Source organism: Candidatus Pelagibacter sp. HIMB1746 (genome assembly GCF_052047555.1).
Taxonomy (GTDB): domain Bacteria; phylum Pseudomonadota; class Alphaproteobacteria; order Pelagibacterales; family Pelagibacteraceae; genus Pelagibacter.
In genome coordinates, this window is sequence record NZ_JBNAJZ010000005.1 from 1 (window position 1) to 57,671 (window position 57,671).

Consider the following 57,671-nt stretch of genomic DNA (forward strand, 5'->3'; position numbering starts at 1 on the left):
GAAAAAATACCAATGAACTAAAAGCTACTGGAAATGTTGAGGTTATAGATAAATCAAGTAATGATCAAATATTTGCAAATTCAATCATTTATTTCAAAAACAAAGAAATAATTTATTCAGAAGGAAATTCTAAAGCCTTGGTGAATGATATTGTTGTTAACGCTGATGAATTTGAATATAGAAAAAATACCAATGAACTAAAAGCTACTGGAAATGTTGAGGTTATAGATAAATCAAGTAATGATCAAATATTTGCAAATTCAATCATTTATTTCAAAAACAAAGAAATAATTTATTCAGAAGGAAATTCTAAAGCCTTGGTGAATGATATTGTTGTTAAAGGAGATATATTCGAATTTGATAAAAATAAAGATAAATTTATATTTAAGAATAATGTTAGAATTGATGACATTTTAAACAATAATACAATATTTTCAAATTATATTATTTATGAAAAAAAGGATGAATCATTTTTTTCTAAAGGACCAACTGAAGCTATTATAAATAAAAAATATAATTTTAATTCATCTGATGTATTTTATTTAAATGATGAGCTTAAAATATATTCTAATGAGGAAAGTGAAATTAAAGATAAATTTAATCACTATAGTCTCTCTAAATTCAATTACGATATTTTAAAAAAAGAACTTATTGGGGAAAAAATTTTAATTTTAACAAATTATAAATTACCTAAATCAGATAAATATTTTTTTGATAGTGGGTTTTTTAATTTAGAAAAAAATCAATTTATAGCACAAAATGTGAAAATTTTACTTCATCCCACTTTATTTGGTAGTACTGAAAATAATCCAAGAATAAAAGGCATTTCCTCAAATAGCAAAAATGGCATCACAACAATAAATAAAGGAATATTTACAAGTTGCAAAATAGAGGATGATTGTCCTCCTTGGTCAATAAGTGCAAATAAGATTGCTCACGATAAAAATAAAAAACAGCTAATTTATGATGATGCAGTTTTAAGAATATATGATTTTCCAGTTGCATATTTTCCAAAATTTTTTCATCCTGATCCAACAGTTGAAAGACAAAGTGGTTTCTTAAAACCTCAAATTAACAGTTCAAATATTTTAGGAGATTCTGTTTACGTTCCTTACTTTCACGTTATTTCAGATGATAAAGATTTAACCTTTCAACCGACTTTTTTTGATAGTTCTATGCAAATGTTTAGAAATGAATATCGACAAAAAAACAAAAATTCTGATTTTATTGCTGATTTCAGCTTAACAAGGGGATACAAGTCAGATCTTTCAAAAAAAGATAATAGTATCAGTCATCTGTTTGCAAAATTTAATTCAAATCTTAATTTGGAAAGCTATGAAGAGAGTGATTTATATTTATCAATACAAAAAGTATCCAAAGACACTTATCTAAAAGTGTTTGATAGTAACCTGATTGAGAGTGATATTAAACCAAGTGATCCTAATAATTTAACGTCTGAAATAAAATTATCTTTAAACAATAATAATTCTAGTTTTATCACTGGGATACAATCATTTGAAAATTTAAGTTTAAAAAATAGTGATCGATTCCAATATATCCTTCCATATTATGATTATAGTAAAAATCTTAATTTGGATTTTTTTAAAGGTGATCTTAATTTCAGATCCAACGGTAGTAATGATTTAAACAATACAAATGAGTTAAAAACAAGAATAATTAATGACTTAGAATACAAAAGTGAAGATATAATTTCTAATAATGGGCTTGTTAGCAACTTTAACGTTTATTTTAAAAACTTAGGTTCAATAGGAAAAAATACTAACACTTATAAATCATCTCCACAGTTAGAAATTATGAATTTATACGAATTAAACTCAAAGTATCCTTTGTCGAAAACTACAGATAAGTTTAATAATATAATTATTCCAAAAATGTCTCTTAGATTAAATCCAAGTGATATGAAAAATTATAATAATGAAAATAGAACTATTAATACAGATAATTTATTTAACCTAAATAGGTTAGGTTTAACTGATACATTTGAGAAAGGAAAATCGTTAACAGTTGGAGTAGATTATAAAAAAGAAAATTTAAAAAACATTAATAAATATTTTGAAATGAAACTGGGGACAGTTTTTAGAGATAAAGATGAAAATTTTATACCAAATAGTAGCACTCTAAATAAAAAAAATTCTAATATATTTGGATCAATTAATAGCTCCCTAGGAGAAAATTTTTCTCTAGACTATGATTTTATGGTTGATAATAACTTAAATACTATTGAGTATAATTCGGTAGGTGCAGTTTGGGAATATGATAACTTCAAAACTAAATTTAATTACGTAGAAGAAAATGGTGAAGTAGGTAACGAGAATTTCTTGGAAAATACAACTTCGTTTAATTTTGATGAAAAAAACAATTTCTCTTTTAAAACTAGAAGAAATAGAAAAATAAATTTGACAGAATTTTATGATTTAGTTTATGAATACAAAAATGACTGTCTTACAGCAGGAGTTAAATATAATAAAACATACTATTCAGATGGAGATCTTAAACCAAAAGAAGATTTACTATTCACTTTAACATTATTCCCTCTAACCACATATGAACATAAACAAAGTGGTTTTTAAAAAAATGATTTTTAGATTACTTGTTATTTTAATTTTTTTTGTTTTTTCTAAATTGCATGCATTTGAAAATAGAATTTTATTTAAAATTAACAATGAAATTGTAACAACAGTGGATGTATCAGAAGAAATAAATTATTTAAGTGCTGTAAATAAAAAAATTAATGATCTAGACAAAAATACAGTGATTAGCATTGCAAAAAATTCAATTATAAAAGAAAATTTAAAAAAAATTGAACTTAAAAAAAATTTTCAAATCATTAATCTTAATGAAAAAGAATTAAATATGTTTATAGCAAATATATATAAAAATATTGGTATAAATAATTTAAATAATTTTAAAAAATATTTAAATGAAAAAAATATAGATTTTAAAAGAATAGAAGAAAAAATCAAAATTGATCGAAGCTGGAACCAAATGATTTATAATAAGTATGCTGACCAAATTAAAATTGATAGAGAGTCAATCGAAAAAGAATTGAAAAACAAAAAAATTAAATCTTACTTGATTTCTGAAATAGTTTTTAGGGCAAAAGATAAAGAAGAGCTGAAAAAAAAATTTGATAAAATAAAAAAAACTATTATTGAAAAAGATTTTGAGACAGCAGCAATTATTCATTCTGTTTCTGATTCTTCACAAAATGGCGGAAATATTGGATGGATAAAAGAAAATTCATTTTCTAATATTATTTTAAAAAATATATCAAAAATTTTACCAAATGAATTTACTGATCCAATATCAATTCCAGGTGGTTTTATAATAATAAAAGTTAATGACTTAAAAAATGAAAAAGCAATAATTAACCTAGAAGAAGAAACTAGCAGAACAATTAACGCAAAAATTAACAATCAATTAAGTCAATTTTCAAATATTTATTTGAACAAGATAAGAAAAGACATTTTTATAAATGAGTAAATATATTCTTATTTCTCATGGTGAACCTAACAGTATTTTTCTTGAAATTTTATTTAAATCATTAAAATTTAATAAATATAAAAGTCCAATAATCCTTATTTCATCAAAACAAGTGTTAGAAAGGCAAATGAAAAAATTAAAATTTAAATTTAAAATAAAATTAATAAACCCAAATAATTTAAGTAAAGTAAAATTAGATAACAAGTCTATAAACTTAATAAATATAAATTATAATCAAAAAAAAACATTTCAAAAAATTTCAAATGTATCAAATAAATTTATAAAAGATTGTTTTGAAATGGCATTTGAATTAATAAAAAAAGAAAAAATTACAAAATTTATTAATGGACCTATTTCTAAAAAATTTTTCTTAAAGAGTAAATATCTAGGTATTACAGAATATATTTCAGATAAATTTTCAAAAAAAAACACTTGTATGTTAATTTACAATAAGAAATTATCAGTTTGTCCTGCAACAACTCATTTACCACTAAAACTTGTTCCAAGTAAAATTACTAAAAAAAATCTAGAAAACAAAATTGTACTTGTTAATAATTTTTATAAAACTTTTATGAACAAAAAACCTAATTTGGCTATGCTTGGTTTGAATCCTCATTGCGAAAGTACTTTGAAATATAATGAAGACATTCAAATCATTAAACCTGTTATAAAAAAAATGAAAAAGAAAAAATATAAATTAAGTGGCCCTATCTCGGCTGATACTGCATTTATAAAAAACATCAGGAAAAAGTATGACGTAATTATAGGTATGTATCATGATCAAGTTCTAACACCTGCTAAAACGCTTTTTGAATTTGATGCAATAAATATCACTTTAGGGTTACCTTTTATAAGAGTATCTCCTGACCATGGTCCCAATGAAAAAATGATGGGTAAAAATTTGTCTAATCCATTTAGCTTGATACAAGCGATAAAATTTTTAGATACACATTGATAAAAGCTAAAAAAAGTTTAGGTCAAAATTTCTTGGTAGACACAAATATTCTACAAACAATCGTTAACAGTATAAATATTAATAATAAAACCATATTGGAAATTGGACCTGGAACTGGAAATTTAACAAATTTTATTTTAAATAAAAATCCTAAAGAAGTTTTTGTTATTGAAAAAGATGATGAGCTTGCAACTAATTTAAGAAATAAATTTACAAATAAGCTTAACATTATCAATGATGACGTGTTGAATGTAGATGAAAGTTCTTTGTTTAAAGAAAAGGTAATAGTTTTTGGAAATTTACCTTATAATATTTCTACAGAAATACTAAGTAAATGGATCGTTAATTTAAAAGACGATTTTTGGTTTGAGGCTTTAATTTTAATGTTTCAGAAAGAAGTTGCAGATAGAATTGTAGCAAATTTTGATAGTTCAAATTATGGAAGACTATCAATTTTTGCAAACTGGAAATTAAATATAAATAAGATAATTGATATTAAACCAAGTTCTTTCCGTCCAATACCAAAAATTGATAGCTCGTTACTTTTTTTTACTCCAAAAAAAAATTTTTATGGAATTAAAAACGCAAAAAATCTAGAAAAAATTACTAGAATTTTTTTTAACAATAGAAGAAAAATGTTAAAGAAACCTTATAACCAAATTTTTAATGGCAATTTGAAAGTTTTAGAAAAACTTAAAATAAATTTAAATTTAAGACCTCAAAACTTGAGTAGTGAAATTTACTATAAATTAACTGAAGAATATGAAAAATTAACAAGTTAATTTTTCAACATGCTCTCTGATAAAATTTAAATCATAATCTTTAGAGCCATTATTAATTTCTGCATCTATTAAATTTTCAATTCTTTTGTAGCATTCTTTAATGTCATCGTTAATTACAACATAGTCATAATTTATCCAATGTAATACATCTCTTTCGAATTGTTTCATTCTTTCTTCTGCAATTAATTTATCTTTCATGTCTCTATTAGATAATCTTTTAAACAAAACCTTTTTACTTGGTGGAAGAATAAAAAAAGTTATTAATTTATAATCCAATTTCTTATTCTTGATTTGATCAGCTCCTTGCCAGTCAATATCAAATAAAACATTTTTGCCCTTATTTAAATTATTAATTACTGGTGTTCTTGTTGTGCCATACAAATTCCTAAATACTTTTGCATACTCAAGAAATTCCTCGTTTTTAATCAGTCTTTTAAACTCTTCATCACCAACGAAGAAATAATCTTTATTATTTTCTTCACCAGGCCTTGGGTTTCTTGTTGTGTGTGAAATAGACGTAACAAAATTGTCTTTTTTAGACAATAAATTTACCAGTGTTGTTTTTCCAGCTCCAGAAGGAGAGGAAAGTATTATCATCACCCCATCTTTTTCTGAGGGCATTTAAATTTCTAGTTTGCTTTTCCTTCGATAAATTTAACTGCATCTCCTACAGTTAGAATTTTCTCAGCTTCACTATCTGAAATTTCAGATCCAAATTCTTCTTCAAAAGCCATCACTAGTTCGACAGTATCTAAACTATCAGCCCCTAAATCATCTATAAAACTAGATTCCTCAGTTACTTTTGCTTCATCGATTCCTAGGTGATCTGCTACAATTTTTTTTACTTTGCTTGAAACGTCTTCTGACATATTGATCCTTTTTGTTATATTTCGTTAATAGTTTAAAAAGCTATTTTGTCAAGCCATATACATGCCACCATTAACATGCAAGGTTTCACCATTTATATAGCTAGATTGATCTGAGCATAAAAAACTCACAGCATTTGCAATATCATCAGGCTCTCCTAGACGTGCAGAGGGTATTTTTGATATAACTGTTTCTTTAAACTTTTCATCTATTTTATCTGTCATTGCAGTTTTAATAAATCCTGGGGAGATGCAATTAACATTGATATTTTTCTTAGCATATTCAATTGCTAAGCTTTTTGACATTGCCACTATTCCAGCTTTTGATGCGGTGTAGTTAGCTTGACCTAAATTTCCTGTATGTCCAACAACAGAAGTAATATTAACTATTTTTCCAGATTTATTTTTTAACATTTTTTTTATCGCGAATTTACTCATTAAAAATGTTGATGTTAAATTAATATCAATTACCTTTTTCCATTCGTCTAAACTCATTCTGATAGCTAAATTGTCCTGAGTAATTCCAGCATTATTAACAATGCAATCTAAACTACCACCCAGTCCTTTTGTTGAATTTTCAATAAATTCTTCAATTTTTTCACTTTGAGATATATCAAACTTTAAAATATTTATTCTTTCAAATTCCTTTTTTAATTCTTCAAGTTTCTCAATTCTTGTTCCCGAAGCTAAAATATTAGCACCACTTTCATATAATTTTTTTACAATTGAATTTCCTATTCCTCCAGATGCACCTGTAACAATTATATTTTTATCTTTTAAATCATTCATATTTTTAAATTTTCTATATCCTCTAGACTGTTTATCGTATTAATTTTAACTTCTTTATTAATCCTTTTTACCAAACCTGACAGAACTTTCCCAGGTCCAATTTCTATAAAATGATCAACATCATTATTTATCATATTTAAGACACTCTCTCTCCATCTTACTCTATTTTCAATTTGTTTTATTAATAGTGATTTTAAATCTTCAGTATTTGAAATCACCTCAGCTGTTACATTTGATATCAACTTGTTGCTTCCATCAGAAAATGAAATTTTACTTAGTTCTTCTGTCATAATCTCTGTTGCTTTGCTCATAAGGCTACAGTGAAAAGGAGCACTAACTGGAAGTTTTATATTTTTAATTGAATTCTCTTTTAATACTTCAATTAATTTTTCTAAATCTTGAGTTTTTCCACTCAAAACTATTTGCCCGTCTGAATTATCATTTGCTATTTGTGCTTTAAATTTAGATTCATTGTCATTTAATATTTTTTCTATTACTTCAACAGTTGATCCAAGCACTGCAATCATACCACCCTCACCCTTTGGTACGGAATTTTGCATAGCATCTCCCCTGATTCTTAAAATTTTTAATGTTTCTGCAAAGTTTAAATATCCAGCACAAGATAAAGCAGAATACTCGCCTAATGAATGACCAGCAAAATACTTCGCTTTATTTAAATCAATATTAAAATCTTTTTTAATAACGTTAAATATAGAATAACTTATTAAAAAAATTGCTGGTTGAGTATTTGCTGTTAAATCAAGCTCTTCTTTAGGTCCTTCTAGTATTAGCTTTGAAATTGAATAATTTAATGTCTCATCAGCCTCTTTAAATAGGCTTTTCACAAGCTCAAATTTATCATAAAACTCTTTTCCCATTCCAACTATTTGAGATCCTTGACCTGGGAATATTACTGAAAACATATAAAAATATTAGTAATTTTTTGTTTTTATCTATTGTAATTAAACTTTTATAATAGTATATCCTCACTTTTTATTAAAGAACATAAATGAACTTATACGAACATACTATAATAGCTAGACAAGATACATCTCCGAGCGAGTTAAAGCAGTTAACTGAAAAATATTCAAAAATTGTTGAAAAAAACGAAGGTGAAGTTGTAAAAACTGAGAACTGGGGGCTTCTAAACCTTTCTTACTTAATCAAGAAAAATAAAAAAGGTAGCTACATCCACTTTAAAATTAAAGGTAAAGGTAAAGTAGTTGAAGAGTTAGAAAAAAACGAAGCAATTGATAAAAAATTATTAAGATATCTAACTGTTAGAGTAAAAGAATTTGATTTAGACACTAACTACTTTGGAAAAAAAGAAGATAGTGAAAACAAAGAAAGTGCTAAAAACTAATGCCAAAAAGACAAAGTGGAAATAAAAAAGGAAAACAAAGTAACTTTGCAAAGTTGAGTATTTTTCAACCAAATAAATATAAATTTAAAAAAAGTTGCCCACTTTCAGTAAAAGGTGCTCCTAAAGTTGATTATAAAAATATCAAACTTTTAAAAAGATATGTTTCTGAAAATGGTAAGATTTTACCTTCAAGAATTACAAATGTTTCTCAAAAGAAACAAAGAGAATTATCTTTATCAATCAAAAGGGCAAGAAACCTAGCTTTAATATAATGAAAGTTATTTTGTTAGAAAACGTTAAAAGAATCGGATCTATAGGTGAAGTGATAGATGTGAAGAGAGGTTTTGCTAGAAACTTTTTGATTGCAAATAAAAAAGCTCTTTATGCATCTAAAGAAAACATCAAAGAAGTTGAAAAAATAAAAGCTGATTTATCTAAAAAAGACAATGAGAGAAAACAAGAAGCAACTAATATTGCAGAACAAATAAATAATAAAGAATACTCAGTTCAAAAATTAAGTACGGAGAATAATGAACTTTATGGTTCAGTAAAACCAACTGAAATTTCAAAACTTATTCAAGAAGAAAATAAAATTGAAATCAAACCCTCGATGATACAACCAGTTGAAGAAATTAAATCTTTAGGAAAATTCAAAGTCAAAATTTCTCTGCACTCTGAAGTTGATGCTGAAATAGTTGTTAACGTTACATCAGCAGATACAATTCAATAATTATACATTCTTTTCAACAGCTAAAAATTAAAATTTAAATATTAAAATTTTTCTATAAATTTATTTTTATGGAAAACAATCTAAGCATAGTTAAAGATAAATTCAAAGAATTACCAAATAACATTGAAGCCGAACAAGCTGTTATTGGCTCAATACTAGTGAGTAATGACATTTTTGATGAAGTTAATACGATTGTTTCTTCTATTAACTTTTATGATCCTATGCATCAAAAGATATTTGAGGCTATAGAAAGTCTTATCTACAAAGGTATGCTTGCTAATCCAATAACATTGAAAAATTATTTTGAAGATGAAAAAGATGATATCAACGTTCCAGAGTATTTGGTTAAAGTAACTAAATTTTCTACATCTGTAAGACAAGCAGTAGAATATTCAAAAATAATATATGATATGTTTGTCAGACGTGAATTAATAAAAATTTCTGAAGAAACTATCGATAGTGCTAAACTTAATGACCTTGATACTAGTGGTCAAACTATAATAGAGAACTCTGAAAGACAGTTATTTGATTTAGCTGAAAAAGGATCTTTTAGCTCTTCTCTTATAAAGTTTGATGATGCCATGAAACAAACTATAGAGATGGCTTCAGCTGCTTATAAAAATGAAGAAGGAATTGTTGGTGTTCCGACAGGTCTCAGAGATTTGGATGATAAACTAGGAGGTTTGCACCAATCTGATTTAATCATCATTGCAGGTCGTCCTTCAATGGGTAAAACCTCACTTGCAACAAATATTGCATTCAATGCTGCTCAAAAATTACAAGACAGTGGTAAGAAATCTTCTATAGCTTTTTTCTCTTTAGAAATGTCATCTGAACAACTTTCAACTCGTATTATCTCAGAACAGGCAAGAATTAGCTCTAACGATATAAGAAGAGGAAGAATTTCTGATGATCAATTTGACAAATTTCTTGAGACTTCAAAAAATATAGCTGAACTTCCGCTTTATATCGATGAAACACCAGCAATTAGTATTGCCGCTTTGAGTAATAGAGCAAGAAGAATTAAAAGACTATTTGGATTAGATATGATTGTTGTCGATTATATTCAGTTAATGAGAGGAACAACTTATAATAAAGATGGAAGAGTTCAGGAAATTTCTCAAATTACACAAGGGCTAAAAGCAATTGCAAAAGAGCTAGCTGTTCCAGTAGTTGCACTTTCTCAGCTATCAAGACAGGTTGAACAAAGAGATGATCACAAACCTCAATTAGCAGATTTAAGAGAATCAGGTTCAATCGAACAAGACGCAGACGTGGTGATGTTTGTTTACAGAGAAGGTTATTATCTTTCAAGAAAAGAGCCTAGAGAAGCAACTGTTGAGCACGCTGAATGGCAAGCTAAAATGAATGAAGTGGCGCACTTAGCTCAAATTATAATTGGGAAACAAAGACACGGTCCAATTGGTAATGTTACACTTGAGTTTGAGGAAAGATTTACCAAATTTAAAGATACTCAAACTAATTAATTTCCAATATAAAAGAGCTAATGTTAGCTCAAATGTATCAAAACTTAGTTTTAAAGAACCCAAAAGCAATATTTATATTGCTTCTTATCTCTATTTTAAGCTTTGGTTATTATTCTAAAGATTTCAGGTTAGATGCTTCATCAGAAACATTGTTAATTGATGGGGATCCAGACCTAGCATACCTGCAGGAAATTACAGAAAGATATGGTTCGAAGGAATTTTTAGTTCTCACATACACTCCTAATGAAGGGATGGTTACAGACTCTTCATTAAATAATTTACTGAGTATAAAATATAAAATTCAAAGTTTAGATTGGGTTCATAGTGTTGTTACACTTTTAGATATACCACTTTTAAATAATTCAGATGCACCACTTCAGGAAAGATTGGAAAGCTTTAAAACTTTAAAAGATGAAGATGTGGATAGAGAAAGAGGATTTAGTGAAATTTTAAATAGTCCTGTTTTTAGGAATTTTGTAATTAGTGAAGATGGTAAGACAAGTGGGATCATTGTTAACATCAAACAAAACAAAAAATTAGAAGATATTGAAAATAAATCTAGAGAAGAAATTGAAAATCACAAAGATCAAATCAAAAAACAAAATCATCAAAACATTTTAGAGATAAGACAAGTAATTCAAAGTTATGGAGATGTTGGAAAAATTTACTTAGGTGGAATTCCAATGATTGCAGATGATATGATGACTTTTATTAAAAGTGATATCATTGTGTTTGGTATTGGAGTTTTATTATTTATTATAGCAACTCTTTGGTTTGTATTTAGAAATCTAATTTGGATTATTGTTCCTATTAGCAGCTGTTTTTTCTCTGTAATTATTATGATGGGTCTACTTGGATTGCTTGGATGGAAAGTAACTGTTATTTCATCAAACTTTATTGCTTTGATGCTTATTCTTACAATGGCGATGAACATTCATATGAGCACTAGGTTTCTTCAGCTGAAAAAAAATTTTCCAACAAAAAGTAATTTTGAAATCATTTCCTTAACAACGAGTAAAATGTTTTGGCCTATATTGTATACAGTTTTAACAACAATTTTAGCTTTCTTATCTTTAATCTTTAGTGAAATTAAACCCATTATAGATTTTGGTTGGATGATGACTTTTGGCTTAATTACATCATTTATAATTACTTTTACTTTGCTCCCTACTCTTTTAAGTTTTACCTCAACTGGAAATATATCTTTAAAAAAAGAACAAGATTCTAAAATTACATCATTGCTTGGTACAATTTCTTTAAATAATAAATTTACAATTTTTTCTGCAACTGGAATTATTATTGTCTTAAGTGTAGTTGGAATTAGCAAACTCGAAGTTGAGAATAGCTTTATAAATTATTTTGATAAAAATACTGAAATTTACAAAGGAATGAAGCTAATTGATGAAGAACTTGGTGGAACTACACCTTTAGAAGTTATTTTAAAGTTCCCTAAAAAAGAAGAAAAGAAATCAGAGGAAGATGATGAGTTTGAAGATTGGGGAGACGAAGAAGATACAAATGATGAAAAATATTGGTTTACTAAAGATAAAATAGATAGAATTGCATCTGTTCATAATTATTTAGACAGTCTTCCACAAGTTGGTAAAGTTTTATCTTTTTCATCAATTATTGATGTTGCAACACAATTAAATAACAATAATCCACTTGGTACTTTAGAGATGGGAGTATTGTATTCAAAAATACCCGAAAGTATTAAAACAGAAATAATTGATCCATATTTATCAATAGAAAATAATGAAGCTCGAATTAGTCTTAGAATAATAGATTCTCAAGAAAATTTAAGAAGAAATGACTTAATTAATAAAATTAATTTTGATCTAGAAAATGAATTAGGATTAGAAAAAGATGATTATAAATTAGCAGGGGTATTAATATTATTTAATAATTTACTACAAAGTTTATTTAAGTCACAAATTTTAACACTAGGTTTGGTTATGATTGGTATTTTCTCAATGTTTATTATTTTATTTAGAAATATTAAACTTTCATTAATTGGTGTTGTTCCAAATTTTATAGCTGCATTCTTTATTTTAGGAATAATTGGTTTGTTAGGAATACCATTAGATATGATGACTATCACAATTGCTGCAATCACAATCGGAATTGCTGTTGATAATAGTATTCACTATATCTATAGGTTCAAAGAAGAATTTAATAAACTTAAAGATTACAATAAAACTTTAAAAACGTGTCACTCAACAGTTGGGGTTGCAATTTTAAATACCTCAATCACAATTGTTTTTGGTTTTTCAATTTTAGTATTGTCTAAATTTATACCAACAATTTATTTTGGAATGTTTACAGGTCTTGCAATGTTGCTTGCAATGATATCGGTGTTAACTTTGTTGCCAGCATTGATATTGGTGGTTAAACCATTTGGAAAAGATGCTTAATGGTAGATGCTCTTAAAGATTTTTTTGAAGCATCTTCTATTATTGATTTAATCTATATCGCAGTAACCATATGGTCTTTAATTAGTTGTTATAGAAAAGGGTTTGTCTTAAGCATCCTTTCAATGGCAAAATGGCTTCTTGCCTATGTTATTACTCTAATTTTATTTCCACGTATAAAACCTTATGTAAAAGATGTAATTGACAACGAATATGTTCTCGATGTTGGACTTGGAATTGCAATATTTATAGTTGTTATCTTTTTAGTATTATTAGTTAACAAAGGTATCAGTAAAGCAATAAAATATACTGGCATTGGTGGCTTGGATACTACCTTTGGATTCTTTTTTGGGTTTGTAAAAGCATATATTGTATGTGTATCTATTTTTTCTGGAGTACATATTGTTTATAACTACGATAAATGGCCAATTAATTTAGATAAATCATACGTCTTTCCATATTTGAAAAAAGGTAGTAGTTATCTTGTTGAAGAATTTCCTAATGAAAAAACATATCAAGAGTCTAAAGAAAAAATTGAAGATATTTGATCCAAAACTAAAAGAAGAATGTGGAGTATTTGGCATAAGCAATGCAAAAGATGCCTCTGCATTAACAGCTTTAGGTTTGCACGCACTACAACATAGGGGTCAGGAAGGTTGTGGAATAGTTACTTTTGATGGTGAAAAATATTATTCGGAAAAAAGATTTGGCTTAGTTGGAGATAATTTTAACAAAGAAAAAGTTTTAAAAAACCTCAAAGGTAATTATGCTATTGGACATAATCGATACAGCACTACTGGTAATAATATTTTAAGAAATATTCAGCCTTTTTTTGCAGATACTAATGCAGGCGGAATTGGGGTATCGCATAATGGAAATTTAACTAATTCAATCTCCTTAAGAAACAAACTCGTAGAAGAAGGAGCAATTTTTTACACTACCTCTGATACAGAAACCATAGTTCAGTTAATTGCTAAATCTAAAAGATCAAAAACTATTGATAAAGTTATTGATGCCATATTCCAAATCCAAGGAGGGTATGCTTTGGTAATGATGACCCAAAAATCTTTAATAGGTGTAAGAGATCCATATGGAATTAGACCATTGATGATTGGAAAATTAGGAAATAGCTATGTGCTAGCTTCTGAAACATGTGCGCTAGATATTATTGGTGCAAAATTTATTAGAGAAGTTGAGAACGGTGAAATAGTGTTAATTGAAAATGATGAATTAACTAGTATCAAGCCCTTCCCTCCAAAAAAAGTAAGACCATGTGTGTTTGAATATATTTATTTTTCAAGACCAGACAGCTTACTTGATAATAAAACAGCTTATGAACACAGAAAAAATTTAGGAAAAGAACTTGCAAAAGAAAATGATGTTAAGGCAGATATAGTGGTACCTGTACCAGACTCTGGCAATGCAGCAGCTCTCGGTTTTGCTCAACATCTAAAAATGAATTTTGAGCATGGTTTAATTAGAAATCACTATGTTGGAAGAACTTTTATTGAGCCAAGTCAGCAAATTAGAAGTTTAGGTGTAAAGTTAAAATTAAATGCAAACCAAAGCACAATTAAAGATAAAAAAATTATTCTAATTGATGACTCGCTTGTTAGAGGAACTACCTCTTATAAGATTGTTAAAATGCTATATGATGCGGGTGCAAAAGAAGTTCATGTTAGAATTGCTTGTCCTGAGATCAAATATCCAGATTTTTATGGTGTAGATACCCCAACTAAAAAAGAGTTATTAGCAGCAAATAAAACAAATGATGAAATCTGCGAATACATAGGAGCAAAATCACTTAAATTTTTATCTATTGATGGATTATATAGAGCAATTGGCTTTGACAAAAGAAATGAGGCCTATCCTCAATTAACTGACCATTATTTTACTGGTGATTATCCAGTTAAACCTGTTGATGAATTGGGAGATAACAAAATAACTCAACTTTCATTATTAAGTACAGCATCTAATAATTAAAATATGAAAACAGTAAATTTTACTGAAATGAAAAATGGTACCAAGGATGAGTACTTGTTACTTGATGAGTATGAAAAAAAATATATTGATGGCACTGCTGATCGAATATTAAAATTTATGAGTGGATTAAATTCTACTTTAGAGGGATACAAAATAACTAGACTTGAACACTCTCTTCAAACTGCAACAAGAGCTTTTAGAGATAATGCAGATGAAGAAATGGTGGTTGCAGCTTTGTTACATGATATTGGAGACGAGTTAGCTCCTGTTAATCATTCAGAATATGCAGCTTCAGTTTTAAAACCTTATGTTTCAGAAAAAACACATTGGATCATTCAAAAGCATGGTGAGTTTCAAATGTATTATTACGCGCATCATCTTGGAAAGAATCAAAATCAAAGAGATAAATATAAAGATCATAAATATTTTAACGATGCTGTAGAGTTTTGTGAAAAATGGGACCAGGCGTCTTTTGATCCAGACTATAAAAGTATGAAATTAGAGGAATTTGCGCCAATGGTGAGAAAAATATTCTCAAGAAAGCCCTATTCTTTACTTTAAATTAAATTAAAATCCACTATCTAAAGCGCATGATTAACAATAAAGAGAAAATTATTGAATATTTTAAATCTGGTATCAAAGAAGATAAAGATTTTAGAATTGGTATCGAACATGAAAAATTCTTGTTCAATACTAAAGACAATAAAAGAATTGATTACCCTAAAGTAAAAGAAATGTTTACAGCCTTAATTGAGTTTGGCTGGAACCCTGTTTTTGAAAAAGAAAACATTATTGGTCTTAATAAGGGTGGAAAAAATATTACACTAGAACCTGGTAACCAAATTGAATTATCAGGTGATAAGTTAAATCATATGCATGAGGCATGTGCAGAGTCTCAAGATTATTTATTTGAATTAAAACAAGTTACAAAAAAATTAGATATCAAAATAGTTAGTGCAGGTTTTGATCCTATTTCAAAATTTGAAGATATTCCAAACAATCCTAAGCAACGTTATGAGTTAATGACAAAAGATATGCCACTAGGTGGAGAGCTTAGTTTAGACATGATGTATCGAACGTGTGGAACACAATTAAATATTGATTACAATTCAGAAGAAGATTTTAATAAAAAATTTAAATTAGCTAATTCTATTGTTCCAATTTCAATTGCACTATTTGCAAATTCATCAATCGTTGAAAAAAAGAATAGTAATTATTTATCTTACAGATCTAAAGTGTGGCAAAGCACTTCGAGAGGAGGTTTGCCTAAATTATTTTTTGAAAATTTAGATTTTGAAAAATATGCAGAATTTGTAATAAACTTTCCAATTTTATTCATTCAACATAATGATCAATATATTTCAGGAAGAAAATATACATTTAAAGACTTTATGGATGGAAAAATTGAAGAAATAGGAAATAGACTTCCAACTGAATCTGATCTTACAACACACTTAAGTACAATCTTCACCGAAAACAGACTGAAGAAGTATATTGAACTTAGATCAATGGATACCTGTGGTTGGGATTGCCTATGTGCTGGACCGGCTTTTAATATTGGTATGTTGTATGGAAATTTAGATGAAGCATACGAATTAGTCTCTTCATGGGAAACGGACAAAATAATTAATGCCTATTTAGAGGCTCCTCAAAAAGGATTTAACACTCAATTAATGGGTAAAGACTTATTGTATTGGACTTCTGCTCTCCTAGATATTTCTAGAAAAGGATTAGTGAAAAGAGATATCATTAGTAAAAAAGGAAATAACGAAACTATCTTCTTAAATCATTTACAAAATGTAGTTGATAATAAGACTACAAATGCAGATCATATGATTAGTAAATTTTCGAAAGATGAAAATTTAGAAGAATTATATGACAAATAAAATAGTAGCTGTTCAAGGCAATCATCCCTCTACCTTAAACCCTGTAACTGATACTAGTATTTTTTTAGCTAACGAAATTCAAAATAAATATAAGATTTTTTATTACGATCCAAAAGATCTATCAATAATTAACAAAAAAGTTTTAGCTAAAGGTTTCTTCATAAAGTTTGATTTTCAAAACAAAAAATTTTACAAAATCATTAAAGAACAAACTTTAGACCTTGCAAAATGTAAGTTTATTTTAATCCGTCAAGATCCACCATTTAATTTAGAATATATTTCAACGACTTACATTTTAGATTTCATTAAAAATAAAGTTAAAATAATAAATAATCCAACATCAATAAGAAATATTTCCGAAAAATTATATTCCGCAAAATATTTAAAATATATGCCTGATACACTTTTTTCTCAGGATATAAATGAAATCAAAAATTTTATTAAAAAACACAAGAAAGTAATTATCAAACCTATTCATAGTTATAGTGGTAATGATATTCACTTATTAAATAAATTTAATTCAAAACTTATTAATAAATTTATTAAAAAACATGATCACATTATGTGTCAAAAATTTTTACCTAAGATTAATAAAGGAGATAAAAGAGTTTTTATAATTAATGGAAAAGTATGCGGTGCAATTTCTAGAGTTCCTAAAAAGGGATCTTATTTAAGTAATATGAGCAAAGGTGCTAAACCAATTAATATCAATTTAACTAAACAAGAAAATAAAATTTCAAAATTAATTGCAAAAGATTTAAAAAAAGAAAATATATATTTTGCAGGGATTGATTTTATAGATCAAAAATTGAATGGAGACATCAATGTTACTTCTCCTACAGGACTTAAAACTTTTTTTGATTTATCAGGAATAAATTTAGCAAAAACTTTTTGGAAAGAATTAAAAGCGTGAATAATTTAACTGATCAGCAAAAAGGTTCGTTAATGGCTTTTGTTGCAGTGATGTTTATCACTCCTGATAGTTTATTTATTAGACTTTCAAATGTAGATACATGGGGATTAGTTTTTTATAGAGGCATCATTCCATTTGTAACTGTATTTGTTGGAATGTTGTTTATTTACAAATCAAGTTTTTTTAAATTACTTTATGGAAATTCAATTTATGGTGCTTCGTATATAGTTGCTTTTTCAATAACTAACATTGCTTTTGTGTTATCCATTCAAAATACAAATGTTGCAAATACGCTTGTTATGATTGCGCTTGCTCCAATGTTGTCAGCTATTTTTGGTGCAATATTTTTAAAAGAAAAACCAGATCGAAATACTTTGGTTGCTATAGCAATTACGTTTTTAAGTGTTCTTTATATATTTTACGACTCTGTAAAATTAGGAAATATCTTTGGAGATATTTTAGGTTTTATTACTGCATGCGGTCTTGCAGCAGGGGCGACAATCATCAGAGCTGGAAAAAATCTAAACTTAGTTCCTTCAGCTGTGGTTGGTAAATTGGTCGTAGCATTAGTTGCTTTATTCTTTATTGATACGTTTGAGCTAAAAGACAATGATATTTATATAATTCCAGCGATGTGTATCCTTTGTGTGGCCATCCCTTTTGTGTTGGTAACACTAGCTCCAAGATACATAACAGGAGCTGAGGTAAATCTATTCTTTCTAATGGAAACAGTTTTGGGACCTATTTGGGTATGGATGGTTGTTAAAGAACAACCTTCATTGGAGACAATTCAGGGAGGAGTGGTGATCATTTTAACTATCGCTATTCACTCATTCCTAGCCATAAAAAAAACACAAACCAAAACTACTTAGCCCGCAATTTATTGATACTTAAAATTTAGAAATGCAAAAAGAAGTAAAAAAATCCTGGGCCCTATTTATAGGTATTGGAACCATGATGATAGCTCATGGATTACAAATGCAGATAATGGGTATTAGATCTGTACTTGAGGACTTTAGTGTTTTTACCACAGGGGTCTTCATGTCAGGTTATTATATCGGCTACTTTGTTGGATCTAGAACAACTCCAAATTTTGTATCTAAGGTTGGTCATATAAGAGTGTTTGCAGCTTTTGCATCCCTTGCATCACTTAGCGCATTACTTGCGGTAGTTTATGTAAATCCATTTATGTGGACAGTAAGTAGATTTATAACAGGTATCAGTTTAGTTAGTTGTTATGTTGTAACTGAAAGTTGGTTAAACGATAGAGCAACTAATAAGAATAGAGGACAATTATTGTCTACTTACATGATGGTAATTTATTTTGGTCTTGCAGTTGGAATGTTGTTACTTAACTTAAGTGAACCAAAAGCATATGAACCTTTTATTTTGGTATCTGTGCTTTTATCTTTAGCGCTTGTTCCAATTTTATTAACAAAAAGACCAGCTCCAAAATTTAAAAAAATTGAAACAATTAGTATTAAAGAACTTTATGAGATCTCTCCTCTTGGAACTTTTAGTTCTTTTTTCACTGGTGTAATTCATGCAGCATTTTTTTCATTGATCTCAGTTTATGCAACTCTTGCTAAACTCAGTCTGTTTGAAACTTCAATTTTATTATTTATTGCAACGATTGCAGGTGTATTTGGTCAAGGACCAATTGGATATTTTTCAGATCAATACGATAGAAGAAGAGTAATTATTGTAACAACATTTGGAAGTTCTGCTTTAGCATTATTATCAATTTTAACTTCTAATGATCCTATACAAAATATTTATTACATGGATGAACTTGCATTTAAAAAAATAGTTTTCTTTATTGCGGTTGGTCTCTATTCAAGTTTATGTCTTCCATTGTTCTCATTAAATCTTGCACATACTAATGACTTTGTACCAAAATCTAAATTCGTTGCTGCTGGAGGAGGACTTCAATTAATCTTTGGTGTTGGTGCAATAAGTGGTCCAATTTTATGTTCACTGTTTATGGAATGGTTTGGATTAAATGGATTTTTTGTTTTTTTAATTATAGTTCATGCTTTAATTGGTGCATTTGGTTTATACAGAATGAGAATAAGAGAAACTGTGGACAATCCTGATTCTACATTTACACCTGTTCCTGCAACCATCACACCTGCTGGATTAGAATTAGACCCAGATACTCCAGCAACATTGGAAGAAACTTCTAAAACTGATAATCCTGAAATTAAAAATTATTAAATTTTTAATGCGAGTCTAATACTGCATGTAAAAATTGTTTAGTTCTCTCGTTTTGAGGATCTCCAAATAATTTTTCTGGTGGCCCTTCCTCAAATATTTTACCTTCATTAAAAAAACAAACTCTATCAGAAATCTCACGAGCAAAACCCATTTGGTGAGTGACCATTATCATAGTCAAACTGTGCTCTTTATTAAGGGAACGGATAACGTTTAATACTTCCCCCACTACCTCAGGATCAAGCGCAGAAGTTATTTCATCTAAAAGCATAACTTTGGGTCTCATGGCAAGAGCTCTTGCTATAGCAACCCTTTGTTGTTGACCTCCTGAAAGCCTACTTGGGTGTTGGTCTTTTTTATCAGTCAAACCCACTAACTCTAGTAACTCTAAAGCTCTTTCCTCTGCTTCTTCTTTTTTAAGACCTAAAACTTCAATTGGTGCTTCTATGCAATTTTGTAAAGCTGTCATATGGGGAAACAAATTAAATTGCTGAAACACCATCCCAATTTTTGAACGTCTTTCTCTTAAATACTTTTCACTTGCCTCAACAAGGTTACCATTTTCATTCATATGTGTTAGAGGTTCTCCGTCAAGATTAATTACACCTCCGTTTATTTTTTCTAAAGTCATCAAAACTCTAAGGACTGTAGTTTTACCTGATCCTGAAGGTCCAATTATTGAAACCATCTCATTTTTTTTAATATCTAGATTTAATTTATCCAAAACTACTAGGTCACCATATTGTTTAGTTACTTGATCAAACTTTACAATTATTTCGTCAGATGCATTTTTCATAATTTATTTTTTTATTTTCCCTTGTGCTTTATTAACATCATTTTCTAATTTTCTAACCCACATTGCAGCAGGAATTGAAAGAGTTAAAAATATAAGTCCAACTAAAGTGTAAGGTTCTAGATATCTGTAATTATATCCACCTACTGCAGTTGCTGCATGGAATAATTCTGCAACTCCTATTGTTGAAAGTAATGGTGTATCTTTAAAGATACCTACTAAATAATTACCCATGCCTGGTATAGCAATAGGAAATGCCTGTGGCAGAACTATTCTTCTGTAAGTATAAATTGTTGAAAAATTAAGAGCTCTACATGCTTCCCATTGAGATTTTGGAACTCCTTCCAAAGCACCTCTGTAAACTTCAGATAAATAAGTTCCAAAATGAAGACCAATAGTAATCATTCCACAAACCCAAGCTGATAGAGTAATTCCAAATTGTGGTAATACAAAATAAACAAAAAATAACTGAATCAAAAGTGGTGTTGATCTTATAAACTCTACTATTTCTCTATTAATCCAGTTAACAATTTTAAAAGGAGTTTTTTGACCTAGTAAAAAAAATAAACCAACTATTAAAGCGATTGCATAACCTACACCAGCTGCAAGAATAGTATTTAAAGTTGCAATTGCCATTTGTGGCAATATTTCAAATGTAAAATCCCATCTCCATCCCATTTGCATAACTTAAATTCTTTCCTTTCCAACTTTTCTTGCTGCCAACACTTCTAACCATCTTAAAAATGGGACTAATGCAAATCTAGCAATAATATAATAAATCAGTAACGCTGTTCCAAAACACTGAGCAGATAACCAAGTAATTGAATTAATTTGTTTTGCTTCAAAAGTTAAATCCACAACTGTTACCAATGCAACTAATGCTGTCGCTTTTAATAATTCGACAGTTAAATTTGCTGCAGGCGGAAGAATTATTGGAAATATTTGTGGAATAATAATTCTTTTAATTCTTTTTGCTGGAGTAAAATTTAAAGCATGTGCTGCCTCCCATTGTCCCTTAGGGACTGCAAGTATTCCTGCTCTAACTATTTCTGCACCATAAGCACCAAAGTTTAAACCAAGGGCGACTACTCCTGCTGTAAATGCTTCAAGCGATATTCCAAAAAAAGGTAATACATAATAGGCCCAAAATAATTGAACCAATAAAGAAGTTCCTCTGAAAAATTCTATATATACTGTAGCAATTCCTTGTATCGCTCGATTTTTAGAAAGTCTCATCAGACCAAAAATCATAGAAATAATGACATATAGAATCATAGAACAAACAAGCACTTTTACTGTGGTTACTGTTCCTAACAAAAGTGTAACGCCGTGTTCGTTTAAAAATTCAAAATATGTCAAAGTATTTTCCTTTAGATTTTAAAAACCAGGCAACAATTAAGTTGCCTGGTTTAATTTTTTAATAGTGTAAATTATTTAGTTGAGCAAGCCCACTCTGTAGTCATGTCAGGTGGAGGTAGTTGAGCTTTATCATAGCCATACTTACCAGCTCTCTCTAACATTTTATCAGGGTTAGCCAAAACTTTAGCTAAAGCTACGTTGAAAGCATCTCTGAACTTACTATCACTTTTTCTAAAACCAATACCTACTACGTTTACAGTTTCTTTAGGCATTAATTTAGGATCAGTTACTTCAAAAGCTCCGCCAGTTTTTTCCTCATGCTCTTTTGCACCAAAGAAAGTTTGTACAGCAGCATCAGCTCTTCCAGCTTTCATTGCTGCTAAAATACCAACTTCACCTTCTACTAAAAGCATTTGGCTATCTGGAACACCAGCTTTTTTTGCAGCTTCTACAGTGTTAAAACCAGTTCCTGTTACAAGTTTAGCTCCAGTTCTTATAACATCCTCGTAATTATTAATTCCTTTAGGGTTACCTTTTGGAACTAACATTGCATCACCAAATACTCCGATTGGATCTGAAAAATCAATGTTAGCACATCTGCTTTTTAAAATGTACATACCACCAGTAATCATGTCTGATCTGTCAGCATTTATTCCTGGAATAAGACCTGACCATTCAAAAACTTTAGTTTCATGCTCAGTAATTCCCATTTCTTCTAAAACAGTTAAAGCAATCATGTTTACAAAACCTAATGCTTCACCATTATCTCCAGCATATGCCCATGGCACAGCAGTACCAAAACCTAGTCTTAATTTGTGACCATCTGCAAGCCTTTCAGTTAATGTTTTTGCATTAACAGTCGAAATACTAAACAGAAGAACAAATAAAACAGTTAACGTCTTATATATTTTTCTCATTATATCCCCTTCGTTATGTTTTGATAAAGTTAACCAGATTGGGGGGTCTGTGTACACAGTAATTGAAATAAATATTCAATCCTGAGTTGTCTGTAATTTATTTTATAAGGATTTTTTCTGATAAATTTATTTCACCATCATTTTCAGGTGTCAGATAAACACCCATGTCATAATGATCGTAAGTTTGTTTTAAAGTTTTAAGTAAATTGAAAGAATTATCATCTGTTTCAGGTTTTAAGTTTATTGCAACACATCTTGGAATATTTTTTTCAACTTTAAACAAAACATCATTTATTATTATAGTTTTACCAATCCAGTTTCTTTCTTCCCAAGCATCTATTCCATCAAAATATAGATTGCCTCTAAAAATAGATTTTTCAATTTTTTGATCAATTTTATTTCCAAAATCTTTAATACTATTAATATTTAAAAGAGAAATTGAGTTTCTAAACATAGACTTATTAGATATAGAGGTATCATAAAAAGGATACTCGTCATTTCTCATAAGTCTTATATCGTTTTTTAAAGACCCCTCTAGTTCAATTAATTTTCTTACAAGATCATCTCTTTCATTTGTTTCATTAACGTTAACAGTAATAATTTCTGTATTATTTAGCGTTAAAGTTAACTTATTGTCCTCATGTAAAAAATTGTACTTATTAAACACTGGTGTGTTTTTAAGTGTTACGATTTTATTCCATTTACCTTTTCTTGTTTCAGGATTTTTTTCGAATTCTAAAGATTGATCTAAATTAAGATTTTGTGAAAAAGCAAAAACTCTATCACCTTCTATACCAACATTTTTATTAATTTTACATTTTTCAATATTTTGAAATGAAATCGATTTTACAGGACAGTTATGTATTGAAGTAATAATAGCACTCATATAATCTTTAAAAATAATATGACTTATCTTAATTCAAATCAACAGAAACAGTACAATGAAGAAGGATATGTTGCTCCTTTAGATATTTTAACTAAAGAAGAAGCTTTAGAAGCAAGAAATGAAATTGAGTTAATTGAAAAAGAAATGCCAAATGAAATTGATAAATCTGGCAGATACAATGTCCACTTAATCTCTCCTAAACTAGATGCAATTGTTCATAATTCTAAAATTCTTGATGCAGTTGAAAGCATTATTGGAAAAAATATTTTAGTTTGTAGTACCACCTTGTTTATAAAGGATCCTAAGCAAGAAGGATTTGTAAGTTACCATCAAGATGCAAAATATATTGGGTTAGAACCTCATAATTGGGTTACTGCATGGATAGCTATTACAGATTCAAATAATGAAAATGGTTGCATGAGAATGTGGCCTAAATCTCATATTGAATTAAAAGATCATAACCAAAAGTTTAATAAAGGAAACCTACTAACACGTGGTCAAACAGTGGAAGGAGTACCAGAAAATGAAGTTAAACCCGTAGAGCTTAAAGCAGGTCAAATGTCATTACATCACCCAAGAATAGTTCATGGCTCTGGAATAAATAAAAGTAATGATAGAAGAATTGGTTTTGTAGTTCAAAGTTACATAGGAACTAATGTTAAACAAATTTTAGGAAAAAATAGTGTTCAAATTGCTAGAGGAAAAGATGAATACCATTATCACGAAGTTATTAATCGTACTAATTCATTAATGAGTGAGGAAGGCAAGTCTTTAAGAATTAGAGAAAATAAATATCTACAAGAAATCTTTTATAACGGTTCAGAAAAAAAGGGGTCCTACTAATTAAATGAAAAAACTTATTATCCTAAGTTTTTTTTTATTTTCTAAAACATTTGCCTTTGAAAACACCAAAATTGATTTTGGAAATTTTTCTTTAAATAAATATGAAATTACTATCCAAGAATTTAAAAATTATGCCAAAAAAAATAATTTAATCACTGAAGCAGAGAAAACTGGTGGTGGATATGAATGGGGTGCTGGTTGGGAAAAAAGAGCTGGTTGGACATATAAAACCCCATACGGCGAAAATCCTGATAGTGAATTAGAACCAGCGGTACATGTTAGTAGATACGAAGCTGAGGATTACTGTAAATCAATAGATGGTAGACTGCCCACTTTTGATGAATGGTCTTACGCTGCATACAAGCAGGTATTTAATTCTTCAGAGTTTGAAAAAGGCAAAGTCTATAAATACCCAAGTGGGGATGAAGCTAAAAATATGAATTCTCAAGGATTATTAAATTATGACAAACATATGGATGTAACTAAACTACCAGACGGAATTAATGGTTTAGTTGCAATGGGAGGAAATGTTTGGGAATGGATAGACGATCAAAAAAATGATAATTCATTAACAGCTGGTGCATCGTGGTGGTATGGAGGTTCTAAGACTTCTAAAAGTGGAGCACAATACAAACCATCTAATTTCTATGCAATTTATGTTGGTTTTAGATGTGCCTTCGACTAATATTTTAAAAATCCAAAAATTATTGAATGATAAAATTTTTTATTACATTATTTTTTTTAATTTTTACTATCAGCTCTAGTTTTTCAAACGAGTTAAAACTTACTAAAAATCCTGATGCTGTTTGTAACAATGGTGAGCAAGCTACATTTACAATAAAAAAAGCAAAATCAAAAAAATGGGCAATAATTTTACCTGGTGGTGGTGTCGCACGAAATGCTGATGAATACATATCACGATCTGACGGTATGAAGTCACCTGAATTAAAACCTCATTATTTTGGACAGGCCATAGAGAAAGATGTTGAGGATAAAAATTATAATATGGTGTTCATTCCTTATTGTTCTAGCGATCTTTATCAAGGTAACCATTTCAACATTGTAGATGGTAAAGAAATTCCTTTTAAAGGAAGGGTAATAGTTAATGATGTTATAGATCAACTTGATGAACAGCTTAAGAAAGCCGATGAGATTATGTTTTTAGGTTATTCGGCGGGAGCAATTGGTATTGGATTTCATGCAGAAAGAATTGGGCAGTATAATAATGTAAGAGTTTTAGTGGATAGTTTCTGGTTCGATGAAGAAACAACTAAATTTTATGAAAATTTTGAAAAAAATAATGATCGAAGCTTTATCTATAAAGGATCCATGGAAGCTTGTAATGATAGTTGGGTTAGTTGTTTCCCCTCAAGAAAAAACTTTGAAAAAAATAATATAAAAGATGTATTTTTTATTTGGAATATCGGAGACAGGTATGCGGATCCAATTAAAGATAAATTAGCTTTAAAAAAAGCAATCAAGAAAGATTTAGAATTTTATAACTCTGGGTTTAGTATTGAAGCTGACAAGAGAAAAATTTCAGGATTTGAGGATTGGGGACACGTCTTAGCTTGGGATAACAAAACTTATACTAAGAACTATTTTGATATGAGTCTTCAAGAAGCGGTAAATAATTGGATAGACAAGAAAGGAAATGCATTAGTTGTTGATTATTTACTTAGTGATGAAAAAAAAGCTGAAATTAATAAAAAACTCAAGAAATTTGATGGAAAATATAAATTTAAATTGTATCGACTTGAAAATGATAAAAAAATGAAAATTGGTAATGGTAAAATTAAAATTAATAATGGAGAGTTACTTTTTAATATCAAAAAAAGTAAACTTAAAACTGGTCCAAAAGATTTTTACGAAACAGCAAATTTAAAAATTAACTCTAACGGTCAAATTAACGGAACGATCAAACTTGATATTTTAATGGGAAAAGATCGTTCAGAAATTTACAATTTTAATGGGAAAATTAATGAAAAAATCTTTGGGATATCTCCAGAAGAAACATATTTAAAAACTTATCTAGAAATAAAAAAATAATTATGAAAAAAACATTAAATCTTGGTGTTATAGGTATCGATCATGGTCATATCTTTGACATGTTGAATGAAATGTTAAATGAAGGATGTACGTGTGATCATTTTTGGACAGAGGGTGATCCATTAACTCTAGAGGAATTCAATTCAAAATACCCAAACATTAAAAGAAAAGAAAATAAGGAAGAAATATTAAATGATCCCTCAATTGACATGATTTTAATATCTTCAGTTCCTAAAGATAGAGCTCATAATTCAATAGAAGCTTTAAAAGCTGGAAAAGATGTGATGGTCGATAAACCTGGTTGTACTACTTTAGATCAATTAAATGAACTTAAACAAACAGTTAAAGAAACTGGAAAAATTTGGTCAGTTAATTTTTCAGAAAGATTTCATGTTGCAGCTGTTGCTAAGGCTGAAGAATTAGTAAACGAGGGAAAAATTGGTCAAGTAAAACAAACAATTGGAACAGGTCCACACAGACAAGGCAACTATGAAAGACCTGATTGGTTTTATGATAGAGAAAGTTATGGTGGAATAATTACTGATATAGGCTCACATCAAATTCATCAATTTTTAGTATTTACAAATTCAAATGAAGCGAAAATTAATCATGCACTTATAGAAAATACTACCAAAAAGGAAAAGTCTGGTTTTCAAGATTTTGGAGAAGTAAATCTAACTGGAAATGGTGGACATGGTTACGTTAGATTAGATTGGTTTACTCCAGATGCACTTCCAACATGGGGAGATGGAAGATTATTAATACTTGGAGATAAAGGCTATATAGAAATAAGAAAATATACAGATTTAGCAAAATCAGAAAAAGGTAATCATTTATATTTAGCAAATAATGAAGAAGTTAAATACATCGATTGCTCCGATGTTAAGCTACCCTACTTTGGAAATTTAATTAATGATGTAATCAACAGAACTGAAACTGCTTGTTCTCAAGAATTAACATATCTTTCAATGGAACTTGCAATAAAAGCACAATTAAAAGCTGAAAAAAAATGAAAAAGTATCAAGTAGCAATTATTGGAACCAACATCGGCGCTAAGCACTATGAAGATTTTCAAAAAGTCAAAGAAAGATTTAATGTTCACACTTTATGTGGGCTTACAAGAGAAGCAATTGACAATATTTTATCAAATGACACCGAAACAAACGTGTCACTCAACTTTGATGAAGTATTAAAAATAAAAGAAATAGATATCATTGATATATGTCTTCCACCCCACTTACATTTTTCAGCTTGTAAAAAAGCTATGGAAGCTGGAAAGCATGTAATTTGTGAAAAGCCATTAGTATCAAGTCTTAAAGAAGTCGATGAATTAGAAAAGATCAGTAAAGAAACGGGTAAAATTATTTTTCCAGTTTTCCAATATCGATATGGTTTAGGATTTTCTAAATTAAAAGCATTAATAAAATCTGGTTTAGCAGGAAAACCATTGGTTGCTTCATTAGAAACTCATTGGAATAGAGGAAAAGATTATTATTCAAAACCTTGGAGAGGAACTTGGGAAGGTGAACAAGGAGGAGCTATATTAAGTCATTCAATACACATTCATGACTTAGTAAGCATGATTTTAGGTCCAGTTTCAAACGTATTTGCTAAATTATCAACGAGAGTAAATGATATTGACGTTGAAGATTGTGCAGCTTTATCAATTGAAATGAAAAATGGAACACTGGTTACTAGCTCAATTACACTTGGAGCAGCAAACGATACAAGCAGACTTAGATTTTGTTTTGAGGGATTAACAGCGGAGTCTGGAGCATCTCCGGATAAACCATACAGTCCAGCGGATGATGAATGGCATTTCTTACCAAGATCTCCGGTTACTCAAGCCCAAATAGATGAAGTGTTCGCAAAAGTAAAGGAACCTCAATCTTGGTATGCAGGTATGTTTGATGAAATTGCAAACAAATTAGATGGATCTACTAGTGATGAGGTAACTTTATCAGATGCTAGAAAATCTTTAGAATTTGTTACCGCTGTATACGATTCTTCAAGACAAAATAAAAATATTAAACTTCCTATAGATAAAGACAATCCGCTTTATCATTCATGGTTACCAAATAAATCATGATAAACTTTGAACTCTCTGAGAATTTAGTTGAAGAGTTTAATAATAATGGGTTTCTGATTTTAGATAATTTTTTAGATTTAAATTATATTGAAGATCTTAGAAATAAATTTGAGCCTTTATTTAAAGGTAATTTTGAAACAGGTATTGAGCCAGATGAGTGGAACTGGAAATTTGGTAAAGATCCTGAAGATGTTACTCGTCAAATCTGTAATGCTTGGAAAGCAGATCATTTAATAAAAAAAGTAGTTTGTCATAAAATAATTGGTGAAGTTTGCTCTCATTTAATGAAATGGCAAGGTGCAAGATTAGTTCAGGATAATGTTTTATGGAAACCACCTGGAGGAAAAACCTTAGGCTTTCATCAAGACGCTGCTTATGATGATTGGCTTATTCCACAAACCATGATGACTTGTTGGATGTCATTAGATGACACTTCAAAAGAAACTGGAACATTAGAGTATATTAAAGGCTCTCATAAATGGGGTCTTCAACCACCTAAAGGAGAATTTCACTCACCAGAAGATTATAAAAAAGAATTAAATATTTTTGCTGAAAAAAATAATAAACAAATAGAAGTTTCTTATGTAGAAGTACCCGCTGGTGGTGTTTCATTTCATCATGGATTTACCTGGCATGGATCAGGAATAAATACTTCAAATAACAATCGACGAGCAATTGTTTCTCATTGTGTTCCAAGTAATGCCAAGTTTCACCCAACAAATGAAGGTGGAACAGCTAAAACTTACAAAAAATACAAAAAAGAAAATAGTGATTTATTAGATGAAGAATATTTTCCTCTATTGTGGGAAAGTAATTCTATTTAGATCCATCAAACCTATCTTCATCCTGTTTAGTTGGATTATAAGTAGGTGATGTCTCAAATTGTTCTTCACATTTAATATCAATATAAGGTGCTTTTGATCTTGTAAAAATTTCACCTGATACTCCAAACCAAAAACTCGGTGGATCAAATGTTGCAGCAGCAATTGCTGTTAAACCTTTTAAAGCAGGTGCTGATATGGTCCAATAAACACTGGTTCCACATTTTTTACAAAAATTTGTTTCAAAAGTATTTCCACTCTCAGTTACAAATTTATATTGATTATAATTTTGTGAATGATGTTTTACATTTTCTTCTTTAAACCAAGCACCAACACCAAAAGGACTACCTGATCTTAGTTGGCAATATCTACAGTGGCAAACTCTAGCTCGTTCTGGATTACCTGTTGTTTCGTATCTGTTTTCTCCACAAGCACAGCCACCTTGATGAATCTCTTTATCTGACATAATTAAAGACTATAATATTTTAAAATAATATGAACAAAGAAAACGCAAGTAAACTCTGGAAAATTATTCAGGAAGCTGGCGATTATTTGGTGGGACAATTACCTGACCATCCAAATCACCCTAAAGGAAGAAACCCCTATGCTCATATTGCTATTTGTGTGAAAAGCAAATTCAATGCAAGTTACAAGGATATTCCTGATGAACAATTTGATGAAGTTATAAAGTATATTGAATTTTTAAAAGAGAATCCTAGTTAGCTTTAATAGTATTTAACAATTCATCAACATCACTATCTTTAGTGTTCCAAGCAGCAACTAGCCTCACAGCTTTGCCATCCAATTCTTCTTCGTTCATCTTGTAACCTTCTGAATTAAGATGTTCTATTTTTTCTCTTGGAAATTTTGCGAAGACTTCATTTGCTTCAGTTGGATAAGCAATTTCAATATCATTATGCTTACTTAGACCATCACTTAATTTTTTGCCCATTGCATTAGCGTGTTTTGCGTTTCTGAGCCAAACATCATTTGAAATGTAGGCATCTAGTTGAGCAGATACAAAACGCATTTTAGATAACAAGTGCCCTGCTCTTTTCATTAAAAAAGCAATGTCCCCTACTAATTCTTTCTTAAAAAATATAATTGCTTCAGCTGCTAAACATCCATTTTTAGTTGCTCCAAATGACAATACATCGACCCCTGATTTCCAAGTCATTTCGGCAGGAGTTACGCCTAAAGATACCAATGCATTAGCAAATCTAGCACCATCCATGTGTAAATTTAGTTTATGTTTGTGAGTTATCTCTGCAATTTTTTTGATTTCATCTAATTGATAAACTTCCCCTGTTTCACAGACTTGAGTAATGCTAACTGATGAAGGTTGGGTGTGATGCACAATTCCTTTTCCACCTATCGATTGGTGTAATTCTTCTGCAGTTATTTTTCCCATTATTCCAGTTAAAGGGATTAATTTTCCACCTCCTGTATAAAATTCAGGTGCACCACATTCATCAGTATTAATATGGGACATTTTATGACAATAAATATTTCCATACGAAGGTGTCATCGTAGATAAAGCCAAAGCATTAGCAGCTGTTCCTGAAGCAGTTGGAAAAACAATTACCTCTTTTTCAAATATTTCTGAAAACTTATCTTGTAATTCAGTTGATAAAGGATCATTTCCATAAGGAGTACTGTCTCCTTCATTTGCTTTAATAATTGCCTCTAATACCTCAGGACAAGCACCAGCAACATTATCGGAGGCGAATTTAACTCGCTCTCTTTTTGTTTTTATTTTAGCCATTGTTATTGTTTTGGAAAATAATCTTTTAAAGTACCTTCTCTATATACATCTGCTGTGCAACAATGAAGTCCTCCACCAAATGCATAGGCATCTCTTAATTCTACTGGTACCACTTCCATTCCTAATTTATCTAATTGTTCAGCTTGATAGATTTCACTTTTCTCAACACAAACTGTTTTGGGATCTAAAACTAAAACATTCATTGATAACCATGTTGAAGAATAACAAAGTGGTGGCGGTTCGTTATGTGCTGGTTGAGCACTATCAACAATTTCCCATCCATTATCTTCAAAAAGTTTTCTTTGTTCTTTTGGCAATCTTCTTTGAGGATTATTGATAATTAAACCTTCTTTTATTGGGGTAAAGGTTGCATCAATGTGAATAGGATATGGATCTCCTGGGAAATTTACTGCGTGTACTCTATGATCTTTGTAATGTCTCTTTAACCAATCAATTCCTTTTAAATTAGTTGTAAATCCATGCTGAACAACCAAATCTTTTCCAAATCTCAATACATCTGCTGCATCAAACAATGGCTCTTCTTCAGTAGTTACGAAATATTTTTTCTCAGTCCACTCTAATCTTTTTTGAACACCAATTTTATCTGATAGATAATCTTTTCTATAATCTGCGTCTGTTAGTCTTGGTTTTGGAGCAGACTCGTGTCTCATGTTAGGATCTTGATTGTAATAATCTTTAAGAAGTGGTCGGTAACATAGATATTCAAACCAACGACATCTATAACTCATTGTTGCTTCTAAAATTTCATTACCTACAGTTAACAAAACATCTCTTGGAGGCATGCAACCAAACATAGTTTCTGCTTCCCAATCTGGTGTTGATGTCTTTTGATTAAAATCAATTGGTGTTGGTCGATCAACTTTGATGCCTCTTTTTTGAAGCATGTTCGAAAAGTTATCTAACAATTCATTTGCTTTATCGACAGTGTCTTTGGTTCTTGGACCAAACTGTCCTCGCATATCACTATCTTCAGGAACTTTTGCATCTAATGCTGGTTCTGGTGCGGGTATACAAGTGCCATCCGCTCTTCCAACAATTACATGTTTTAACGGATCCCACTCGTTCCAACTATTAACAATAGTTTTATTCTCGCTCATAAAGATTAGTTTTTTATAATATTATGCTCAGGCCCGAAAGGAAATTTTGTAATATTTTCTGCTCCATCTTTACCTATTACTAAAATATCGTGTTCTCTATATCCACCCGCACCAGGATTACCTTCTGGGATCATTATCATTGGCTCCATAGAAACGACCATATTTTCCTCAAGAACAGTATCAATATCTTCTCTTAATTCTAAACCAGCTTCTCTTCCATAAAAGTGAGAAAGCATACCAAATGAATGACCATAGCCAAATGTTCGGTACTGAAGGTAACCAAGTTCAGCAAATAATTCATTTAGCTCATGACAAATGTCTGAACATTTAACACCTGGTTTGATTAATTCTAGTCCACGCTTGTGTACTTTAACATTTGCTTCCCAAGCTTTAAGTGAAGCATCATCTGCATGATCTAAAAACAAAGTTCGCTCTAGAGCAGTGTAGTAACCTGAGATCATTGGGAAAGTATTTAAAGATAAAATATCTCCTTTAACTAATTTTCTATTGGTCTTTGGATTGTGAGCTCCATCTGTATTGATACCTGATTGAAACCATACCCAAGTATCCATGTACTCTGCACCTGGATAACTTTTAACAATCTCTCTTTCCATTCTATCTCTTGCTGCAATTGCTACTTCGATCTCCGTGTTATCTTCTCTAATATTTTTAACTATTTCTTCACCACCAATGTCTGCAATTCTTGCGCCATTTCTTATAATCTCTATTTCTTCGTTTGATTTAATCATTCTAAGTTTCATTAAATCTTTTGAAACATCACTAAACACAGAAAAAGTAAAAATAGACCCTATTTTTTCTCTCATATCTAACGTGACATGATCATTTTCAATTCCAATATTTTTTGGAGGCTCATCTCTTCCAATAATTGATACAATTGCTCTTAAAAAATTATCTCTTTTCCAATCAGTATAAATAACGTTATCACAATGCGATCTACGCCATGGTTGGCTTGCATCAATATTAGCTGAAATTGTTGAAATTTTATCTTGAGTAATCACACATCCATATGGTCTTCCAAAAGAACAGTAAATAAAACCTGTGTAATACGCAACGTTATGCATGGAGGTTAAAATAATCATATCAAGACCATTTTTTTCCATCACTGATCTAAGTTTACTTACTCGATCATTATATTCTTTATCTGTAAATGGTAATTTTACTTTTTCACCATTTTTAAGTTCAAAAAAATCTGGTCGTTCCATAATAATTTAATTTAATGCTATGTAGCGTTTATTCCATCTCATAATTAAGCTGTAGTAAAATAAAGATACAAACAAAAAGAAACCTCCAATAATTGTATTTGTTGATGGTACTTCATTAATTCCTAAAATTGGTAACCAAACCCAAAATATTCCACCCACAACTTCTGTTAAAGATAACAATGTTAACTCAGCAGCCGGAATAGCTTTTGAACCAATTGAGTATAAAATTAATCCTGAACAAACTAAAAATCCATGAAGTGAAAATAAAGAACTATTATAACTCGTATCAAAGAATGCTTGTCCAGTAGATAAAATCATAATTGATGCAAACACAAAACAAAAGAAACCAGCAAAAGCAACTGTTGTAAACTTAGGAGTTTCTTTTCTCCATCTTAATGAAACTGAAAATACAGAAAAACCTATCGAAGAAGTTAGTCCAAATACAAAACCAATTAAAGATTTCTCACCAGTATTACCAATTGCCATTATCAATATACCAGCTGAAGCAATTATAATTGATATCCAAACATTAAGTGAAATTCGTTCTCTAAGAAATAAAAATGCCAAAAGAGCTGTAAAAAAAGGCATTGCAGCTAAACAAAGTAAAGTAACAGCGGCACTGGTGTTTGTTATAGAATAAATAAACGTGATCATTGCAACTCCAAGACCTGAGCCACCAACTATCCCCGATAATCCTATTTTATAGTAATTTTTGTAGAAGTTTTTTCCTTCTTCAAAATACAGATAGAGATTAAGTAGAATAAAAATAGTTAAACCTCTTCCAAATATATACTGCCAAGGAACAAGATTGGGACTATCCATATACCTTACAACCAAAGGTCCAAATGACCATAATATGCCAGCAAACAGTACAATTGGGACAGCAAGTTTTGGATTTCTTAACTCTAACATTTGTAGAAATCTAATTCTAAAAAGATTTTTCTACAACAAAAATACGTTTCTAAATCAAAGATTGATTAGAATGGTTGGGGAAAAAACAATCTAAGATATCCCCTTTTTTAAATTTTGATTTCCCTGCTGGCAACAAAGACCAAATGTTTGATTTAACAAAAGACTTTACTCTAAAAGACTCTTGCCCTTGCAAAATCTCAACTTCTATTTTTCCATTTTTAGTTGTGCTTAATTTGCTTTTTGCAAACCTTGTAAAATTCTGTTTTTTTGAAAAGCTATTTTTTAAAGTTGCCCTAATAGGCTGTTCTTCACTTAGTCCTAAAATGTTTTCCATAAAAGGAATAACGAAAAATCTAAAGCAAGCAGATGATGACATTGGATTTCCTGGAAGACCAAATATTGCTTTTTGTTTTCCTTTAATTTTAGCAAATAAAATTGGTTTTCCTGGTCGGATTGCTACACTTTTAAAATAATTGGATAATTTAAATGTCTTAACAACACTTGGAATATAGTCATATTTTCCAGCAGAAACAGCACCTGATGTTATCAATATATCAGTATCACTACTTATAAGTTTTTTAATTTGAGATTTATAAATATTTTGATGCTTATCTCTAAGTATTCCACCATTTTTAAAATTAAATAAAAAGTTTTCTTTAAGGTTTTTGATGTAATGACTATTAGAGTTTCTAACTTTCCAGTTTGGAATATTATCTTTGTCAGTAATTTCATTACCAGTTGAAAAAAATAAAATATTAATCTTTTTTTTAACTTTAATCTTATTTATCCCCAAAGTTTTAAAAGCTAAAATATGATTTGGTTGAATAATTGTATTTTTTTTGACAACCATCTCACCCTTTTTAAAGTCTGAACCTGCAAATCTTACATGATTAAACTTTTTAATTTTTTGATTAATTAAAATATATTTTTTATTATTTTTGTTTGGATAAAAAATAATTTGTTCTATTGGGATAATTGTATCAAAACATTTTGGAATTATTCCACCTGTCATTATTTCAACGGCATCATATTTTTTAATTTTTTTATTTAGTGATTTTGTTCCTGCTGCAATAGATCCAATTATTTTAAATTGTTTTGGCGAATTTTTCTTAATTCCATTAGTATCTTTTGATTTAATTGCAAATCCATCAAATGCAGCGTTATCTCCTGCTGGATAATTGATCTTTGAATAAATATTATCTGAAATCACTCTGTTAAGAGAGTTTTCACTTAATATAATTTCATCTTTAATTTTAATTTTTGCTTTTTTTAAAATTTTTCTAGATTGATCGTAACTAATCATTTTTTTAATAATTCTTTAGCTTGTTCTAAATCTTTTTTTGTATTGATATTAAAGAAAGGATCTTGATTTGGAAACTCCATATTAATTGTTTTAACTCCAATACTATTAGCCCACAATTCAACTTTCCGAGCTCCTTTTTCTAGATCATTTTCTAATTGATCTAATAAACTCATCGACCATAAACCAAAGATGTTATGTCTAGTATTGTTTGATTTTATAAAGAATAAACTACTTTCATTTTCATCAATTTGATTAATGAATTGCTCTAAAATTTCTTTTTTAAAAAAGGGAGTATCTACTGGAAAAGTTGCTATCCATTGATAATTTTTATTATGATCTTTTACCCATTTCATTGCTGACAGAACTCCACCTAAAGGGCCAAGATCTTTTTTAATATCTCCAATAAGTGAAATTTTATCTGAATTAGTAAATTTAATTGAATTATTTGATACTATTAATACTTCCTTAAATTCATCAATTATTTCTGCCAAGATATAATCAATTAATATTTTATCAGCTAACAATATCTGAGATTTATCTTCACCAAACCTTTGTGACTTACCGCCTGCTAGCACTGTTCCTAAAATATTGTTATGTTCCATGAATAAAATATAAAACATTCAAAGTTGAATTAAAGAAATTAAATGGATTTAAGAATTTTAGAAATCGCGTCTCACACAGAAAATAATAAAGTTTTAGAAAACTTTACTCACAAATCAAAAAATAAAAATCCAATTTGTGGAGACGAGATGGAAATAAGCTTAATTGTCAAAGATGACGTTGTAAAAGATATGGGTTATCAGTGTAAATCTTGTATTTATTGCCAAGCATCTGTCAGCTTATTATCTAGAAAAATTAAGGATAAAAACTTAAAGGAAATAAAAGATTTTGTTACAGCTGGTGAAAAATTGTTTGAAGATGTTAAAGTAAGTCTAGAAAAACACTGGAAAGATTTTAAAGAAATTTTAGATAAAAAAAATCTTTCAAGGAAAGAATGTTTGCTTTTACCTTTAAGAACAATTGTTAAAGCATTAAAAATATAAATGATAAAAATCACAAAACCATTATTGCAAAAAGCATTGATTGCAGGTTTTTTTTCAACAATCACTATAGGGGTACTTACAGTATTAACTTACAAAAGTACTCTTGGATATTTTATTGCAGCATCATTTGGCTCATCCATGGTTTTATTGTTTGGATTTCATGAAAGTCCTTTTGCTCAACCAAAAAATGTTTTCTTTGGACATTTGTTAACTGCATTAGTGGGTGTTTTATTTGTTAATTTTATACCACTTCCAATTTATATGAGTATTGCATTTGCAGTAGGTGTTGGAGTGTTCTTAATGATTTTATTAAATGTTGTTCATCCTCCCGCAGGAGGAAATCCAATAATTGTTATTATTGGAAGTGCTTCTTATGATTATTTAATCAATCCAATTATATTTGGATGTATCATAATTTTGTTACTCGCAATCATAATCAATAAATATTTATTGCAAAAAAACTATCCTTTAAAATAATTATGAATTCAAAATATAAAGTTTTAAAGTATTCATCTAATAATTTTAAAGATGTTGAAGATTTAGTTTCTATTGAAGAACCATTAGAGATTTCTTTAAAGTACAAAGAAAAAGATAATTGGGTTGAGCAAACTTTATCTATTACGATGAGAACTCCTGGTGATGATGAAGATCTTGTAAGAGGATTTTTATTTAATGAACAAATTGTAAAAAGTTTAAATGATATTGATGGTATTGAAAGTTATGGAGAAAACGTTGGTCAATATAAAATTCAAAATAAAATACTAGCAACACTCAATAATTCAGAAAATGTTAATATATCAAAAATTAAAAGAGATTTTTTAACCAACTCATCTTGTGGTGTTTGTGGGAAATCTTCATTGGATGCACTTGAGATAATTAAAACTACAAAGACAAATGCCTCTGAACCTAAAATTTCAAAAGATGTAATTATACAATCTCCAGATATTTTAAGAAAAGGGCAGTCTGAATTCAGCAAAACCGGTGGTATCCATGCAAGTGGTCTATTTAATAGTGATGGAAAATTGATAGCTCTAAGAGAAGATGTTGGAAGACACAACGCTTTAGACAAACTTATCGGCTGTGCTTTGGAGAAAAACCAATTTGATCCAAAAGACCAATTTATTACGTGTTCTGGGAGACTTAATTTTGAGCTAGTTCAGAAGGTTTTAATGACAGATATTGGTATTATGATCGGGGTTGGTGCGCCAACAAGTCTTGCTATCGATTTAGCTAATAAGTTTGACATTACCCTCATAGGTTTCGTAAAGAGGGACAGTTTTAATATTTACACAAATAACAAAAAAGTTAAGGTGGAATAATAATAAAAGGGAAATTGTGTCAAAAAATATAAGTAATTTATCTGGAAGAATAGGCTTAAAAGACAACCTATTTAAGCAAATTTCAGAGAACACATTAAGTGAAAGCCCTCAAGATATTAAAGAAATTGCAAAAAAACATAACCTTGGAGTTTCAACACTTCACGGTGCTGAATCTTTTTATGAATTTTTAAGACCTTCACATAGAGAAAAAAAAGCTTTCGTATGTAACGGAAGTGCATGCATGTGTGCTGGTACTCAAGACAAACTAAAAGATAAATTAAAAGAAAAATTAGGTGATGACAAAGTTGGAGAGATGTTTTGTCTAGGTCATTGTTATGAAAATCATGCATTTCACTATGATGGTGAAAATTATGCTGGAAAAGATATTGAAAAAATAGATCAAATTTTAAAAGGTGAAGAAATTAAACAAGAAAAGTTTTTCTCTAAGAGTTATGCAACAACTAGTTTTTTAATGGATGATAAATTATCATCAACAGATCAATTTAAAGAACAGTTAAGTAAATTTTTAAAAACAGATAAAAAAGAAATAGTAAAATCATTATTAGACTCAAACCTTACAGGAAGAGGTGGTGCAGGTTTTCCAACAGGAATGAAATGGGATTTCTGTAGTAAAGCAAAAGGTGATAAGAAATATGTTATCTGCAATGCTGATGAAGGTGACTCAGGAGCTTTTTCAGACAGATACCTGTTAGAAGATCAACCATTAAAAGTTATTTTTGGAATGGTGCTTTGTGGATTTGTAATTGGAAGTGATGAAGGAGTTTTATACATCAGAGGCGAGTATCCAAAATCGATTGAGGCGATCAATGGATGTATTAATGAACTTAAAAAATTAAATCTATTAGGTGAAAATATTTTAGGAACAGATTTTTCTTTTGATCTTGGGATTTGTATTGGTCAAGGTGCATATATTTGTGGAGAAGAAACAGCTTTGATAGCTTCTATTGAAGGAAGAAGAGCTGAAGTAGATGTAAGACCTCCCTTCCCTGTAACAGAAGGATTGTATAAAAAACCAACGGTGGTTAACAATGTCGAAACTTTAGCAGCTGCAACTGGAATTTTATTAAATGGATCAGAAAAATTTTCTTCAGTTGGAAATAAAAAGTCAGCTGGAACAAAATTAGTTTGCTTAGATAGTTTCTTTAATAATCCAGGTGTTTATGAAATTGATATGGGAACACCAATGAAAAAAATATTTAATGAAATTGGTGGCGGATACAAAGAACCCGTTAAAGCTTTTCAAATAGGAGGCCCTTTAGGTGGGGTTGTCCCTTTAGGTGAAATAGAAAATTTAAATTTAGATTTTCAAGAGTTTACCGCAAAAGGATTTATGTTAGGTCACGCGAGTGTAGTTAGTATCCCAAAAGATTTTCCAATGGCAGAATACATTCATCATTTATTTGAATTTTCTGCAGAAGAATCTTGTGGAAAATGTTTTCCTGGAAGACTTGGATCTTACAGAGGAAAAGAAATGTTTGATCAAGCTAAGAAGAAAACAGCTAAAATTCCTTTAAAATTACTAGAGGAATTGTTGGTTACTATGCAAAAAGGCTGCTTATGTGCTCTATGTGGAGCGATCCCAACTCCTATTCAAAACATCCTAAAATACTTTGGCGATGAAATGAAAAATGATATGGTGAAAGATAATTAATGAGCTCAGAGAAAAGAAAAATTGCTTATATTGATGGAAAACCTTACGAAATAGGTCCTAATCATACATCTATTTTAAAATTCGTTAAAAGCTATGTTGGTGAAAAAAAGGTACCAACTTTATGTGATGACCCTAACTTAGCACCATATGGAGCTTGCAGAGTTTGTTCAGTTGAAGTTGCTTTAGAAAAAGACGGACCAACTAGAGTAGTTGCATCTTGTCATACACCAGTTGCAGAAAACCAGCACATATTTACTTCAAACGAAGCATTAACAAGTCTTAGAAAAAATATTGTTGAATTAGTTTTAACTGATCACCCTATGGAATGTGATACTTGTGAAGTAAACAATAACTGTGAACTTCAAACAGTTGCAAATGATTTAGGTGTTTCTGATCATAGATACAATAGTCCTAAGCAACATAAAGGAATTCCAAGAGATACTTCTCATGACTACATGAGAATGAATTTAGATAACTGTATTAACTGTGGAAGATGTGTCAGAGCATGTGATGAAATTCAAGGATCATTTGTTTTAACAATGAGTGGTAGAGGATTTGAGTCTAGAATTACAACAGACAACGATATGATGTTTGGAGATAGTTCTTGTGTGTCATGTGGAGCTTGTGCCCATACATGTCCAACGGATGCAATTTCAGATGTATTCCAATCTAAATCTGCAGCTGTAGATAAAAAAGTTAGAACTACTTGTTCGTACTGTGGTGTTGGTTGTAACTTAGAAGCATCAATTAAAGATGATAAGGTAGTTGCAATAGACACTCCTAAACAAACAGAAGTAAACGCTGGTCACACTTGTATTAAAGGAAGATACGCATTCAGTTTTTATGAACACCCTGACAGATTAAAAACTCCATTGATTAAAAGAAATGGAAAGTTTGAAGAAGCTAGTTGGGATGAAGCGTATGACTTTATTAAAAAAGAAATGAATAGAATTACAAAAGAAAACGGACCAGATGCTTTTGCTGGAATTTCTTCTGCAAGATGTACAAACGAAGAAAACTATGTTTTCCAAAAAATGATTAGAGCAGCCGTTGGAACTAACAGTGTAGATTGTTGTGCAAGAATTTGTCATTCGCCTACAGCTTGGGGTATGCAACAAACATTTGGAACAGGTGCTGCAACTAACTCAACAGAAGATATTTATCATGCAGATTTATTTTTAGTGATTGGTGCAAACCCAACTAATGCTCACCCAGTAACAGGAGCAAAAATTAAACAGCAAGTGATGAAAGGTAAAAAATTAATTGTCCTTGATCCAGTAACAACTGAATTAGCTAAACTTGCAGATTATCATATCAAACTTAGACCTGGAACTAACGTTGCAGTTCTAAATATGATGTTACACTTTATTATTAAATCTAAACTTTATAATGCTGACTTTGTAAGAGATAGAACAGAAGGTTTTGATAATTTCTTAAAAGAAATTGAAAGACAGGATGTTGATCAATTAGCAAAAGTTGCTGGTGTTGATAAACAACTAGTTAAAGAAGCTGCAATTGCTTATGCAACAGCTAGAAATTCAATGGAGTTCCACGGATTAGGAGTTACTGAACACGAACAAGGTTCTAAAACAGTGATGTTAATTGCTGATTTAGCAATGATTACAGGAAATATTGGAAGAAAAGGTGTTGGTGTAAATCCACTTAGAGGCCAAAATAATGTACAAGGTGCTGCGGATATGGGATGTCAGCCTCACCAAGGTGCAGGTTATTTTGAAGTAGCGGATGAAAACAATCAAAAATTTTATACTGAAAAATATGGTGTAACTCACCCTACTAAACCAGGTTTAAAAATCCCTCAAATGTTTGAGGCTGCAATCAGTAAAGAACTAAAAGGTTTATGGATTATTGGTGAAGATATAGTTCAAACAGATCCAAATAGTGCACATGTTATTGAAGCAATGAACTCATTAGAGCTATTAGTGGTTCAAGAAATATTTATGAGTGAAACTGCAAAACTTGCAACTGTCGTTTTACCAGGAACTACTTTCCTAGAAAAAGATGGAACTTTTACAAATACTGAAAGAAGAATTCAAAGAGTTAACAGAGCAGTTCCTCCATTACCAGGTACAAAACCAGATGGACTAATTGTAACTGAGATGATGCAAAAATTAGGTTTTGATCAACCATCTTATGATGCAGATCAAGTATTAGCAGAGATTGCTGATGTGGTACCATTCTTTAAAGGTGTTACTAGAGAGAGACTTGGTAAATTAGGATTACAATGGCCTGTAAAAGAAGATGGAACAGATACACAAATTCTACACACAGAAACATTTAAACTTGGAAAAGGAAGATTGAAAAACTTTGATTGGAAAGAATCTAGTGAGATAGAAGCTAATCAAAAAGATTATCCATTAATTTTAACTACAAGTAGAGTTTTACAACACTACAATGCAGCAACAATGACAAGAAGAACAAAAAATATAAACATTGTTGATGAGGATGTATTACTAATTCATCCAAAAGATGCAGCTCATAGAGATTTAAATACAGGTGATATTGGAAGATTATATTCTGGAAGAGGAGAAGTTGCTTTAAAAGTTGAAGTAACAGACAAAGTTAAAGAAGGAATTGTATTTACAACATTCCACTTCCCAGAACATATGGTCAATATGGTTACTGGTCATGGAAAAGATGAAGAAACAATGTGTGCTGAATACAAAGTTTCATCTGTTGAAGTTCAAAAAATTTCTAATCAATTTAAAACAGAAGTTAAGCCAAAAGAACATCAAGCTGAAGTTAGTTAATTAAAATGACCATCGGTTGGCATTTTGATAATTCATATTCAAAACTATCAAAAACATTTAAAGAAGACATCAAACCTACTCCAGTTCACGAGCCTGAGCTTGTTATTTTAAATGAAGAACTTGCTAAAAATTTAAATTTAAACTTTTCAGGAATAGATAAAAAAAAATTAGCTGAAATATTTTCAGGAAATAGTTTGCCTGATGAAACTAATACAATTGCACAAGCATATGCTGGTCATCAGTTTGGTCATTTCACAATGCTTGGAGATGGAAGAGCAATTCTACTAGGAGAGCATATAGATAATAAAAATCAACGTTTCGATATACAATTTAAAGGTTCAGGGAGAACTTCTTTTTCTAGGGGTGGTGATGGAAGAGCAGCTTTAGGTCCAATGCTGAGAGAATATATAATTAGTGAAGCAATTAACGCTTTAAATATTCCAACAACAAGAAGTCTTGCAGTTGTTAAAACTGGGGAAAAAGTTGTTAGAGAAAATTTGTTGAATGGAGCAATTTTAACAAGAGTCGCGTCCAGCCATATTAGAGTTGGCACTTTTCAATATATCGCAGCCACTCAAAATCTAGAAGATCTTAATACATTGGTTGATTACACAATTGATAGACACTATCCAGAAGTTAAGTCCTCTAAAAACAAAGCTTTAGATTTATTAAGTCTTGTAATGGAAAAACAATGTCAGTTAGTCATTAATTGGATGAGGGTTGGATTTATTCATGGAGTAATGAACACCGATAACATGGCTATTTCTGGTGAAACAATTGATTATGGTCCATGTGCATTCATGGATCAGTATGATCCAAAAACTGTTTTTAGCTCTATAGATAAATTTGGAAGATATGCTTTTTCAAATCAACCACCAATTACAAAATGGAATTTAGCAAGATTTGCAGAATGTCTGATACCACTTATTGATAAAGATGAAGATACAGCAATTAAAATTGCAACAGAGTTAATTGATAATTTTCAAAATATTTATGAAGAAAAATGGTTAAATATGATGAGAGATAAACTTGGTTTATTTGGTGAAGATAAAAATGATCTAACATTAATTAATAAACTTTTAGATTGGATGAAAAATAATAATGCAGATTATACAAATACCTTCTGTCATTTAATGGGTGTTGAGGTTGATAATGAAGTTTATAAAAATGATGATTTTAAAAATTGGACTAATGAATGGGAGAAAAGATTAAAACTAAATAATTCATCTGACAAATACTTAGAACTGATGAAAAAAACTAATCCTATAGTTATACCAAGAAATCAAAAAGTAGAGGATGCTCTAGCTGATGCAGGCAAAGGAAATCTTGAAACAATGAATAAACTTTTAAAAGTTTTAAGTAATCCTTATTCTGATCAAGAAAATATTATTGAATTTCAAAAACCTACACCAATAGGTAATGAAAAATATCAAACTTTTTGTGGAACTTAATTATAAAACGTAAGGTTCTCTTCTTGCAGTTTTGCCCAATACTCTTTCAACAGCAAAATCACTTATATCAATTGTTTGGTATGAACCAGTTGTGATCAATTCAGTTAACGCTCTTCCAATACCTGGAGCTTGCATTAATCCTCTTCCAGTAAAACCAGTGGCCATATAAACATTATCGTATTTAGGATGTTTTCCAACAACAGCATTATTATCTAATCTGTTACAATCATAATAACCTGCCCATCCTCCAGTTAATTTTAATTCTTCAAAAGCTGGTATTCTTTTTGCTAGTGCTGGCCAAACTAATTCTTCAAAATCATTCCATGCTGGCTCTAAATCATCTGCACCAAATACTGACAATGGTGATCCCGCTAAATATTCTCCACCCTCTGGTCTCCAATAAACACCCGTAGTTAAATCACCAGTTAAAGGCATTTCTTTTATGTATGTTGGGCATTTTACTCTGAACACTGTGTGTTTTTGAGGCTCAACAGGAATGTCCTCTAATAATTCTTTAGTCCAACAACCAGCTGCGGAAACAATTGTTTTTGCATTTATCTCTGAAAGACTTTTAACCTCTCCTTTAATAAATTCTGCCCCAAGTTCTATTGCCTTACTTTTCAGTGCACTATGAAACATAAAAGGATCAATCCAACCCTCACTTTGATTGTCTGTGTAAGTAGCGGTCTCAACACCTTCATCATTTATATATGGAAATAATTTTGATAACTCTGATCCTTTAATATTTTTTGTACCTGCATCACATTCTTTATGATTTTCTAAAGCTTTATATTGTTCTTCAGCATGTTCAGGACCAAACATTAAAAGGTAACCATTGGTTACCATACTTGCTGTTGGATTAGGATTTTTTTCAGTTTTTAACAATTCTGGTATTTGAAAAATAAATTCTCTTGCAAATTTACCAAGTAAGATATTTTCTTTTTGAAAAAATTGTCTTCTAAAACCTCCTAAAGACAAAGGAAATGAAGCTGTTTTGTAAGTTGGATCTCTTTCAATAACTTTTACTTTTCTCCCTTCTTTTGAGAGAAAATAAGCTGTTGCTGCTCCAATTATTCCACCACCAACTACAACAACATCATCCATAATTAATTCAATATTATCAAACTTGTATTCAAAATTAGAGCAAAGCAACACCAAAGTAAATATGGAATCATTAAATACGAGCTTATCATTGTGACGCGTCTAAATCTTATGATTAGATTGATAATAAATGCAATTAACACAACTAATACTATTAAAGCTAAAACCATGTTGTGAAATACAAAGAAAACTATACTCCAAGTTGCATTGAAAACTAAATGAATAAAATAAATATAAACTGTATTCATCTCTTTATTTTTGGAGTGCCAATACATCCAAATAGAAATAGTCATCAATAAATATAAAATTGTCCATACCGGACCAAACACCCAGTCTGGTGGATTAAAAACAGGTTTATTTAACAAAGAATACCAAGGCTCCTTGAAAGTAACTGTAGCTAATCCTCCAATTAATGAAGCTGAAAATGTAATGATAAGAAATAATATAAATGTTACAATTTTATTTTTTAACATAATGTTTATACATAACAAAAAATGAGCAAAAAAACTATTTGGATAACTGGTGGTAGTACAGGGATTGGTAAAGCTTTAGCAATTAAATTTGCAAACAAAGGTTGGAATGTTGCTGTATCCGCAAGAAGAGTTGAACTTTTAGATGAACTTTCAAAAAATTATGAAAATATTTCATCATTTCCCTTAGATGTTACTGATAAAACAAAATGTACAGAAGTTTTCAACCAGATTAAAAATAAGTTTGAAAATATTGATATATGTTTTTTTTCAACTGGTACATGGAATCCAAAAAAAGAAAAAGAAATCGATGTTGAGCAAATGGAAGATGTTTTTAAAGTAAATTTTTTTGGAACAGTGAACTCCATTAAAGCAGTGGAACAATATTATAGAGAAAGAAAAAGTGGTATAATCACTATAGTTTCATCTATTGCTGGTTATAGAGGATTGCCTAATTCAACTGGTTATGGACCATCAAAATCTGCACTAAATAATTTAGCAGAAAGTTTATATTTTGATTTTAAAAGGTACAATGTTCGAGTTTGTTTAGTTTCTCCTGGTTTTATTAAAACACCTATGACTGATAAAAACGATTTTAAAATGCCATTTTTGAAAACACCTGAATTTGCTGCTGATCAAATCTATGATGGCTTAATTAATAAGAATGTTTTTGAAATACATTTTCCAAAAGCGCTTACTTTAACTTTAAAGTTCTTTAGTTTTCTTCCAAGTAAACTTTATTTTAAATTAGTAGGAAAGATGACTAAGCATCAAAAGAAATAATTAATCTTTAACGAATACAACCGTTAGCTCTGCTACTTTAAATCCAAACTTAGTCATTGTAGCTCTGTTGATTGCAACTCTTTCATCTTGTTTAAAGATCCAATCATCAAAAGTAATTTTTAATTCTTTTCCTTTAACTGGAACTAACAAAACATACTCAAATTTAAATGCAGGACCGTAAGAATATCCTATTGCTTTTCCAACAACGTCCCCTGCTGTACCTTCATAATTATGTTCATCTATTTTAGTAATTGTCCACTCTCGGTCTTGAACCTCACCATCGTCCCAATTAAATTTTTCTTTTAAAATTAGTTGTTTGCCATCCCATGTTCCGTCTAAATCGGCTGAGAATTGTCTTGTAACTTTTCCTGATCGATTTTGCAAAACACCCCAAGCTTTAACGTTTCCTGTAAGGTATTCTTCAATAATTAACCTAGGTTCTTTATTTTTAAAATCTTCTGGTTTCATGACACTATTATTTGAGCAACTTGTAATTAAGAAAGCCAGAATTATCAACGAAATTGATTTAATTGTTTTCATATTATTGGTGTTATTTATTCTGCATTGAAAATTGAATCAAATCAATATTTTTAGATTTAAATCCAGCTTCACAATAAGATAGGTAAAATTCCCACATTCTTTTAAATGTGAGATCAAATCCTTGATTTTTAATTTGATCCCATTTTCTCAAAAACTCTTCCCTCCAAATAGCTAACGTTTCTGCATAGTGATCTGCATATGAAATGTAAGAATTAATTGTTAAGCCATTATCTGAAACATATCTATTAATACTATTTTTGTTAGGAAGAAATCCTCCTGGGAAAATGTATTTTTGAATAAAATCCTGTTTATTTTTGTATCTATCAAACAAACTATCATCAATGGTTATTGCTTGAATTGCAGCCTTCCCACCATTCGATAAATTATCTTTTATTGTTTTAAAATAACTCTCTAAATAATTTTGCCCAACTGCTTCGATCATTTCAATTGAAGCGATGGAATTATATTTTCCTTGAAGATCTCGGTAATCTTTAATTTCAATATTTACTTTTTCATTTAGACCACACTTATGAATTCTTTCTTTTGCGTATTCGAATTGTTTTTTTGAAATAGTAATACAGTCTAGTTTCACATCGTATTTCTTTCCTAAATATTCTGCAAAGCCACCCCAACCACAACCAATTTCTAAAACTTTGTCACCAGAACTAGGTTTGATTAGATCAATTAATTTTTGGTATTTATTATTTTGCGCTACACTTAAATTTTTTGAACTATCATCAAAGATTGCACTTGAATAAGTTAAAGTATCATCTAGCCACAATGAAAAGAAATCATTTCCAAGATCATAATGTTTTGCAATATTTTCCTTACTTCGACTTTTTGTGTTTTTGATTATTTTATTTTTTATGAAATTGATTACAGGCAGATCAAGCAAACCTGAGAATTTATATATCACTTGAATATTTCTAGCTGTTAACTCAATTAGATCTGAAAGATTATCAGTTTCAAATTCACCTCTCATATAACTTTCAGCAAAACCAATGCTTCCACCTCTAATTAAATTATAATTAAAATTTGGATTTTTTATCTTAATATTTGCCTTTAAAGATTGATCAGGGTTACCAAACTTTAATATCTCACCTTCATAGGTAGTTATTTCAAGGTATCCATTTTTAATTTTACATAAAAATTTAAAAACCAATTTATCTGCAGCTCTATTTAATAACATTAATTTTCAACCGTTAAATTGTTTCTTATTTTTATTTTTTTTTTAATAATCTTAATTCCTTTCATCCATAATTTAAAGGCCTCAAAATGGATTGCTGATATTATTTTAATGGTCATTAGAGGATGTTTTAAATATGATTTTAATAATTGACTGCTATTTAAGTTTGTTCTTTTTCCATCTTGAGATGCAAATAAAATTTTTCCTTCTTTATCGTATTGATCAATGATTACAGAAAGTTTTTCATCAGGATTAAGAATTCTAAAGAAATACTTACAATTCATTTCTATAAAAGGTGAAACATGAAATTTTTTAGAACAATTATTCTGAATTAATTTATTTTCACTATCTACTCTAAAAACATAAGTATGTTGCTCACCAAATGTATTTTTCACCTCATATAATATAGATATTAATTTATCATTTTGGTTATAAACAAAAAAGATACTTAGAGGATTAAACACATATCCAAAAATCCTTGGATAACAGAGAAGCTTAATTTTAATATCTACAGTCTCTATTTTATTTTGTTCTAAATTTTTCTTTACCCACTCTTCAAGAGAAGATCCGTCACGTTCACCATGATCCTTTTCATGAAAACTAATTAAATTGAACTTATTCAATGAGAAGAAGCTTATTTCTTGATCTATTTTTCTTAACTCAGATAAATCAATTAAAAGTGAGAAAACACTATACTTAAAATAGTGCTCTTTAGGTTTGAAACGTTTATGGATTACTTTTCCGTTATATATGCATGAGTTAGTCATTTAGGTATTTTAGCATTTCAATCGATGATTTTATTCCATCTTCATGAAAACCGTAACCAAAATAACTCCCACAAAAAAGTAAATCTTTTTTATTTTGTAAACTAGATAGCTCTGATTGAGCATCTAATGCTTGTTGATCATAATAAGGATGAGTAAATTTAACTATTTTAAGTATTTTACTCTCATCAATTTCAAAATAAGGATTAAGAGTTAAAAAAATATCCTGATCGCATTTAAGGTTTTGTAAAAGGTTTAACCAATAAGTAATAGAATTTTTTTCTAAATCTTTGTCATTGATTGATGAATTCCATGAGGACCATGCCTTTTTATTTTTTGGCATCACTCTTTTGTCTGTATGAATATATGCAATATTTTCCTTGTAACTAAAATTAGATAAAATTTTTGTCTCTTCATTACTAGGATTATCAATCAACTTTAAAGCTTCATCAGCGTGAGCTGCTATTACTACTTTATCGTAATCAAAAAATTCACTTTCACCGCCATAATATAAATCTAACCCTTTTGATTTTCTTATAATTTTTTTAATTTTATAATTTTTATAGTATTCACCACTTATCTTTGAAATTATTTTATTCACATAAGTTCTACTTCTATTAGTTACGGTATACCACTGAGGTCTATTTTTTAATTTAAAGAGCCCATGATTTTGAAAAAATTTTAAAAAGAATGTTATTGGCATCTTGCTAGCTTCATAAGGTGGCATAGACCAGATTGCAGATACCATTGGTATGATATGGTAATCAATAAACATTTTTGATAGTTTGTTATTTTCTAAATATTCACCTAAAGTTAGTTTTTGATCTCTAACATTTATTTTATCACTATTTTTATAAAATTTAATGATATCAAAAAACATTTTTAAAAAATTAGGTTTAAACAAATTAGATCTATTGGAAAAAATTCCATTTAAACCTTTTCCACAATATTCAAAGTTTGTATTTTCTACTGATACAGAAAATGACATGTCACTTTTTTCAATCTGAACATCATTTTCTTTAAAGAAATTAATTAAATTTGGATAGGTTTGAAAATTAAATACAATAAAACCAATATCTACAGATACTTTCTTTTCATCAAAAATTAAATCTATTGTATGAGAATGACCACCAAAATGATCTTCTTTCTCAAAAAGATCTACATGATGTTTTTTTGATAAATAATATGCAGCACTTAAGCCTGATATACCAGAACCAACTACGGCAATTTTCATTAATGATTATGCCGCGTCTTCTTTAAACTCATCCATACTTGGACAAGTACAAAAGATATTCTTATCTCCATAAACATTGTCCACTCTTGCAACTGGTGGCCAAAATTTATTTGTTTTCAAGAACTTAGCAGGATAAGCAGCTTGCTCTCTTGTGTATTTATGATCCCATTCGTCTGATGCAAGTTCTATATCTGTATGAGGAGCGTTCTTAATAGGATTGTCTACTTTATCAAACTCACCAGCATTGATCTTATCTATTTCAGATTTGATGTTAATTAATGTATCACAAAATCTATCAAGCTCAGATAAGCTCTCGCTCTCTGTTGGCTCTATCATCATAGTTCCTGCAACTGGCCAAGACATTGTAGGTGCATGGAAACCATAATCGATCAATCTTTTAGCAATATCTTCCTCAGTAATACCTGTCTCACTCTTAATTGATCTAATATCAATAATACATTCATGAGCAACATTTCCATTTGAGCCTTTGTACAAAATTGGAAAATGATCTTTAAGTCTATGGGCTATATAATTTGCGTTTAATATCGCAACTTGAGTAGCTAGTTTTAAACCTTCAGAACCCATCATTTTAATATACATCCAAGAAATTGATAAAATACTTGAGCTTCCCCAAGGTGCAGCTGAAACTGCTCCTATTCCTGTAGCGGGTCCACAATCTTTAACAACTGGATGATTAGGTAAATAAACTTGCAAATGTCTTTTACATGCAATTGGTCCCATTCCTGGTCCTCCACCACCATGTGGAATACAGAATGTTTTGTGTAAGTTTATATGACAAACATCTGGACCAAAATTTCCAGGTCTTGCTATTCCAACAAGTGCATTTAAATTTGCACCATCCATATAAACTTGACCACCATGTTTATGTATCAGTTCGCAAATGTCTGTAATTTTTTCTTCAAATACACCGTGGGTAGACGGATATGTAACCATTAATGCTCCAAGATTTTCAGAATGTGCTTCTGCTTTTTTCTTCAAATCTTCAAAATCAACATTTCCTTCTTTGTCACAATCAACAACTACAACTTTCATTCCAACCATTTGTGCACTAGCAGGATTTGTTCCATGTGCTGAGCTTGGAATTAAACATATATTTCTATTTTCTTCGCCTCTATCTAAATGATATTTTCTAATTACCATTAAGCCTGCATATTCTCCTTGAGCACCTGCATTTGGTTGAAGTGAAACTCCAGAAAAACCAGTAATTGATCTTAACCAATTTTTAAGATCAGTGAATAATGCTCTATAACCTTCCATCTGCTCTACTGGTACAAACGGATGAGGCTCAGCTAACTCTCTCCATGAAATAGGAATCATTTCTGCAGTAGCATTTAATTTCATAGTACATGAACCAAGTGCAATCATAGTTCTGTTAAGAGCTATATCTTTATCTTCTAATTTTTTTAAATATCTAAGCATCTCTGTTTCTGAATGATATGAATTAAAAACAGGATGTTCTAAATATTTTGAAGTTCTTAATAAATTTTTTGGTAAATTAGGTAAACTTACTGTTGGATCTTCTTTTTTAATAGACTCGGCTGCATTAAAAATTTTCAACAATTGATTTACTCTATAAACATTTTTCTTTTCATCAAAAGAAACAGCCAACATTTCAGAATTTACTCTTCTAATGTTTACTTTTTGATCTAAAGCATTTTTATAGATTTGATCAGTTTTATCTTTTGTTACAATTGTAACTGTATCAAAGAAATGATCTGAATAAATTTCATATCCAGATTGTTTTAATTTATCTGCAAAATTTTTAGCTAATTGAGAAACTCTTTCTGCAATAGTTTTTATTCCATCTGGACCGTGGTAAATAGCATAGGCAGCAGAAACAATTGCTAACAATGCTTGAGCAGTACAAATGTTACTTGTAGCTTTGTCTCTTCTAATATGCTGTTCTCTTGTTTGAAGTGATAATCTGTAAGCTTTATTTCCATGTCTATCTACTGAGACACCAATAATTCTTCCTGGCATAGATCTTTTAAATTCATCTTTAGTTGCAAAGAAAGCTGCATGAGGTCCGCCATAACCCATTGGTATTCCAAACCTTTGTGAGCTCCCAACTGCAATATCAGCACCTAATTCTCTTGGTGTTTTTAGTAGTGCTAAAGCCAATAAATCAGAAACTAATACTGCTTTTCCATTTTTTTTATGGATTTTACTAATAGCTTCACTTGGATCTTTGATGTCTCCTAAAGTTCCAGGATATTGAAGAATTCCACAAACTAAATCCTCTTTAAGTTGATCTAATACTTTATCTTCGTTACCAACAAGTACTTTTAATCCCATTGGTTCTGCTCTTGTTTGAATTACATCAATTGTTTGTGGATGACAATTTTCTGAAACAAAAACTAAATTACTATCCTTTTTATTTAACCTATGACTTAATCCCATAGCTTCTGCAGCTGCTGTTCCTTCATCAAGCAAAGATGCGTTTGCAATATCCATGCCAGTGAAATCAACAATCATTTGTTGAAAGTTTAGAAGCATTTCTAATCTTCCTTGTGCTACTTCAGGCTGATAAGGAGTATAAGAAGTGTACCAACCTGGATTTTCTAGAATATTTCTTAAAATTACATATGGAGTGTAAGTTCCATAGTAACCCATACCAATAAAATTTGAATAAATTTGATTTTTTTTTGAAATCGCCTTCAGTTTTCTTAATGCTTCATACTCGGAATTAGACTCTCCTATATTTAATCCATCTTTCAATTGTATCTTTTCTGGAACTGTACTTTTTATTAAATCGTCTAATGAATTATAATTTAGCTCCTTCAGCATTTTATTTTGATCTTCTTCTGAAGGCCCAATGTGTCTTTTTAAAAAGTCTTTTTGTGAGTTATGTAACATTAGCTAGCACTCTCCTTTGCAAATTTATCATATTCTTCTTTGTTCATTAAGCTGTCCATTTCTGAACTATCTTTTAATTTAAGTTTAAAAAACCAAGCTGATCCCTCAGGGTCTTCGTTAATCTTAGCAGGATCATCTACTATGGCTTGGTTGGTATCTACTACTTCACCACTTACTGGAGTATAAACATCACTTGCAGCTTTAGTTGACTCAACCACTCCTGCTGTACCATCTTTTTCAACACTTGAACCTTTTTCAGGTAACTCAGCAAAAACAATATCTCCTAACATTTCTGTTGCATGTTTTGTAATTCCAATGGTGGCAACATCACCCTCTACTGTAATCCACTCGTGTTCTTTTGAAAATTTAACTTCACTCATTAGTTTACTCCTTTCACGTAACTTTTTTTATAAAATGGTAACCCACAAACACTTGCAGGATGTTTTTTTCCTCTTACTTCTAGTAAAATTTTTGTATCAACTTTAGAAAACTCTTTATCAATGTAGCCCATTGCTATTGGACCATTTACACTTGGGCCAAAAGTTCCGCTTGTAACCTCACCAATAAGTTTTTCTGACTCATCAAATATTTTAGTTTTTTCTCTTGCAATCAATCTTCCTTCTGGCTTAATCCCAATTCTAATTTTAGAGGTACCCTCTTGTATTTCTTTCATAATTTTATCAGAACCAATAAATCCACCATTTGAAATTCTTTCTTTAGAAATTGCCCACTTTAAGTTTGCTTCAATTGGTGTTTTTTCTGTATCAAGTTCATGTCCATATAAGCACAATCCAGCCTCTAATCTCAAGGTATCTCTTGCCCCAAGTCCTATAAGTTGTGCTCCTTTTTCCATCAAATTCTGAGTAAATCCTTCAGCTAAATCGTTATTAATAGACACTTCAAAACCATCCTCTCCAGTATAACCAGACCTTGTAACAAAAGCTTTTTGATTTTTATAATCAAACCAGTTCCCTGTCATAAAATTAAGTTTTTCAACACCTTCTATTATGTCATTTAAAATCTCAACTGACTTTGGACCTTGAATTGCAATTAATGATCGTTGATCATCAAGAACCATTTCATATTTGTTTTTCAGTAAATTTGACAAAATTTTAAAATCATTATCTTTGCATGCTGCGTTTAAAATAATTAAATATCCTTTTTCAATTTTAGTGATTATCAAATCATCATGAATTCCAGCACTATCGTTCATTAAAAAACTATATTTAGAACAGTTTTGTTTCAAATTTTTTAAATCAAGTGGAAAAATTTTTTCAAGATCAGCAGTTAAGTCCTCTCCACCATTAATAAATAATTGACCCATATGAGACACATCAAAAATACCTGCATTTGATCTTGTAAATTTGTGTTCTTCAACAATCCCTTTGCTGTATTGTATGGGCATTTCATATCCTGCAAATTCTACAAATTTAGCATGATTATTTTTATGAAGTTTATTTAATGATGTTTTTTTTCCCATACTAACTCTGTCGTACCCATCTGTATTTTTGCCTGAGAGTTTTGCTCCTTCGGCGAGAACTCAATCTCTTTCCAGAGTTAATAACATACGGTCCTTTTACCTGAGAGTTTCCTGGGCGGTTGCTCCTTCGGTGTCACAAAGTTTGTGATCTCTCCCGTTAACAAATATTCTAATAAATACGGTTTAATGTCAAATGTTATTAGATCGCTTTTTTTTCTGAGGTATATAAATTGTAAAATTGAAGTAAAACTGCAAAAATAACTATTGATCCTCCAATTATAACAATGAAAGGTGGTTGTTCATTTATAAATAACCACGCCCATAAAGGACCTAGTACAGCTTCTGTTAACATTATGATTCCAACCATTGCTGATGGTGTTCGTTGAGCTCCGATAGTAATAAAGATAAAACCTAATCCTAATTGTAAAAACCCAGCTAAAAATCCTAAAAAAATATCATTAGGAGATATCATTATTTTTTCTGACATTAGGAAACCTATTAACAACGCAAAAACACCTGCAACAAATTGAGCAGGAACCATATCAACAGTTGGATATTTTCTTACAACTAAAATTAAAGTAGCAAATGATATTGGCATTATGAAAGCTGCAATATTTCCAGACATTTGACCTGGAGATAAAGAACTTCCAACCATTAAAAGTATTCCTGAGATTGCAAGAATTATTGAAGTAAGAGTGATTGCTGAAATTTTTTCTTTTAAAAAAAAATAACCAAATATTGCTAGGAAGATTGTTTGTGTTTGAATAATAAAATTAGCATTAGCAACTGTTGTATTATACATCGCAAATACATAACCACTAAAACCAAGTGATAAAATAAATCCACCAAAGAAGCCAGGAAATCCTAAATTATAAAAGGATCTAAATACTTGTTTTTTATAAGTTAAAGCTAAGTACAAGCTAATAACAATTAAGAAAAATACTGTTCTCCAAAATAATATTTGCCAAAGAGTTGCTCCTTCAAATGACTTAACGATCAAACCTCCAAAACTGAGACTGCACGCACCTAAGAAAATTAAAAAAGGCCCTGGAAGTTTTCTAATAATATTCATTATATTTGATTGAGTAAGTTCTGAGTATCCATCTCATACAATTTAAATAAAGTTTCAGCATCAGATAAATTTATCTCTTTAAATTTAATCTTTGAGCCAGGTGATATTTGTACTAATCGATCATAATCAACGCTGGCTACCACACCAATTTTTGGATATCCTCCAATAGTACCATGGTCTGAAAGCATAATAATTGGGTTTCCATCTGCTGGTACTTGGATGACTCCTTTTAACAAACCTTCTGATTTAATATTGGTATTTACAATATTTTCAATTTTTGGACCTTCTAATCTCATTCCCATTCTATCTGAAAGTTTTGATACAGAAAATTCTTTTTCAAAAAATATCTTTTTTCCTTCATCAGAAAAATAATCAAAGTTTGGTCCTTTTATTACTCTAATATTTTCAACTTTAGAGTTTATATAATTAGTTTTTTTTTTACTTTGGTCTGAATTAATATTTAGGATATTTATTTTTTGACCGTTCTCTAATTTTTTTCCATTATTTGATCCAATATTTGCCTTGGTATTTATCGAACAACTATTCCATTGAAATTTTAAATCTAATTCTCCACCAACTGCTAAATAGCCATAAACTGATTTATTTGTAGAGATAAGATTGATTTCATCTCCACTTTCGATTTGATAACTCTCATAACAATTACCATCAATTTCTGTGCCATTTTTAATAATTTTAAAAACAATATCACCAGTGACTACTATATTAATTTTATCTCCAGAATATTTTAAATGTGGTCCTTGGTATGCAAATTCTATCACTGGTGAATTTAATTTATTACCTACCAGCTTGTTAGCTAAACTATAATTTCTATTATCCATTGCTCCACTAAATGGAATTCCTATATGATATAAATTATTTCTTCCTTGGTCTTGAAAGGTTGTGTTTACTCCAGCTCTTATAATTTCGAAATTATTTATCATTATAGCTATTATATTTTTCAAGACTTATTTGTTTAAAAACTACAATATCGCCAGGATTTATTAAATTTGGTTCTAATTCTTTTGAATTATCAAAAACATCTACAGGTGTATTACCAAGTATGTTCCATCCACCAGGGCTTTCAAATGTATAAATATTTGCAAATTGTTCAGTTAAAGCAACTGATCCTTTGGGGACTTTTACTCTTGGTGTTTCTAATCTTGGTACTCTCATATTTTCATCCAAATCACCTAAAAAAGGCATACCGGCAATAAATCCAGTCATATAACAAAAATATTCCTTACTAAAAAAATTTTCTAAAATTTTATCTCGATTAATATTTAATTTTTCTTCTAATCTTTTTATATCAAGAGAAAATTGATCATCACAACAAACTGGAATTTCTATTTTAGTGCTATTGTTGTCTTGAGTTTCATTAACATTTAAATTTTCAATCAATTTTTTAACTTCTTTAAAGTTTGTTTTTCTAAGGTCGTAAGAAACTATTAATTTATTATAAGAAGGAGTAAGATTATTTATACTTTGAACATTCTCTTTTTTTAAAGCTTTAAAATATTTTATTACTTCAGAGTTAACTGATTTATTTACCTCTACACCAAAATCGCAATAAACAGCTGCGTCACCAAGATTTGATATATTTTTTATCATGGCATGTTATACTTCAACAATTAGAACTATGGAAATTAATATAAATTGTGATTTAGGTGAAAAATCAAAACACCATTCAAATAAATATGATCCAGATTTACTCGATATAGTAAATTCTGCTAATGTTGCATGTGGATTTCATGCTGGTGATGAAGAATCTATGAACCAAGTGGTTCAAATATCAAAAAAAAACGGTGTTAGCATTGGTGCTCATCCATCATTCAATGACCCAGAAAATTTTGGAAGACAAAGAATGAACCTTGCACCTGAAGAAGTTAGAAAATTAATTATCGACCAATATGAAATTTTACAAAAGATTGCTCAAGATCATGGAGAAAATGT

Annotated in this window: 59 protein-coding genes and 1 riboswitch (1 of these 60 running past the window's edge); of the genes, 31 read left to right on the forward strand and 28 right to left on the reverse strand. The window is 29.8% G+C overall.

All coding sequences use genetic code 11. The features are described 5' to 3' along the window. The 4 genes from lptD to rsmA all read left to right on the forward strand — a co-directional run. On the forward strand, positions 1–2,591 hold a 2,591-nt coding region (gene lptD / locus ACTTBM_RS06680; protein ID WP_440635246.1), incomplete at its 5' end, for an LPS assembly protein LptD. After that, positions 2,566–3,504, forward strand: a complete 939-nt coding sequence (locus ACTTBM_RS06685; protein WP_440635247.1) for a peptidylprolyl isomerase — start codon at positions 2,566–2,568, stop codon at positions 3,502–3,504. The genes lptD and ACTTBM_RS06685, both read left to right, overlap by 26 nt. Then, on the forward strand, positions 3,497–4,459 hold the full coding sequence (locus tag ACTTBM_RS06690) for a 4-hydroxythreonine-4-phosphate dehydrogenase PdxA (RefSeq protein WP_440635248.1): 963 nt from the start codon (positions 3,497–3,499) through the stop codon (positions 4,457–4,459). The genes ACTTBM_RS06685 and ACTTBM_RS06690 overlap by 8 nt, the downstream gene beginning before the upstream one ends. Next, positions 4,456–5,241 (forward strand): 16S rRNA (adenine(1518)-N(6)/adenine(1519)-N(6))-dimethyltransferase RsmA, encoded by a 786-nt coding sequence (gene rsmA / locus ACTTBM_RS06695; RefSeq protein WP_440635249.1) that lies wholly within the window; start codon positions 4,456–4,458, stop codon positions 5,239–5,241. The genes ACTTBM_RS06690 and rsmA overlap by 4 nt, the downstream gene beginning before the upstream one ends. On the opposite strand, the gene gmk is transcribed toward rsmA, so the two are convergent. The 4 genes from gmk to fabD are packed head-to-tail and all read right to left on the reverse strand — an operon-like array spanning position 5,230 to position 7,819. Continuing rightward, a complete protein-coding gene (gene gmk, locus ACTTBM_RS06700; protein ID WP_440635250.1) occupies positions 5,230–5,862 on the reverse strand; it encodes a guanylate kinase in 633 nt (210 codons plus the stop codon). The two genes, rsmA and gmk, sit on opposite strands and share 12 nt — an antisense overlap. An 8-nt stretch (positions 5,863–5,870) precedes the next feature. Next, on the reverse strand, positions 5,871–6,110 hold the full coding sequence (locus ACTTBM_RS06705) for an acyl carrier protein (RefSeq protein ID WP_008544320.1): 240 nt from the start codon (positions 6,108–6,110) through the stop codon (positions 5,871–5,873). 48 nt (positions 6,111–6,158) lie between these two features. After that, positions 6,159–6,896 (reverse strand): 3-oxoacyl-[acyl-carrier-protein] reductase, encoded by a 738-nt coding sequence (gene fabG, locus ACTTBM_RS06710; RefSeq protein WP_440635251.1) that lies wholly within the window; start codon positions 6,894–6,896, stop codon positions 6,159–6,161. Beyond that, positions 6,893–7,819, reverse strand: a complete 927-nt coding sequence (fabD, locus tag ACTTBM_RS06715) for an ACP S-malonyltransferase (RefSeq protein ID WP_440635252.1) — start codon at positions 7,817–7,819, stop codon at positions 6,893–6,895. The genes fabG and fabD overlap by 4 nt, the downstream gene beginning before the upstream one ends. Before the next feature lie 86 nt (positions 7,820–7,905). On the opposite strand from fabD, the gene rpsF reads away from it, so the two are divergent. From rpsF to ACTTBM_RS06775, 12 genes are all read left to right on the forward strand, one after another. After that, positions 7,906–8,259 carry a 30S ribosomal protein S6 gene (rpsF, locus tag ACTTBM_RS06720; RefSeq protein ID WP_262589557.1) on the forward strand — a complete coding sequence of 118 codons (354 nt, stop codon included), beginning with the start codon at positions 7,906–7,908 and terminating at the stop codon, positions 8,257–8,259. Further along, a complete protein-coding gene (rpsR, locus tag ACTTBM_RS06725) occupies positions 8,259–8,531 on the forward strand; it encodes a 30S ribosomal protein S18 (RefSeq protein ID WP_440635253.1) in 273 nt (90 codons plus the stop codon). Before rpsF ends, rpsR begins: the two co-directional genes overlap by 1 nt. Next, positions 8,531–8,989, forward strand: coding sequence for a 50S ribosomal protein L9 (rplI, locus tag ACTTBM_RS06730; protein ID WP_440635254.1), 459 nt, complete (start codon positions 8,531–8,533; stop codon positions 8,987–8,989). The genes rpsR and rplI overlap by 1 nt, the downstream gene beginning before the upstream one ends. 68 nt (positions 8,990–9,057) lie before the next feature. After that, positions 9,058–10,476: a replicative DNA helicase gene (locus tag ACTTBM_RS06735; protein WP_440635255.1), complete on the forward strand. Its 1,419-nt coding sequence runs from the start codon at positions 9,058–9,060 to the stop codon at positions 10,474–10,476. A 20-nt stretch (positions 10,477–10,496) separates the two neighbouring features. Continuing rightward, positions 10,497–12,890 (forward strand): efflux RND transporter permease subunit, encoded by a 2,394-nt coding sequence (locus tag ACTTBM_RS06740; RefSeq protein ID WP_440635256.1) that lies wholly within the window; start codon positions 10,497–10,499, stop codon positions 12,888–12,890. Further along, positions 12,890–13,435, forward strand: a complete 546-nt coding sequence (locus tag ACTTBM_RS06745; protein WP_440635257.1) for a CvpA family protein — start codon at positions 12,890–12,892, stop codon at positions 13,433–13,435. The genes ACTTBM_RS06740 and ACTTBM_RS06745 overlap by 1 nt, the downstream gene beginning before the upstream one ends. Then, positions 13,389–14,870, forward strand: a complete 1,482-nt coding sequence (gene purF / locus ACTTBM_RS06750) for an amidophosphoribosyltransferase (protein ID WP_440635259.1) — start codon at positions 13,389–13,391, stop codon at positions 14,868–14,870. The genes ACTTBM_RS06745 and purF overlap by 47 nt, the downstream gene beginning before the upstream one ends. A 3-nt stretch (positions 14,871–14,873) precedes the next feature. Then, positions 14,874–15,431, forward strand: coding sequence for an HD domain-containing protein (locus ACTTBM_RS06755; protein WP_440635260.1), 558 nt, complete (start codon positions 14,874–14,876; stop codon positions 15,429–15,431). 29 nt (positions 15,432–15,460) lie between these two features. Next, on the forward strand, positions 15,461–16,756 hold the full coding sequence (locus ACTTBM_RS06760) for a glutamate--cysteine ligase (protein WP_440635261.1): 1,296 nt from the start codon (positions 15,461–15,463) through the stop codon (positions 16,754–16,756). Then, a complete protein-coding gene (gene gshB, locus ACTTBM_RS06765; protein WP_440635262.1) occupies positions 16,746–17,669 on the forward strand; it encodes a glutathione synthase in 924 nt (307 codons plus the stop codon). The genes ACTTBM_RS06760 and gshB overlap by 11 nt, the downstream gene beginning before the upstream one ends. Then, positions 17,666–18,541 (forward strand): DMT family transporter, encoded by an 876-nt coding sequence (locus ACTTBM_RS06770; RefSeq protein WP_440635263.1) that lies wholly within the window; start codon positions 17,666–17,668, stop codon positions 18,539–18,541. Before gshB ends, ACTTBM_RS06770 begins: the two co-directional genes overlap by 4 nt. A 31-nt stretch (positions 18,542–18,572) precedes the next feature. Beyond that, positions 18,573–19,886, forward strand: a complete 1,314-nt coding sequence (locus ACTTBM_RS06775; protein ID WP_440635264.1) for an MFS transporter — start codon at positions 18,573–18,575, stop codon at positions 19,884–19,886. Between the two features lie 4 nt (positions 19,887–19,890). On the opposite strand, the gene ehuA is transcribed toward ACTTBM_RS06775, so the two are convergent. The 5 genes from ehuA to ACTTBM_RS06800 all read right to left on the reverse strand — a co-directional run bounded on the left by ehuA (position 19,891) and on the right by ACTTBM_RS06800 (position 23,838). Beyond that, positions 19,891–20,679 carry an ectoine/hydroxyectoine ABC transporter ATP-binding protein EhuA gene (gene ehuA, locus ACTTBM_RS06780; RefSeq protein ID WP_262589570.1) on the reverse strand — a complete coding sequence of 263 codons (789 nt, stop codon included), beginning with the start codon at positions 20,677–20,679 and terminating at the stop codon, positions 19,891–19,893. 3 nt (positions 20,680–20,682) lie between these two features. Beyond that, complete coding sequence (gene ehuD / locus ACTTBM_RS06785; RefSeq protein WP_262589572.1) at positions 20,683–21,360, reverse strand: ectoine/hydroxyectoine ABC transporter permease subunit EhuD; 678 nt, start codon at positions 21,358–21,360, stop codon at positions 20,683–20,685. A gap of 3 nt (positions 21,361–21,363) precedes the next feature. Next, positions 21,364–22,035 (reverse strand): ectoine/hydroxyectoine ABC transporter permease subunit EhuC, encoded by a 672-nt coding sequence (gene ehuC / locus ACTTBM_RS06790; protein WP_262589574.1) that lies wholly within the window; start codon positions 22,033–22,035, stop codon positions 21,364–21,366. 71 nt (positions 22,036–22,106) lie between these two features. Next, a complete protein-coding gene (locus ACTTBM_RS06795) occupies positions 22,107–22,952 on the reverse strand; it encodes a transporter substrate-binding domain-containing protein (RefSeq protein WP_440618683.1) in 846 nt (281 codons plus the stop codon). Between the two features lie 97 nt (positions 22,953–23,049). Beyond that, positions 23,050–23,838 (reverse strand): MOSC domain-containing protein, encoded by a 789-nt coding sequence (locus ACTTBM_RS06800; RefSeq protein ID WP_440635265.1) that lies wholly within the window; start codon positions 23,836–23,838, stop codon positions 23,050–23,052. 18 nt (positions 23,839–23,856) lie between these two features. Here ACTTBM_RS06800 and ACTTBM_RS06805 point away from each other — a divergent pair, with 18 nt between their 5' ends. From ACTTBM_RS06805 to ACTTBM_RS06830, 6 genes are read left to right on the forward strand one after another with little or no spacing between them, the layout of a single operon-like run. Beyond that, positions 23,857–24,681 carry a phytanoyl-CoA dioxygenase family protein gene (locus ACTTBM_RS06805; RefSeq protein ID WP_440635266.1) on the forward strand — a complete coding sequence of 275 codons (825 nt, stop codon included), beginning with the start codon at positions 23,857–23,859 and terminating at the stop codon, positions 24,679–24,681. A 4-nt stretch (positions 24,682–24,685) separates the two neighbouring features. Then, positions 24,686–25,366, forward strand: coding sequence for a formylglycine-generating enzyme family protein (locus ACTTBM_RS06810; protein ID WP_440635267.1), 681 nt, complete (start codon positions 24,686–24,688; stop codon positions 25,364–25,366). Positions 25,367–25,392: 26 nt separating this feature from the next. Then, complete coding sequence (locus ACTTBM_RS06815) at positions 25,393–26,730, forward strand: pectin acetylesterase-family hydrolase (RefSeq protein ID WP_440635268.1); 1,338 nt, start codon at positions 25,393–25,395, stop codon at positions 26,728–26,730. 2 nt (positions 26,731–26,732) lie between these two features. Continuing rightward, on the forward strand, positions 26,733–27,743 hold the full coding sequence (locus ACTTBM_RS06820) for a Gfo/Idh/MocA family protein (RefSeq protein WP_440635270.1): 1,011 nt from the start codon (positions 26,733–26,735) through the stop codon (positions 27,741–27,743). Next, complete coding sequence (locus tag ACTTBM_RS06825; protein WP_440635271.1) at positions 27,740–28,819, forward strand: Gfo/Idh/MocA family protein; 1,080 nt, start codon at positions 27,740–27,742, stop codon at positions 28,817–28,819. Before ACTTBM_RS06820 ends, ACTTBM_RS06825 begins: the two co-directional genes overlap by 4 nt. After that, entirely contained in the window at positions 28,816–29,643 is an 828-nt protein-coding gene (locus ACTTBM_RS06830; RefSeq protein ID WP_440635272.1) for a phytanoyl-CoA dioxygenase family protein, read from the forward strand. The genes ACTTBM_RS06825 and ACTTBM_RS06830 overlap by 4 nt, the downstream gene beginning before the upstream one ends. Here ACTTBM_RS06830 and ACTTBM_RS06835 read toward each other — a convergent pair. Then, positions 29,636–30,106, reverse strand: a complete 471-nt coding sequence (locus tag ACTTBM_RS06835; protein ID WP_440635273.1) for a GFA family protein — start codon at positions 30,104–30,106, stop codon at positions 29,636–29,638. The genes ACTTBM_RS06830 and ACTTBM_RS06835 overlap by 8 nt on opposite strands. 29 nt (positions 30,107–30,135) lie before the next feature. Here ACTTBM_RS06835 and ACTTBM_RS06840 point away from each other — a divergent pair, with 29 nt between their 5' ends. After that, positions 30,136–30,363 (forward strand): hypothetical protein, encoded by a 228-nt coding sequence (locus ACTTBM_RS06840; protein WP_440635274.1) that lies wholly within the window; start codon positions 30,136–30,138, stop codon positions 30,361–30,363. Here ACTTBM_RS06840 and ACTTBM_RS06845 read toward each other — a convergent pair. The 6 genes from ACTTBM_RS06845 to mobA are packed head-to-tail and all read right to left on the reverse strand — an operon-like array spanning position 30,356 to position 36,581. Beyond that, positions 30,356–31,405, reverse strand: a complete 1,050-nt coding sequence (locus ACTTBM_RS06845; RefSeq protein WP_440635275.1) for a threonine aldolase family protein — start codon at positions 31,403–31,405, stop codon at positions 30,356–30,358. The genes ACTTBM_RS06840 and ACTTBM_RS06845 overlap by 8 nt on opposite strands. A 2-nt stretch (positions 31,406–31,407) precedes the next feature. Continuing rightward, positions 31,408–32,523, reverse strand: a complete 1,116-nt coding sequence (locus tag ACTTBM_RS06850; protein ID WP_440635276.1) for a serine/threonine protein kinase — start codon at positions 32,521–32,523, stop codon at positions 31,408–31,410. A 5-nt stretch (positions 32,524–32,528) separates the two neighbouring features. Continuing rightward, positions 32,529–33,746: an aminopeptidase P family protein gene (locus ACTTBM_RS06855; protein ID WP_440635278.1), complete on the reverse strand. Its 1,218-nt coding sequence runs from the start codon at positions 33,744–33,746 to the stop codon at positions 32,529–32,531. A gap of 6 nt (positions 33,747–33,752) precedes the next feature. After that, positions 33,753–34,658, reverse strand: coding sequence for a DMT family transporter (locus tag ACTTBM_RS06860; protein ID WP_440635279.1), 906 nt, complete (start codon positions 34,656–34,658; stop codon positions 33,753–33,755). Positions 34,659–34,707: 49 nt separating this feature from the next. Then, positions 34,708–35,961 carry a molybdopterin molybdotransferase MoeA gene (locus ACTTBM_RS06865; protein WP_440635280.1) on the reverse strand — a complete coding sequence of 418 codons (1,254 nt, stop codon included), beginning with the start codon at positions 35,959–35,961 and terminating at the stop codon, positions 34,708–34,710. Further along, positions 35,958–36,581 carry a molybdenum cofactor guanylyltransferase gene (gene mobA, locus ACTTBM_RS06870; protein ID WP_440635281.1) on the reverse strand — a complete coding sequence of 208 codons (624 nt, stop codon included), beginning with the start codon at positions 36,579–36,581 and terminating at the stop codon, positions 35,958–35,960. Before mobA ends, ACTTBM_RS06865 begins: the two co-directional genes overlap by 4 nt. A 24-nt stretch (positions 36,582–36,605) precedes the next feature. On the opposite strand from mobA, the gene ACTTBM_RS06875 reads away from it, so the two are divergent. The 6 genes from ACTTBM_RS06875 to ACTTBM_RS06900 are packed head-to-tail and all read left to right on the forward strand — an operon-like array spanning position 36,606 to position 44,214. After that, a complete protein-coding gene (locus ACTTBM_RS06875; protein ID WP_440613951.1) occupies positions 36,606–37,004 on the forward strand; it encodes an iron-sulfur cluster assembly scaffold protein in 399 nt (132 codons plus the stop codon). After that, positions 37,005–37,481 (forward strand): HPP family protein, encoded by a 477-nt coding sequence (locus tag ACTTBM_RS06880; protein ID WP_440635282.1) that lies wholly within the window; start codon positions 37,005–37,007, stop codon positions 37,479–37,481. 2 nt (positions 37,482–37,483) lie between these two features. Beyond that, a complete protein-coding gene (gene fdhD, locus ACTTBM_RS06885; protein ID WP_440635283.1) occupies positions 37,484–38,323 on the forward strand; it encodes a formate dehydrogenase accessory sulfurtransferase FdhD in 840 nt (279 codons plus the stop codon). A 16-nt stretch (positions 38,324–38,339) separates the two neighbouring features. Further along, entirely contained in the window at positions 38,340–39,995 is a 1,656-nt protein-coding gene (locus ACTTBM_RS06890) for an NADH-ubiquinone oxidoreductase-F iron-sulfur binding region domain-containing protein (protein ID WP_440635284.1), read from the forward strand. After that, the gene (fdhF, locus tag ACTTBM_RS06895) at positions 39,995–42,763 is read left to right on the forward strand and encodes a formate dehydrogenase subunit alpha (RefSeq protein ID WP_440635285.1); all 2,769 of its coding nucleotides are present in this window, start codon (positions 39,995–39,997) and stop codon (positions 42,761–42,763) included. Before ACTTBM_RS06890 ends, fdhF begins: the two co-directional genes overlap by 1 nt. A gap of 5 nt (positions 42,764–42,768) precedes the next feature. Further along, positions 42,769–44,214, forward strand: coding sequence for a protein adenylyltransferase SelO (locus tag ACTTBM_RS06900; RefSeq protein WP_440635287.1), 1,446 nt, complete (start codon positions 42,769–42,771; stop codon positions 44,212–44,214). Here ACTTBM_RS06900 and ACTTBM_RS06905 read toward each other — a convergent pair whose 3' ends face one another. Beyond that, positions 44,215–45,318: an NAD(P)/FAD-dependent oxidoreductase gene (locus tag ACTTBM_RS06905; RefSeq protein WP_440635289.1), complete on the reverse strand. Its 1,104-nt coding sequence runs from the start codon at positions 45,316–45,318 to the stop codon at positions 44,215–44,217. 2 nt (positions 45,319–45,320) lie between these two features. After that, complete coding sequence (locus ACTTBM_RS06910) at positions 45,321–45,788, reverse strand: TspO/MBR family protein (RefSeq protein ID WP_440635290.1); 468 nt, start codon at positions 45,786–45,788, stop codon at positions 45,321–45,323. A gap of 21 nt (positions 45,789–45,809) precedes the next feature. Here ACTTBM_RS06910 and ACTTBM_RS06915 point away from each other — a divergent pair, with 21 nt between their 5' ends. Next, on the forward strand, positions 45,810–46,568 hold the full coding sequence (locus ACTTBM_RS06915; RefSeq protein ID WP_440618708.1) for an SDR family NAD(P)-dependent oxidoreductase: 759 nt from the start codon (positions 45,810–45,812) through the stop codon (positions 46,566–46,568). On the opposite strand, the gene ACTTBM_RS06920 is transcribed toward ACTTBM_RS06915, so the two are convergent. From ACTTBM_RS06920 to ACTTBM_RS06965, 10 genes are all read right to left on the reverse strand, one after another. After that, the gene (locus ACTTBM_RS06920) at positions 46,569–47,108 is read right to left on the reverse strand and encodes a DUF3833 domain-containing protein (protein WP_440635291.1); all 540 of its coding nucleotides are present in this window, start codon (positions 47,106–47,108) and stop codon (positions 46,569–46,571) included. A gap of 10 nt (positions 47,109–47,118) precedes the next feature. Continuing rightward, positions 47,119–48,297 (reverse strand): class I SAM-dependent methyltransferase, encoded by a 1,179-nt coding sequence (locus ACTTBM_RS06925; RefSeq protein WP_440635292.1) that lies wholly within the window; start codon positions 48,295–48,297, stop codon positions 47,119–47,121. Then, positions 48,297–49,061 carry a DUF1365 domain-containing protein gene (locus ACTTBM_RS06930; RefSeq protein WP_440635293.1) on the reverse strand — a complete coding sequence of 255 codons (765 nt, stop codon included), beginning with the start codon at positions 49,059–49,061 and terminating at the stop codon, positions 48,297–48,299. The genes ACTTBM_RS06925 and ACTTBM_RS06930 overlap by 1 nt, the downstream gene beginning before the upstream one ends. Beyond that, the gene (locus tag ACTTBM_RS06935) at positions 49,054–50,292 is read right to left on the reverse strand and encodes an NAD(P)/FAD-dependent oxidoreductase (RefSeq protein WP_440635294.1); all 1,239 of its coding nucleotides are present in this window, start codon (positions 50,290–50,292) and stop codon (positions 49,054–49,056) included. The genes ACTTBM_RS06930 and ACTTBM_RS06935 overlap by 8 nt, the downstream gene beginning before the upstream one ends. Positions 50,293–50,298: 6 nt before the next feature. Beyond that, positions 50,299–53,169, reverse strand: a complete 2,871-nt coding sequence (gene gcvP, locus ACTTBM_RS06940) for an aminomethyl-transferring glycine dehydrogenase (protein ID WP_440635295.1) — start codon at positions 53,167–53,169, stop codon at positions 50,299–50,301. After that, positions 53,169–53,549 (reverse strand): glycine cleavage system protein GcvH, encoded by a 381-nt coding sequence (gene gcvH / locus ACTTBM_RS06945; RefSeq protein ID WP_262589607.1) that lies wholly within the window; start codon positions 53,547–53,549, stop codon positions 53,169–53,171. Before gcvH ends, gcvP begins: the two co-directional genes overlap by 1 nt. After that, positions 53,549–54,649, reverse strand: a complete 1,101-nt coding sequence (gcvT, locus tag ACTTBM_RS06950; RefSeq protein ID WP_440635296.1) for a glycine cleavage system aminomethyltransferase GcvT — start codon at positions 54,647–54,649, stop codon at positions 53,549–53,551. Before gcvT ends, gcvH begins: the two co-directional genes overlap by 1 nt. Positions 54,650–54,727: 78 nt before the next feature. Further along, a riboswitch (glycine riboswitch) is annotated at positions 54,728–54,816 on the reverse strand. A gap of 32 nt (positions 54,817–54,848) precedes the next feature. Next, complete coding sequence (locus ACTTBM_RS06955) at positions 54,849–55,721, reverse strand: DMT family transporter (protein WP_440635297.1); 873 nt, start codon at positions 55,719–55,721, stop codon at positions 54,849–54,851. Further along, the gene (locus tag ACTTBM_RS06960) at positions 55,721–56,662 is read right to left on the reverse strand and encodes a biotin-dependent carboxyltransferase family protein (protein ID WP_440635298.1); all 942 of its coding nucleotides are present in this window, start codon (positions 56,660–56,662) and stop codon (positions 55,721–55,723) included. Before ACTTBM_RS06960 ends, ACTTBM_RS06955 begins: the two co-directional genes overlap by 1 nt. Next, positions 56,652–57,329: an allophanate hydrolase subunit 1 gene (locus tag ACTTBM_RS06965; RefSeq protein ID WP_440635299.1), complete on the reverse strand. Its 678-nt coding sequence runs from the start codon at positions 57,327–57,329 to the stop codon at positions 56,652–56,654. The genes ACTTBM_RS06960 and ACTTBM_RS06965 overlap by 11 nt, the downstream gene beginning before the upstream one ends. A 28-nt stretch (positions 57,330–57,357) precedes the next feature. Here ACTTBM_RS06965 and ACTTBM_RS06970 point away from each other — a divergent pair, with 28 nt between their 5' ends. Beyond that, positions 57,358–57,671: the 5' end (the start) of a 5-oxoprolinase subunit PxpA gene (locus ACTTBM_RS06970; protein WP_440635348.1), read on the forward strand. 460 nt of this gene lie beyond the right edge of the window; only the first 314 of its 774 coding nucleotides appear in the window; it begins with the start codon at positions 57,358–57,360; its stop codon lies beyond the right edge, outside the window.

Bases quoted from the DNA above. Each gene is read 5' to 3' on its own strand.
- ACTTBM_RS06685 (WP_440635247.1), top strand. From the start codon at position 2,566: ATGAACATAAACAAAGTGGTTTTTAAAAAAATGATTTTTAGATTACTT.
- ACTTBM_RS06690 (WP_440635248.1), top strand. From the start codon at position 3,497: ATGAGTAAATATATTCTTATTTCTCATGGTGAACCTAACAGTATTTTT.
- gmk (WP_440635250.1), bottom strand. From the start codon at position 5,862: ATGCCCTCAGAAAAAGATGGGGTGATGATAATACTTTCCTCTCCTTCT.
- ACTTBM_RS06705 (WP_008544320.1), bottom strand. From the start codon at position 6,110: ATGTCAGAAGACGTTTCAAGCAAAGTAAAAAAAATTGTAGCAGATCAC.
- fabG (WP_440635251.1), bottom strand. From the start codon at position 6,896: ATGAATGATTTAAAAGATAAAAATATAATTGTTACAGGTGCATCTGGA.
- fabD (WP_440635252.1), bottom strand. From the start codon at position 7,819: ATGTTTTCAGTAATATTCCCAGGTCAAGGATCTCAAATAGTTGGAATG.
- rpsF (WP_262589557.1), top strand. From the start codon at position 7,906: ATGAACTTATACGAACATACTATAATAGCTAGACAAGATACATCTCCG.
- rpsR (WP_440635253.1), top strand. From the start codon at position 8,259: ATGCCAAAAAGACAAAGTGGAAATAAAAAAGGAAAACAAAGTAACTTT.
- rplI (WP_440635254.1), top strand. From the start codon at position 8,531: ATGAAAGTTATTTTGTTAGAAAACGTTAAAAGAATCGGATCTATAGGT.
- ACTTBM_RS06735 (WP_440635255.1), top strand. From the start codon at position 9,058: ATGGAAAACAATCTAAGCATAGTTAAAGATAAATTCAAAGAATTACCA.
- ACTTBM_RS06740 (WP_440635256.1), top strand. From the start codon at position 10,497: ATGTTAGCTCAAATGTATCAAAACTTAGTTTTAAAGAACCCAAAAGCA.
- ACTTBM_RS06745 (WP_440635257.1), top strand. From the start codon at position 12,890: ATGGTAGATGCTCTTAAAGATTTTTTTGAAGCATCTTCTATTATTGAT.
- purF (WP_440635259.1), top strand. From the start codon at position 13,389: ATGAAAAAACATATCAAGAGTCTAAAGAAAAAATTGAAGATATTTGAT.
- ACTTBM_RS06755 (WP_440635260.1), top strand. From the start codon at position 14,874: ATGAAAACAGTAAATTTTACTGAAATGAAAAATGGTACCAAGGATGAG.
- ACTTBM_RS06760 (WP_440635261.1), top strand. From the start codon at position 15,461: ATGATTAACAATAAAGAGAAAATTATTGAATATTTTAAATCTGGTATC.
- gshB (WP_440635262.1), top strand. From the start codon at position 16,746: ATGACAAATAAAATAGTAGCTGTTCAAGGCAATCATCCCTCTACCTTA.
- ACTTBM_RS06775 (WP_440635264.1), top strand. From the start codon at position 18,573: ATGCAAAAAGAAGTAAAAAAATCCTGGGCCCTATTTATAGGTATTGGA.
- ehuA (WP_262589570.1), bottom strand. From the start codon at position 20,679: ATGAAAAATGCATCTGACGAAATAATTGTAAAGTTTGATCAAGTAACT.
- ehuD (WP_262589572.1), bottom strand. From the start codon at position 21,360: ATGCAAATGGGATGGAGATGGGATTTTACATTTGAAATATTGCCACAA.
- ACTTBM_RS06795 (WP_440618683.1), bottom strand. From the start codon at position 22,952: ATGAGAAAAATATATAAGACGTTAACTGTTTTATTTGTTCTTCTGTTT.
- ACTTBM_RS06800 (WP_440635265.1), bottom strand. From the start codon at position 23,838: ATGAGTGCTATTATTACTTCAATACATAACTGTCCTGTAAAATCGATT.
- ACTTBM_RS06805 (WP_440635266.1), top strand. From the start codon at position 23,857: ATGACTTATCTTAATTCAAATCAACAGAAACAGTACAATGAAGAAGGA.
- ACTTBM_RS06810 (WP_440635267.1), top strand. From the start codon at position 24,686: ATGAAAAAACTTATTATCCTAAGTTTTTTTTTATTTTCTAAAACATTT.
- ACTTBM_RS06815 (WP_440635268.1), top strand. From the start codon at position 25,393: ATGATAAAATTTTTTATTACATTATTTTTTTTAATTTTTACTATCAGC.
- ACTTBM_RS06820 (WP_440635270.1), top strand. From the start codon at position 26,733: ATGAAAAAAACATTAAATCTTGGTGTTATAGGTATCGATCATGGTCAT.
- ACTTBM_RS06825 (WP_440635271.1), top strand. From the start codon at position 27,740: ATGAAAAAGTATCAAGTAGCAATTATTGGAACCAACATCGGCGCTAAG.
- ACTTBM_RS06830 (WP_440635272.1), top strand. From the start codon at position 28,816: ATGATAAACTTTGAACTCTCTGAGAATTTAGTTGAAGAGTTTAATAAT.
- ACTTBM_RS06835 (WP_440635273.1), bottom strand. From the start codon at position 30,106: ATGTCAGATAAAGAGATTCATCAAGGTGGCTGTGCTTGTGGAGAAAAC.
- ACTTBM_RS06840 (WP_440635274.1), top strand. From the start codon at position 30,136: ATGAACAAAGAAAACGCAAGTAAACTCTGGAAAATTATTCAGGAAGCT.
- ACTTBM_RS06845 (WP_440635275.1), bottom strand. From the start codon at position 31,405: ATGGCTAAAATAAAAACAAAAAGAGAGCGAGTTAAATTCGCCTCCGAT.
- ACTTBM_RS06850 (WP_440635276.1), bottom strand. From the start codon at position 32,523: ATGAGCGAGAATAAAACTATTGTTAATAGTTGGAACGAGTGGGATCCG.
- ACTTBM_RS06855 (WP_440635278.1), bottom strand. From the start codon at position 33,746: ATGGAACGACCAGATTTTTTTGAACTTAAAAATGGTGAAAAAGTAAAA.
- ACTTBM_RS06860 (WP_440635279.1), bottom strand. From the start codon at position 34,658: ATGTTAGAGTTAAGAAATCCAAAACTTGCTGTCCCAATTGTACTGTTT.
- ACTTBM_RS06865 (WP_440635280.1), bottom strand. From the start codon at position 35,961: ATGATTAGTTACGATCAATCTAGAAAAATTTTAAAAAAAGCAAAAATT.
- mobA (WP_440635281.1), bottom strand. From the start codon at position 36,581: ATGTTTTATATTTTATTCATGGAACATAACAATATTTTAGGAACAGTG.
- ACTTBM_RS06875 (WP_440613951.1), top strand. From the start codon at position 36,606: ATGGATTTAAGAATTTTAGAAATCGCGTCTCACACAGAAAATAATAAA.
- ACTTBM_RS06880 (WP_440635282.1), top strand. From the start codon at position 37,005: ATGATAAAAATCACAAAACCATTATTGCAAAAAGCATTGATTGCAGGT.
- fdhD (WP_440635283.1), top strand. From the start codon at position 37,484: ATGAATTCAAAATATAAAGTTTTAAAGTATTCATCTAATAATTTTAAA.
- fdhF (WP_440635285.1), top strand. From the start codon at position 39,995: ATGAGCTCAGAGAAAAGAAAAATTGCTTATATTGATGGAAAACCTTAC.
- ACTTBM_RS06900 (WP_440635287.1), top strand. From the start codon at position 42,769: ATGACCATCGGTTGGCATTTTGATAATTCATATTCAAAACTATCAAAA.
- ACTTBM_RS06905 (WP_440635289.1), bottom strand. From the start codon at position 45,318: ATGGATGATGTTGTTGTAGTTGGTGGTGGAATAATTGGAGCAGCAACA.
- ACTTBM_RS06910 (WP_440635290.1), bottom strand. From the start codon at position 45,788: ATGTTAAAAAATAAAATTGTAACATTTATATTATTTCTTATCATTACA.
- ACTTBM_RS06915 (WP_440618708.1), top strand. From the start codon at position 45,810: ATGAGCAAAAAAACTATTTGGATAACTGGTGGTAGTACAGGGATTGGT.
- ACTTBM_RS06920 (WP_440635291.1), bottom strand. From the start codon at position 47,108: ATGAAAACAATTAAATCAATTTCGTTGATAATTCTGGCTTTCTTAATT.
- ACTTBM_RS06925 (WP_440635292.1), bottom strand. From the start codon at position 48,297: ATGTTATTAAATAGAGCTGCAGATAAATTGGTTTTTAAATTTTTATGT.
- ACTTBM_RS06930 (WP_440635293.1), bottom strand. From the start codon at position 49,061: ATGACTAACTCATGCATATATAACGGAAAAGTAATCCATAAACGTTTC.
- ACTTBM_RS06935 (WP_440635294.1), bottom strand. From the start codon at position 50,292: ATGAAAATTGCCGTAGTTGGTTCTGGTATATCAGGCTTAAGTGCTGCA.
- gcvP (WP_440635295.1), bottom strand. From the start codon at position 53,169: ATGTTACATAACTCACAAAAAGACTTTTTAAAAAGACACATTGGGCCT.
- gcvH (WP_262589607.1), bottom strand. From the start codon at position 53,549: ATGAGTGAAGTTAAATTTTCAAAAGAACACGAGTGGATTACAGTAGAG.
- gcvT (WP_440635296.1), bottom strand. From the start codon at position 54,649: ATGGGAAAAAAAACATCATTAAATAAACTTCATAAAAATAATCATGCT.
- ACTTBM_RS06955 (WP_440635297.1), bottom strand. From the start codon at position 55,721: ATGAATATTATTAGAAAACTTCCAGGGCCTTTTTTAATTTTCTTAGGT.
- ACTTBM_RS06960 (WP_440635298.1), bottom strand. From the start codon at position 56,662: ATGATAAATAATTTCGAAATTATAAGAGCTGGAGTAAACACAACCTTT.
- ACTTBM_RS06965 (WP_440635299.1), bottom strand. From the start codon at position 57,329: ATGATAAAAAATATATCAAATCTTGGTGACGCAGCTGTTTATTGCGAT.